General features: G+C 73.0%; 46 protein-coding genes and 1 pseudogene (1 of these 47 running past the window's edge). 21 read left to right on the top strand and 26 right to left on the bottom strand.

Features of this window, described 5'->3' with window-relative positions:
• The 4 genes from ACFY0O_RS29570 to ACFY0O_RS29555 form a co-directional block, all read left to right on the top strand.
• On the top strand, positions 1-195 hold the final stretch of the coding sequence (locus tag ACFY0O_RS29570) for a hypothetical protein (RefSeq protein WP_388952139.1). Its footprint begins 2199 nt before the window's first position; only the last 195 of its 2394 coding nucleotides appear in the window; its start codon lies off the left edge, out of view; its stop codon occupies positions 193-195.
• Positions 195-566: a toxin-antitoxin system YwqK family antitoxin gene (locus ACFY0O_RS29565; protein WP_388952137.1), complete on the top strand. Its 372-nt coding sequence runs from the start codon at positions 195-197 to the stop codon at positions 564-566. The genes ACFY0O_RS29570 and ACFY0O_RS29565 overlap by 1 nt, the downstream gene beginning before the upstream one ends.
• Positions 567-575: 9 nt before the next feature.
• Complete coding sequence (locus ACFY0O_RS29560; RefSeq protein ID WP_388952135.1) at positions 576-1436, top strand: immunity 49 family protein; 861 nt, start codon at positions 576-578, stop codon at positions 1434-1436.
• Positions 1437-1509: 73 nt separating this feature from the next.
• The gene (locus ACFY0O_RS29555; protein ID WP_388952133.1) at positions 1510-2103 is read left to right on the top strand and encodes a hypothetical protein; all 594 of its coding nucleotides are present in this window, start codon (positions 1510-1512) and stop codon (positions 2101-2103) included.
• Here ACFY0O_RS29555 and ACFY0O_RS29550 read toward each other — a convergent pair.
• Positions 2007-3464: an FAD-dependent monooxygenase gene (locus ACFY0O_RS29550; protein WP_388952131.1), complete on the bottom strand. Its 1458-nt coding sequence runs from the start codon at positions 3462-3464 to the stop codon at positions 2007-2009. The two genes, ACFY0O_RS29555 and ACFY0O_RS29550, sit on opposite strands and share 97 nt — an antisense overlap.
• Before the next feature lie 81 nt (positions 3465-3545).
• Here ACFY0O_RS29550 and ACFY0O_RS29545 point away from each other — a divergent pair, with 81 nt between their 5' ends.
• The 4 genes from ACFY0O_RS29545 (at position 3546) to ACFY0O_RS29530 (ending at position 9183) form a co-directional block, all read left to right on the top strand.
• Positions 3546-4193 (top strand): TetR/AcrR family transcriptional regulator C-terminal domain-containing protein, encoded by a 648-nt coding sequence (locus ACFY0O_RS29545; protein WP_388952128.1) that lies wholly within the window; start codon positions 3546-3548, stop codon positions 4191-4193.
• On the top strand, positions 4190-5653 hold the full coding sequence (locus ACFY0O_RS29540) for a pentapeptide repeat-containing protein (protein WP_388952126.1): 1464 nt from the start codon (positions 4190-4192) through the stop codon (positions 5651-5653). The genes ACFY0O_RS29545 and ACFY0O_RS29540 overlap by 4 nt, the downstream gene beginning before the upstream one ends.
• Positions 5654-5800: 147 nt before the next feature.
• Entirely contained in the window at positions 5801-8305 is a 2505-nt protein-coding gene (locus ACFY0O_RS29535) for a hypothetical protein (RefSeq protein ID WP_388952123.1), read from the top strand.
• Between the two features lie 44 nt (positions 8306-8349).
• Positions 8350-9183 carry an immunity 49 family protein gene (locus ACFY0O_RS29530; RefSeq protein ID WP_388952122.1) on the top strand — a complete coding sequence of 278 codons (834 nt, stop codon included), beginning with the start codon at positions 8350-8352 and terminating at the stop codon, positions 9181-9183.
• Positions 9184-9309: 126 nt separating this feature from the next.
• On the opposite strand, the gene ACFY0O_RS29525 is transcribed toward ACFY0O_RS29530, so the two are convergent.
• The 6 genes and pseudogenes from ACFY0O_RS29525 to ACFY0O_RS29500 all read right to left on the bottom strand — a co-directional run bounded on the left by ACFY0O_RS29525 (position 9310) and on the right by ACFY0O_RS29500 (position 16054).
• Entirely contained in the window at positions 9310-10557 is a 1248-nt protein-coding gene (locus ACFY0O_RS29525; RefSeq protein ID WP_388952120.1) for a cytochrome P450, read from the bottom strand.
• A pseudogene (locus ACFY0O_RS29520) lies at positions 10547-11603 on the bottom strand (cytochrome P450). The gene ACFY0O_RS29525 and the pseudogene ACFY0O_RS29520 overlap by 11 nt, the downstream one beginning before the upstream one ends.
• A 365-nt stretch (positions 11604-11968) precedes the next feature.
• Positions 11969-12430, bottom strand: a complete 462-nt coding sequence (locus ACFY0O_RS29515; protein WP_388952117.1) for an ATP-binding protein — start codon at positions 12428-12430, stop codon at positions 11969-11971.
• Between the two features lie 320 nt (positions 12431-12750).
• A complete protein-coding gene (locus tag ACFY0O_RS29510) occupies positions 12751-13698 on the bottom strand; it encodes an acyl-CoA dehydrogenase family protein (protein ID WP_388952115.1) in 948 nt (315 codons plus the stop codon).
• Positions 13699-13704: 6 nt separating this feature from the next.
• Positions 13705-14859 (bottom strand): acyl-CoA dehydrogenase family protein, encoded by a 1155-nt coding sequence (locus ACFY0O_RS29505; protein ID WP_388952113.1) that lies wholly within the window; start codon positions 14857-14859, stop codon positions 13705-13707.
• Between the two features lies 1 nt (position 14860).
• Positions 14861-16054, bottom strand: coding sequence for an amidohydrolase family protein (locus tag ACFY0O_RS29500; protein ID WP_388952111.1), 1194 nt, complete (start codon positions 16052-16054; stop codon positions 14861-14863).
• Positions 16055-16197: 143 nt separating this feature from the next.
• Between ACFY0O_RS29500 and ACFY0O_RS29495 the strand changes: the two genes are divergently transcribed.
• On the top strand, positions 16198-17934 hold the full coding sequence (locus ACFY0O_RS29495) for an AMP-binding protein (protein WP_388952108.1): 1737 nt from the start codon (positions 16198-16200) through the stop codon (positions 17932-17934).
• Positions 17935-17964: 30 nt separating this feature from the next.
• Here ACFY0O_RS29495 and ACFY0O_RS29490 read toward each other — a convergent pair whose 3' ends face one another.
• Entirely contained in the window at positions 17965-19191 is a 1227-nt protein-coding gene (locus tag ACFY0O_RS29490) for a maleylpyruvate isomerase N-terminal domain-containing protein (protein ID WP_388952105.1), read from the bottom strand.
• On the bottom strand, positions 19188-19766 hold the full coding sequence (locus ACFY0O_RS29485; RefSeq protein WP_042816979.1) for a sigma-70 family RNA polymerase sigma factor: 579 nt from the start codon (positions 19764-19766) through the stop codon (positions 19188-19190). The genes ACFY0O_RS29490 and ACFY0O_RS29485 overlap by 4 nt, the downstream gene beginning before the upstream one ends.
• A 268-nt stretch (positions 19767-20034) precedes the next feature.
• Here ACFY0O_RS29485 and ACFY0O_RS29480 point away from each other — a divergent pair, with 268 nt between their 5' ends.
• The gene (locus ACFY0O_RS29480) at positions 20035-20547 is read left to right on the top strand and encodes an EF-hand domain-containing protein (RefSeq protein WP_388952102.1); all 513 of its coding nucleotides are present in this window, start codon (positions 20035-20037) and stop codon (positions 20545-20547) included.
• Between the two features lie 56 nt (positions 20548-20603).
• Here the strand turns inward: ACFY0O_RS29480 and purU are convergent, their stop codons facing one another.
• Positions 20604-21482 carry a formyltetrahydrofolate deformylase gene (gene purU, locus ACFY0O_RS29475; RefSeq protein WP_358898791.1) on the bottom strand — a complete coding sequence of 293 codons (879 nt, stop codon included), beginning with the start codon at positions 21480-21482 and terminating at the stop codon, positions 20604-20606.
• A 28-nt stretch (positions 21483-21510) separates the two neighbouring features.
• Positions 21511-21957 carry a hypothetical protein gene (locus tag ACFY0O_RS29470; RefSeq protein WP_358898822.1) on the bottom strand — a complete coding sequence of 149 codons (447 nt, stop codon included), beginning with the start codon at positions 21955-21957 and terminating at the stop codon, positions 21511-21513.
• Positions 21958-22153: 196 nt separating this feature from the next.
• On the opposite strand from ACFY0O_RS29470, the gene ACFY0O_RS29465 reads away from it, so the two are divergent.
• Complete coding sequence (locus ACFY0O_RS29465; protein WP_388952099.1) at positions 22154-23545, top strand: ABC transporter substrate-binding protein; 1392 nt, start codon at positions 22154-22156, stop codon at positions 23543-23545.
• Between the two features lie 5 nt (positions 23546-23550).
• On the opposite strand, the gene ACFY0O_RS29460 is transcribed toward ACFY0O_RS29465, so the two are convergent.
• Together ACFY0O_RS29460 and ACFY0O_RS29455 are read right to left on the bottom strand one after the other, a co-directional pair.
• The gene (locus ACFY0O_RS29460) at positions 23551-25446 is read right to left on the bottom strand and encodes a hypothetical protein (protein WP_388952097.1); all 1896 of its coding nucleotides are present in this window, start codon (positions 25444-25446) and stop codon (positions 23551-23553) included.
• 91 nt (positions 25447-25537) lie between these two features.
• A complete protein-coding gene (locus tag ACFY0O_RS29455) occupies positions 25538-26920 on the bottom strand; it encodes a transcriptional regulator (protein ID WP_388952095.1) in 1383 nt (460 codons plus the stop codon).
• Positions 26921-27139: 219 nt separating this feature from the next.
• Between ACFY0O_RS29455 and ACFY0O_RS29450 the strand changes: the two genes are divergently transcribed.
• The 7 genes from ACFY0O_RS29450 to ACFY0O_RS29420 all read left to right on the top strand — a co-directional run bounded on the left by ACFY0O_RS29450 (position 27140) and on the right by ACFY0O_RS29420 (position 36793).
• Positions 27140-27820 carry a bifunctional DNA primase/polymerase gene (locus ACFY0O_RS29450; RefSeq protein WP_388952093.1) on the top strand — a complete coding sequence of 227 codons (681 nt, stop codon included), beginning with the start codon at positions 27140-27142 and terminating at the stop codon, positions 27818-27820.
• A gap of 171 nt (positions 27821-27991) precedes the next feature.
• On the top strand, positions 27992-28852 hold the full coding sequence (locus ACFY0O_RS29445) for an ABC transporter ATP-binding protein (RefSeq protein WP_388952090.1): 861 nt from the start codon (positions 27992-27994) through the stop codon (positions 28850-28852).
• Entirely contained in the window at positions 28849-30459 is a 1611-nt protein-coding gene (locus ACFY0O_RS29440; protein WP_388952088.1) for a transporter, read from the top strand. Before ACFY0O_RS29445 ends, ACFY0O_RS29440 begins: the two co-directional genes overlap by 4 nt.
• 82 nt (positions 30460-30541) lie before the next feature.
• Positions 30542-30844 carry a hypothetical protein gene (locus ACFY0O_RS29435; protein ID WP_388952086.1) on the top strand — a complete coding sequence of 101 codons (303 nt, stop codon included), beginning with the start codon at positions 30542-30544 and terminating at the stop codon, positions 30842-30844.
• Positions 30841-35319, top strand: coding sequence for a putative T7SS-secreted protein (locus ACFY0O_RS29430; RefSeq protein ID WP_388952084.1), 4479 nt, complete (start codon positions 30841-30843; stop codon positions 35317-35319). The genes ACFY0O_RS29435 and ACFY0O_RS29430 overlap by 4 nt, the downstream gene beginning before the upstream one ends.
• On the top strand, positions 35316-35675 hold the full coding sequence (locus tag ACFY0O_RS29425; protein ID WP_388952082.1) for a hypothetical protein: 360 nt from the start codon (positions 35316-35318) through the stop codon (positions 35673-35675). The genes ACFY0O_RS29430 and ACFY0O_RS29425 overlap by 4 nt, the downstream gene beginning before the upstream one ends.
• A gap of 68 nt (positions 35676-35743) precedes the next feature.
• The gene (locus tag ACFY0O_RS29420; protein ID WP_388952080.1) at positions 35744-36793 is read left to right on the top strand and encodes a hypothetical protein; all 1050 of its coding nucleotides are present in this window, start codon (positions 35744-35746) and stop codon (positions 36791-36793) included.
• A 10-nt stretch (positions 36794-36803) separates the two neighbouring features.
• Here the strand turns inward: ACFY0O_RS29420 and ACFY0O_RS29415 are convergent, their stop codons facing one another.
• The 4 genes from ACFY0O_RS29415 to ACFY0O_RS29400 all read right to left on the bottom strand — a co-directional run bounded on the left by ACFY0O_RS29415 (position 36804) and on the right by ACFY0O_RS29400 (position 41582).
• Positions 36804-37217: a VOC family protein gene (locus ACFY0O_RS29415; RefSeq protein ID WP_388952077.1), complete on the bottom strand. Its 414-nt coding sequence runs from the start codon at positions 37215-37217 to the stop codon at positions 36804-36806.
• Between the two features lie 117 nt (positions 37218-37334).
• Positions 37335-39398, bottom strand: coding sequence for a calcium-binding protein (locus tag ACFY0O_RS29410; protein ID WP_388952074.1), 2064 nt, complete (start codon positions 39396-39398; stop codon positions 37335-37337).
• 209 nt (positions 39399-39607) lie between these two features.
• Positions 39608-40555, bottom strand: a complete 948-nt coding sequence (locus tag ACFY0O_RS29405; protein WP_388952071.1) for an alpha/beta fold hydrolase — start codon at positions 40553-40555, stop codon at positions 39608-39610.
• A gap of 334 nt (positions 40556-40889) precedes the next feature.
• The gene (locus ACFY0O_RS29400; RefSeq protein ID WP_045948642.1) at positions 40890-41582 is read right to left on the bottom strand and encodes a metal-dependent transcriptional regulator; all 693 of its coding nucleotides are present in this window, start codon (positions 41580-41582) and stop codon (positions 40890-40892) included.
• A gap of 258 nt (positions 41583-41840) precedes the next feature.
• Here ACFY0O_RS29400 and ACFY0O_RS29395 point away from each other — a divergent pair, with 258 nt between their 5' ends.
• Entirely contained in the window at positions 41841-42596 is a 756-nt protein-coding gene (locus tag ACFY0O_RS29395; RefSeq protein ID WP_358898769.1) for an SIS domain-containing protein, read from the top strand.
• A gap of 76 nt (positions 42597-42672) precedes the next feature.
• Here ACFY0O_RS29395 and ACFY0O_RS29390 read toward each other — a convergent pair whose 3' ends face one another.
• Both ACFY0O_RS29390 and pdxH read right to left on the bottom strand, forming a co-directional pair.
• Positions 42673-43983 carry a PAS domain-containing protein gene (locus tag ACFY0O_RS29390; RefSeq protein WP_388952067.1) on the bottom strand — a complete coding sequence of 437 codons (1311 nt, stop codon included), beginning with the start codon at positions 43981-43983 and terminating at the stop codon, positions 42673-42675.
• 418 nt (positions 43984-44401) lie between these two features.
• Positions 44402-45025 (bottom strand): pyridoxamine 5'-phosphate oxidase, encoded by a 624-nt coding sequence (gene pdxH / locus ACFY0O_RS29385; RefSeq protein WP_388952436.1) that lies wholly within the window; start codon positions 45023-45025, stop codon positions 44402-44404.
• Between the two features lie 240 nt (positions 45026-45265).
• Here pdxH and ACFY0O_RS29380 point away from each other — a divergent pair, with 240 nt between their 5' ends.
• Positions 45266-46372: a citrate synthase 2 gene (locus tag ACFY0O_RS29380; RefSeq protein WP_388952065.1), complete on the top strand. Its 1107-nt coding sequence runs from the start codon at positions 45266-45268 to the stop codon at positions 46370-46372.
• Between the two features lie 67 nt (positions 46373-46439).
• On the opposite strand, the gene ACFY0O_RS29375 is transcribed toward ACFY0O_RS29380, so the two are convergent.
• The 7 genes from ACFY0O_RS29375 to ACFY0O_RS29345 all read right to left on the bottom strand — a co-directional run bounded on the left by ACFY0O_RS29375 (position 46440) and on the right by ACFY0O_RS29345 (position 55401).
• Positions 46440-47084, bottom strand: coding sequence for a TetR/AcrR family transcriptional regulator (locus ACFY0O_RS29375; RefSeq protein ID WP_388952063.1), 645 nt, complete (start codon positions 47082-47084; stop codon positions 46440-46442).
• On the bottom strand, positions 47072-47812 hold the full coding sequence (locus ACFY0O_RS29370) for an enoyl-CoA hydratase family protein (RefSeq protein ID WP_388952061.1): 741 nt from the start codon (positions 47810-47812) through the stop codon (positions 47072-47074). Before ACFY0O_RS29370 ends, ACFY0O_RS29375 begins: the two co-directional genes overlap by 13 nt.
• 201 nt (positions 47813-48013) lie before the next feature.
• Positions 48014-49207 carry an acyl-CoA dehydrogenase family protein gene (locus ACFY0O_RS29365; protein WP_388952059.1) on the bottom strand — a complete coding sequence of 398 codons (1194 nt, stop codon included), beginning with the start codon at positions 49205-49207 and terminating at the stop codon, positions 48014-48016.
• On the bottom strand, positions 49204-51111 hold the full coding sequence (locus tag ACFY0O_RS29360) for a biotin carboxylase N-terminal domain-containing protein (protein ID WP_388952056.1): 1908 nt from the start codon (positions 51109-51111) through the stop codon (positions 49204-49206). Before ACFY0O_RS29360 ends, ACFY0O_RS29365 begins: the two co-directional genes overlap by 4 nt.
• A gap of 8 nt (positions 51112-51119) precedes the next feature.
• On the bottom strand, positions 51120-52718 hold the full coding sequence (locus ACFY0O_RS29355) for an acyl-CoA carboxylase subunit beta (RefSeq protein ID WP_388952052.1): 1599 nt from the start codon (positions 52716-52718) through the stop codon (positions 51120-51122).
• The gene (locus tag ACFY0O_RS29350) at positions 52715-54529 is read right to left on the bottom strand and encodes an acyclic terpene utilization AtuA family protein (protein ID WP_388952434.1); all 1815 of its coding nucleotides are present in this window, start codon (positions 54527-54529) and stop codon (positions 52715-52717) included. Before ACFY0O_RS29350 ends, ACFY0O_RS29355 begins: the two co-directional genes overlap by 4 nt.
• A gap of 71 nt (positions 54530-54600) precedes the next feature.
• Entirely contained in the window at positions 54601-55401 is an 801-nt protein-coding gene (locus tag ACFY0O_RS29345) for a TIGR03084 family metal-binding protein (RefSeq protein WP_388952051.1), read from the bottom strand.
• 348 nt (positions 55402-55749) lie between these two features.
• Here ACFY0O_RS29345 and ACFY0O_RS29340 point away from each other — a divergent pair, with 348 nt between their 5' ends.
• Positions 55750-57396: a CocE/NonD family hydrolase gene (locus ACFY0O_RS29340; protein ID WP_388952048.1), complete on the top strand. Its 1647-nt coding sequence runs from the start codon at positions 55750-55752 to the stop codon at positions 57394-57396.
• Positions 57397-57671 lie beyond the last annotated feature (275 nt).

Below are 57671 nucleotides of genomic sequence, written 5' to 3'. Positions count from 1 at the left end.
CTGCCGGACGACGTGAGCGTGTTCAAGGAAATTCGGGCGTCCGTGGAGTTCCCATTCATGAAGGACAGAGAGACGGGGGTTATCGGCAGAGGCGCCCCCTTCTGCTCCAACTGTTACCATATGCTCCCCGGAGTACCCTCACCGCATGGCCGGTTCACGGGGTATCCGCCCTCTGATGAGAATTGGATTCCGTAATGAATTCGGTGCGGCGCGTCGACACTGACGATCCTGACGTTGACATCGACATGGGACATCGGATGCTCTACCGGGACGAGTTGTTCACGGGGGAGGTGGTCGAGTACCAAGGCGACCAGATCGTCTGCCTGGACGTCTACCTCGACGGAATCAAGAACGGCTTGTCTCAGATGTGGTATCCGGACGGCACCCTGAAACTGCAGGGAACCGTCGTCAACGGTGTCGCCTTGGGCGAATTCCTGGAATGGCATCCCAATGGGGTTCTCAAGTCCCGGCAGTTCTTCGACGATCACATCTACTCCCTCAAGGAGGAGGACGTCTGGGACGAACAGGGCAACCTCGTTCGCGAATGGCGCCGCGAAGAGGGCTGAAGGCAGGAAATGACCGTCTTCGTGCCCGGCCACGCCGAGCCGCAGCCGAGCAGTGCGGCCTGGGTCGAGGGGCTCACCGAGGAGCTGGTCAAAGACCTCGACGCCCTCTCCTCGTCGCCCCGGAAGCTCAGGTCGGCGTGGAAGGACGGCACCTTCAACGTCAACGCCCGGTTCGGGGTCGACCCGCAGGCCGCCGAGCTGGGCACCTGGGAGGCCGTGGTCACGGCGGCGCAGCTGGGAGCCGCACTGTTCCGCACGGCGGGGATGACCGAGGGGACCACCGAGGTGCGCATCCACCACGCGATGCGCACCCTGCCGGCGGCGGGGCCGTCCTGGGACGCGAACGCGGAGGCGTGGATCGAGGCGTTCTGGTTCGCGGTCATCACGCGCGACCAGCCGAAGATGACCGAGCTGTGCGAGCTCCCGATCGACGTCCTGCGCGCCTCCGGCGCCGACCACGACGACTACCTCTACCACTGGGTCGCCACGCTCCAGGCGTACTGGCTCAAGCGTCCCGAACTGGTTCCGGAGCTGACGCTGACGTTCCAGCGGTCCCACCCCGACGTCGGCGTCATCGCCGGGCGTGACTACATCCAGCACGTGGCCTACCCGCCGATCAACCTCTTCTACAAGTTCCTCAAGAAGGACGAAGAGGGTTTCCATGCCACGCTGCTGGAAGCCCTGGAGCTCCACAAGCGGTACTGGACCGCCACTCCCGAACGCGCCGACGACATCGACGGCCTCGTGCCGATCGGCGTCCTCGCCGTGGCCTGCCTCGCCTACGACGGCGGCATCCCCGTCCAGGTCACCTCCCCCTACCTGCCGGAGCACCTGCTCAAGCGCTCCTGGGTGGGCGAGTTCGAGGTCTGATGGCCACCGAGGAACCCACGCCGACGACGCCCCCGGTTCCGCAGTGCCCGCGATCGACGACGAGGGACGACGGGTGAGCCTCACGATCCGGGCGGGCCGCCCGGCCGTCCTGCGCCACCACGCCTCCGCCGCCGCGGACATGGCCGACGCGGTCGGTGAGCTGTACCCCTCCGACACCGAGGACGCCGTCCTCGTCTGGAACGGGGTGCCGGTCAGGCTGTCCTACGCCCACGACCTCGCCGCCCTCCTCGACGACCTGGTGCCCCTCCTGGAGGAGGTCCGGCGCCCCGGCTTCGCGCGGGCCGAGGTCTTCTGGGGGTCCGACACGTTCTCGGCGGAATGGACCGTGACCCGCGAGGACGACTCGCTGAGGATCCGCTCCCGCTGGCACAGCACCCTCGGGAGCCACGAGCCGCTGCTCGCCGATCGGGGCGACGCGGTCGTCCCCCTGCGGGCGTTCGTCGACGAGTGGGCCAAGGTCCTCCGCAGGATCGTGACCGACGTCGAGACGGAACGGATCCACCTGGAGGACGACGACCTCCACCACCGCGCCCGGGCCTTGCTGACCCCTCAGGACCGGGCCGCCCCGCCGCCCCCGGCTCCGAGCCCGACGCCCGCCGCGTACGCGCCCGCCCCCTCCGCCGTCGGGCCGGCCCAGCCCACGTAGCCGTCCGGGCGGATCAGGAACGCCCCGTCGCCGTAGGCCCCGTACGAGGGGATCCGTACCGTCCGCACGCCCGGCGGCTCCGCCGGGGCCGGGGCCTCGCCCACCACCAGCAGGGTCCAGTGCGGACCCCGGTACGCATCGAAGAGGCGGATGCCTCCCCGCACCCCGTCCGGGGCGCGGTCGCCCGCCCGCAGGGCTTCGGCGGGCAGGGCGGTACGGGTCTCCACCGCCAGGGAGGAGGCCCGGTAGCCGAGGCCCAGCTGCCGGGTGGCCTCGCCTCGGCGGGTCTCGCCGCGGTGGATCCGGGTGGACAGGCCGAGCATGGCGGCGGCGACGGGCATCCGCTCCTCCTCGTACGTGCCGAGCAGCCCCTCCGGCGCCGCGCCGCTCAGCACGGCGGCCAGCTTCCAGCCCAGGTTGTACGCGTCCTGCACGCTGGTGTTGAGCCCCTGCCCGCCCGCCGGCGAGTGCACGTGCGCGGCGTCCCCGGCGAGGAAGACCCGCCCCTCCCGGAACCGGTCGGCGAGCGCCGCCCGGGGCCGGAAGTCGGAGGCCCAGCGGACCTCCGTCACATCGGCCGGCTCCAGGTGCGACCGTGCGGCGACGACCGCGCGCAGCCCCGCCAGGGAGAGGTCGATCGCCGGGCCGTCCTCCTCTGCCGCCGCCGGCATCTGGGCGCTGACCTGGAAGTCCTCCGTTCCGGCGAGCGGGCACAGGGAGAGGAGGCCCTCGCCGTCGGCGCCCGGGAAGATGTGCCAGTGGTCGCGGTCGAGTCCGCTGATCCGCACGTCGGCCACCAGCACCGGGTTCGGGTCGACCGTTTCGCCCGTCATCCCGATCCCGAGCAGCCGCCGCACCGTGGACCGCCCGCCGTCGGCGGCGACGAGGTACCGGGCCCGGACGGTGGTCCCGTCGGCGAACCCGGCCGTCACCCCTTCCGCGTCCTGCGCGAGCCCGGTCAGCTCCCGCCCGAAGGCGACCCGCCCGCCGAGCTCGACGAGCCGGGCGAAGAGGACCTCCTGGGTGCGCCACTGCGGCACCATCCAGGGCTCGGGGTACGGCGAGCCCTCCTCCACCTCCGCCGGGTCCCACATCGCGTGCTCGCCGAGCCGCTCGCCGTCGCGCCAGATCATCCCGACCGGGTAGGGGCCGCCCGCCGCCCGGACGGCGTCGCCGACGCCGAGGTCGTCGAAGACCTCCATCGTCCGCGGCTGGATCCCCTTGCCCCGCGAGCCGGGGAACAGCCGCCCGTCCCGCTCCACCACGAGGGCCCGTACGCCCCGCCGCGCGAGGTCCACCCCGAGCGCGAGCCCGGCGGCCCCGGCCCCGACGACCAGTACATCCAGTACGCCCTCAGCCATCCCGATCACCCTTCCCAGTTCCTTAACGGCGTTAAGTTGCTCTTCCACGAGCCTGCCCTTAACGGTGTTAAGCTGTCAAGCGTGTCGCCTCGCAACTCACCGAAGCTCGACAAGAGACAAGCCGTCGAGACCTCCCTCCGGCTCCTCAACGAGGTCGGTCTCGACGGCCTCAGCCTCCGCGCGATCGCCAGGGAACTGGACGTCCAGGCGCCCGCCCTCTACTGGCACTTCAAGAACAAGCAGGAGCTCCTCGACGAGATGGCCACGGAGATGTACCGCCGCATGACGGCGGACTTCCCCCTCTCCCCCGGCCTCTCCTGGCAGGACCGCCTCCTGACCGCCAACCGCGGCCTGCGCACCGCCCTGCTCCGCTACCGCGACGGCGCGAAGGTCTTCAGCGGCTCCCGCTTCACCGGCACCGAGCACGCCGCCGGGATGGAGGACGGCCTCCGCGCCCTCACCGCAGCCGGCTTCACCCTCCCCCAGGCCGTCCGCGCCACCACCACGGCCTACTTCTTCACCCTCGGCTTCGTCACCGAGGAACAGGGCGTCGAACCCTTCCCCGGCGAACGCCGCGACGGCTACGACGTCACCGAACGCGCCGCCCGCCTGGCCGAGTTCCCCCTCGCCGCCGAGGCCGGAGCAGCCCTCTTCCAGGACTACGACGAGGGCTTCGAGGAAGGCCTCGCCCTGGTCGTCGCGGGCATCGCGCACCGGTACGGGCGGTGAACGGAACGGGATACGGCTTCCTCACGGCCGCCGCCCCCGACCCGGACGCCCTGACCAGGGCCCTGGCCGAGGCCTTCGGGATACCGGCGGCACTGGTCGACGTCGCCCCGGACGGGACGGTCGACGGCCGGAACTGGGACACCGCCCTGGTCACCTGCGAGTACGAGCTCCTCCGCACCGGCGACCTGCGCGGCATGCTGAACGTCTACGCCACTCCGGCCGTCACCACGCCCCCCACCCCGGAGGCACTCGCAACCGCCCTGGCCCGGACGCTGGACACCCCGGTGCTGACGGAAGTGGAAAGCGACACGGCTCCGCCCTCCCTCCGAAAGGCGTTCCTCCCGCAGGGCTGGACCACGTACACGGCCGTGGAGGACCTGGACCCGCCCCCGGAGGCGGACCAGCCCTCCTTCCGCGTGTACGCCACCCAGGCCGGCCTCGCCGCCTTCCCCCGGGCCGAGGTGAAGGGCCTGCCCGCCGCCGTCCACGCCCTCCGCCCGCACACCCCCCTCACGGACGCCCTCGGCGCGTCGCGCGCACACCGGAACCTCCTCCACCCCTGGGAGGCCCTGATCTCCCGCATGGCCGCCGGCTGGCCCCCCGCACGCTGGTACGGCGCCGACATGTACCGCGAGGACCTCGAAGCCCGCGACGACCTCGAAGCCGCCCTCCCCACCCTCCCCGCCCCCGTGCGCACCGCCCTCGCCACCCTCGACGCCCGCTTCCGCGAGCTGACGGCCGACGACGCCGGCGCGGAACTCGGCGCCGACCCCGCGACCACCCCCTGGTACCGGCACCGCCGCCCGGCCGTCCTCCCCTGGCGCGTGCTCCTGCCCGCGGACCCCGAAGCCGCCGACTGGCTGTGGAAGTGGGTGACGCAGAACGGCCCCGACGGCCTCCCCCGCGGAGTCGACCTCTCCTCCCTCGACCTCAGCGGCGCCGACCTGTCGGGCGCCGACCTCTCCTCCTCCCTCCTCTGCGCCGCCGACCTGAGCCGCACCCGCCTCACCGGCACCGACTTCTACCGCAGCCACCTCCAGGGGGCCGACCTCACCGGCGCCGACGCCACGGGAGCGTGCTTCGTCCGGGCGGACCTCGACGGCGCCGTCCTACGCGGCACGACCCTCGTCGGCGCCGACCTCACCCGAGCCGACCTCTACGGCGCCGACGCCCGCGGCGCCACCCTCCGCGGCGCCCGCCTCCTCGGCGCCACCCTCCTGCACACCGACCTCCGCGGCGCGGACCTCACGGGCGCCCGACTCGGCGAAAACACCTTCGAGGTGACCCTGGACCCCACCACCCGCCTCACAGGCCTGACCGGCACCCTCCGGGGCCCCGTCACCCTCCCCGACACCCCCCACCCCCTGACGGGCCCGGCCCTCGAACACTGGCTCCGCACCCACGGCAGCCCGGCCAAGGTCGTCTCACCACACCGGCACCGGCAGCCGGAGGGACGGTGACAACTCGGCATGCCCCCGAATACGGTCACCGCCCGCCTCTTTCCGGTCGGACTCAGAGCTCCCACCCCCATCGCATTTGTATCCGGAAAACCCTGCAGGTAGACAAGGGTTGCCGCATGTAGATCAACACCGGGGGGCGGGACAGCGATGGCAGATCACGTACCGATCAATCCGTGCTCTATCCCACAGTTCACAGGCGACCTGGAAGCACTGGAGCAGAACCACAAGGCGATCACGGCCGCCGCAGGTACCTTCCGCGACGCCGGCGCGAACGTCGACTCCGAGTTCCAGGGCCTGTCCGCCTTCTACTCCGCTCCGGAAGCGGCACAACTCTTCGCCACCACACACCCCGTGAAGACGGACAGCGACTTCTTCGCCGATCAACTGGAGGCCGCGGCGAAGGCGTTGGGTGAGTTCGCAGTAGAGGCACGTCCGCTCGTGGCCCGCCTGAAGCAGCTCCAGGCAGAGGCGACGACGTTCTCGAACAAAATCACCGGCGACAAGCACTGGAAGGACGACGGGAAGAAGGTCCACGAGAACAACGGCCTGATCGACGAAGTCAACGCGACCGCCGAGGCCTTCTGGGCAGCCGAACGTACGTGCGCGAACAAGATCCGCGCCCTGTACTGCGCGCCCCCGCTCGTCGCCGACGACGGATCGCACGGCGCCAACATGTACGGCTACAAGGCCGAAGACCTCAACAAGGCCCAGGACCTGCCCTGGGGCTCGCACCTGGAGGAAACCCACCGCGCCTGGGAGATCGGCTACTGGGTCAAGTCCTTCGTCTGGGACGGCCTGATCGTCGACGGGATCTGGGGCACCATCCGGGGCCTCGGCACCCTCGTCGGCGTCGACGGGGCAGATGCGGCGGGCGCCGCGTGGACCGGGCTGGCGAAACTGGCCACCGGCCTGGCCATCAGCGCCTTCCCCAGCAACGCGGCGGTGTTCTGGCAACTGGACGACAAGGACCTGCCTCCCTGGCTCCGCGACTCGCGTAACGCCATGAAGGAGACCGGCAAAGCCCTCGTCGCCTGGGACGAGTGGGGCAAGAACCCCGCCCGCGCGGCCGGCGCGGTCACCTTCAACGCCCTGACCACCGTCTTCACCGGCGGCGCCGGCACCGCCGCCAAGACCGGCACCGTCGCCAAGGTCATCTCGGTCGCCACCAAGACCGGCCGACTCATCGACCCCATGACCTACGTCGGCAAAGCCGGCTCGCTCGCCATCAGCAAACTCAAGATCGGGCAGGTCTTCACTCACCTCGGCAAAGCTGCCGGATTCTTCCCCAAAGTCGACGAGGTGGTCTGGAAGGACCTGCCCCACACCGACGCTCCCGACGCGGCGTTCCCGCACCCCTCCGACACGATCCGCCTCCCCGACGACGCCCTGGGCCGGCCCCAGTTCTACGACAAGACCACCCACCAACTCCTCGACCACCAGGGCCTCCCCAAACAGGACCTCACCGCCGTCCCCAAGGGTCCCGACCACCCCCTCGCCGAACTCCCCAAGCACGAGGAAGTCAGGGTCCCTCAGCGCCATGAAGTCACCGTCGGCGGCAGCAACACCCACTCGGTGACGGCCGCGACCGACAACGCGACACACCAGGCCGACCATGCCCCCGGCGGCTCCGCCGACCACACCCCCCACAACAGCCACACCGAACCCGGCAGCGGCTCGGGCGGCCACGGCGGCACCGACACCACCCCCACCACCGGCGGCAGCCACGGCATTCCGCACCAGGGTGGCCACGGCGGTTCACCTGGCCATGGCTCAGGGCCCGGTGGCGGATCCACTCCTCACGGGGGCGCAGCCGCACCTCAGGACCCGGTGGTACGACGCCACGTCGATCTGGCGAACACCGATCCCGAGTGGCGCCGACAGCACTACCGGTCCAATGGCCGCCGCCTCAGCACAGAGGGTAAGGATGAGCTCGGTAACCCGCTGACCCAGCTGAGCGAAACCGGGGATCCCGCACGCCCCTTCACAGCGAAGTCCGTGCAGACCCTGAGCCCAAGCTACTTGGGGCCGAAGGTCCACGGTGACGTGTCTACGGTTCACCCCGACTACCTCGAAAGGCTGCACCAACGAGCGGCCGACCGCCATGTCGCCGTCACATACGACAATGCGGCCGAGAGAGTGAAACTGGCCGCAATAAAGGAGTACGACGAATTCCCGACCATCGAGAACCAGACCGCGGCCACCGAGGCGGTCTACGAATACAAGAGCACGCATCACGCAATGGGCACCGCCGGCGAGCACCTAGGCGAAGACTCTGCCGAATTCCATGCGATCCGCGATATAGACGTAAACGCCATCCGACTCGATGACGGGGTTCGCGGCCCTCACCGCTTCGACCAGATCTGGCAGACGACCGACGGCCGCTACGTCATCATGGAGGCCAAGGCCTCTCCCACCACAGACCTGGGGAGCCGTGCGCTGCCCGGCGGAAAACTTCGAGCCAAGCAAGGAACGCCCGAATATTTTGACGACATAATTATTCAGATGCACGAGCGAGGAGAAAGCGACCTCGCGGAAGCCCTCAGCATCGCCCGCGAAGATGCAAACCTGGACTACATCGAAATCAAGGCCAACCCGACGAACGGCCGCTACAATGGCTACTTCAAGAGATTTTACGATATCGGCACAGGGTGATCGATGTGACTGTTTTTATCTCTCGGCATGAGCTGCCCGCCGACGTGGGAAGCCGCGCCGAGAAGCTCGACAAGAGCGCGGCGCGGAACGTCAACCGGCTGGAGACGTCGCCCGCAGGCTTCCGGCTCGCCTTCGGGACCGCACTGCTCGCCGCGTTCACCCACTGTGGCGAAGACCCCCGTGCGGCGAAGCTGGAGACGTGGGAGGCCTGGGTGACTGCCGCTCAGGTGGGCTCGGCCCTGTTCGCCTCCTCCACCGCGACCACCGGCACGGTGAGGTGTCGCATCACCGACGAGGTCCGGGTGATCCAGGCGACCGGGCCTCAGCACCACAGCAACGCGGCCAACTGGATCGACGCCTTCTGGCTGGCCGTCGTCTGCCGCGAGCCCGAACGGATGACCGCGCTGGCCCAGGTTCCGATCGAGTTGCTGCGGGCTTCGGGCGCCGACTACGACGAGTACGTGTACCCGTGGATCGAGACCCTGCAGACCTGGTGGCTGCGCGGCGGCGAACTGGGACCGTCGCTGGACGCGGCGATCGCCGGTACCGACCCGGAGGGGCTGGAGGGCTCCGACCGAGAGCTCATGCTGAAGGTCCTCTACCCGCCGATGAACCTGTTCCTCAACTACGTCATCGGTGACCACGCCCGCTTCAACGAAGCCCTCGCCCAAGCGCTCCAATGGCACAAGGAGTACTGGACCGGCGTGGAAGGAGGTGCGAACGCCGGCAACAGCAGCAGCATGGTCGCCCTCGCTCCCCTGGCCATGGCCTGCCTCGCGCACGACGCCGGCTTTCCCTTGACCGTCGAGTCCGAGTACCTCCCCAAGCACCTCGTCGCCCGCAGTTGGGTCGGGGAGTTCGACACCCTGAGCGTGTAGGGGGCCCGGTGCGGTGGTGAGGCGCGGGTCAGGGTGGTGAGGAACTGCTCCACGTACTCGAGGACTTCGGCGTGGATCTCCTGACGGTCCGTGAGAGTCCAGCCTCCTGGGGTGCGTGTGAGGTCGTCAGCCCAGCACCACCCGCAGTGTCCGCAGCCCCCGGTGGCGGGGGTTGCGCCACCACAGGGGGCGGGGTGTGGGGGTGGCCGGGCGGAGGGTCGGGTAGCGGGTCAGGAGGGTGGTGAAGGCGATCTCGGCCTGGAGGCGGGCCAGGGGGGCGCCGAGGCAGTGGTGGATGCCGTGGCCGAAGGCCAGGTGGCCCGTCGTGGGGCGGGACGGGTCGAAGCGGTCCGGGGCGGCGAAGACGGCGGGGTCCCGGTTGGCCGACAGCAGGGCGATCTGCACGAAGTCCCCGGCGGGGATCGTCGTGCCGGCCACCGTCACCGGCTCGGTGGCGTAGCGCATCGTCGCGATGGAGAACGGGCTCTCGTGGCGCAGCACTTCCTCGATGAAGGCCCCCGTGCGCGAGGGGTCGGCGCGCAGGGCGGCCAGTTCGCCGGGGTGGGTGAGCAGGGCGTGGACGCCGTTGGAGATGAGGTTGGCGGTGGTCTGGTGGCCCGCCGCCACCAGTAGGAAGCCCATGGAGGTGATCTCCGCCTCGCTGAGCCGGTCCCCGTCGTCGCGGGCGCGGATCAGCGCGGTCAGCAGGTCGTCGCCGGGGTGGGCGCGCTTGTGGGCGATGAGGGCCCGGATGTGTCCCACCAGGGCCTCGGCGGTGGGGACGGAGACCTCGCCGTCGCCCTCCTCGCCGCTCAGGGTGGCGGCCCAGGCCTGCAGGATCTGCCCGGCCCCCTCCCCCTCGGCGGCGCCGAGCAGGTCGAAGACCACGGCGAGGGGCAGGGGTACGGCGAAGTCCCGGACCAGGTCGACGGTGGCGGGGGCGGGTGGCAGGGCGTCCAGGAGGCGGTTCACGTGGCCCTCGATCACCGGCCGCAGCGCGGCCACCCGGCGTGCGGTGAAGGCCTGTTGGACCAGCCTGCGCAGCCGGGTGTGGGCGGGCGGGTCGGAGTTGAGCATGTGCGCGGTCAGCGCCCGGCCCGGGCCCGGCCCCTCGTCGGAGCCGTCGCGGCGGTCGAAGGCCTCGGTCGCGGCGTTCTTGCTCAGCCGGGGGTCGGCCAGGGCCGCCTTGCAGGCGGCGTGCCCGGTGACCACCCAGCCCTCCAGCGGGGCCTCGCCCAGGATCCGCACCCGGTGCGCCCCACCCGCCAGCTCCCGCCAGCGCCGGTAGACGGGGTGGGGGTCGCCGAAGAAGGAGACCGGAACCTCCTCCACCGCCTCCGCCTCCGCCTCCGCCTCCGCCTCCTCAGCGGCCATGCCGGACCCCCGCCGCCCTGACCACCCGTACGTCCTCCACCCCGAGCAGCCCGACCAGCGGCACCTTCGCCCTCCGCTGCGCGGGGTCGACCTCCAGGCCGGCGTCCCGGATCAGGTCCAGCAGCAGTTCGGCGAGCGGCATGACCATGTGCCGCCCCCAGCACCGCTCGGAGGAGTGCCCGAACGGGAGGTAGCCCGGGGCGGTCTCGGGGTCGAGGTGGTCCCACCGGCCGGGCAGGAACGCGTCGGGGTCCTCCCACAGCGCGGGGTCCCGGTGGGAGAGCAGGGGCAGGACGAGGACGTCGTCACCGGCGCCGATGCGCGCGTCCAGGGCCCCGTACTCGGGCGAGGCGTAGCGCAGGATGTTCCAGGACGGGGGCAGCAGCCGGGCGGCCTCGTGGAGGATGTTGCGGTGGGAGGTCTCCCCGGCGAAGGGCGAGCCCAGCCAGAGGGCGTTCGCGACGAGGGTGGAGACGGTGAAGCAGACGGGCGCGGCCGCCCTCCGGTAGATGCCCATCGCGTGGCGCCGGTCGTGGTAGCCGTCCGCTTCCGCGAACAGTCCGGCAATTCCGCTCGATATCGTCCCGGGCCGCCCGGGGCTTTTCCGGCGGGGAACGGCGGCCCCGGCGGCTATGACCGACCAGGTGAGTTTCGGGGTCAGCTCCAGGTTCCGGCTCATGAGAATGCGCAGCCGGCGCGGATCACCTCCGAGAATGAGGTCCCGCAGGAAAAGGTGCCCGGTGAGCGGCCAGGGGCCGGTGAGGTCGGCGTCCTTCGGCAGGGGCCGTTCCAGGGCCTCCCTGACGTCCCGCCCGATGACCCGCATCACCGAGGCGGCCTCGGTGCGGCCGCGACCGGCCGTGCAGCGGTTTGAAGGTGGGCCGCTCCGTCTCGGTGGCCCGGCGGGCGGCGAGGATCCGGTCGGCCAGGGCGTGGCCGGCGACGCCCATCGTGTCGGGCTCCAGGCGGAAGGCGTCCTTGCCGGTGTGCTCGCGCAGCAGGGCGGCCAGCCGGGGCGCGAACACCGTGGTCCGCGTGGCCGCAATGAAGGGTCACGGAACACCGCCGGAGGTGTACTGGCGGCGCCCCGCTTTTCAGAATGCGCCGCCACCGTAGGCAGCAGTCTCCCCGGGAAACAACAAGGCCCCCGTCTTTATGTACGCTCCTACCAATCCGGTCCGCGAATTCCGGCCAGTCGGCGCCGAGTTCCCGCCGTCCCACAGCGGAACGGCGCCCCGGGGCGCACGGGAAGACCTGCGGGTGGCGGCGTGCGGCATGCACGCCCCGAGCGCGGCACGGCAGCCGCCACCCCACGACCCGCACTCGTCAAGGCACAGGACCCTTGGCGTCCCCTCGCGACGAATCGCTCAACACCAGGGTGATCAACAGGTGACGAACCGTCAACACCTCGTTAGAGGTACACGCGCGGTTCCCGCTTCAGCAGGACTTTTTTCAACGCCGCCGGCCGGTCCGGCGGGGGCTCCGTCCCCGCCCGGTCGATCTCGCACCAGATGCGCTTGCCCGCGCCCTCGCGCTGCCAGCCCCACCGGTCCGCGAGCCCGTCCACGAGCTCCAGCCCGCGCCCTCCCGTGTCGTCCCCACCGGCCTGCCGGCGGGCCGGGGCGCGGTCGCTCGCGTCGGCGACCTCCACCCGCACCCCCGGGCCCCCGAGGAGCATCCGCAGGACGGCCGGACAGCCCGTGTGCACGACCGCGTTGGTGACCAGCTCGGAGATCAGCAGGATCAGCGTCTCGGCGAGCGGTTCGTCGTCCCCTATGCCGGACCCCGCCAGCCGGGACCGCGCCCACCGGCGCGCCCGCCCGACCTCGGCGGGGTCGGGTCCTACCTCCAGCTGTACCTGAAGCACCTGCACCGCTCACACCATCCGAACCGGCGGACACTTCGCCTCGCGACAGGACGGGATCACCGAGTGTGATCCCCGTGAAGAGCAGCATGGTTGACGTACAGTCACCACAACAAGCGCTTCGGGCATATTCCAGCGCGAAGAAGTAGGCGTGGTGCATACTGTGCGGCGCTCGCGCCGCTCAACCACTCGCATCGTGGGAGCGTACCGGAGCACACCCCCGCCTCCGGGCCGGATCGGGGCGGGCGAAGGACACAAACCGATATCAACTCTCTGTAATCGGACATGAGTCCCGCATCGTCCCTCCCGTGCCCCTGCATCACAGCCTGCTACCCCGTCGCCAGCCCTTGCGGCGCCGCCTCCGTGCCGAGGCGGGACGCCAGGAGTTCCTCCGCCTCCCGCGCCGAGCACCACTGCTCCGCCCGCACCCACGCCCGTTTCAGGTGCAGGTGCACGTCCGCCTCCCACGTGAAGCCCATCCCGCCGTGGACCTGGAGGCAGTCCCGCGCCCCGCGCACCGCCGCCTCGTCCGCGAGGAGCTTGGCCGTCGCGATCTCGGCCGCGTCACCCGTCACCGCCGCCGCGTACACCGCCGTACGGGCCACCTCGGCGCGGACCAGCATCTCGGCGCACAGGTGCTTGACCGCCTGGAAGCCCCCGATCGGCTGCCCGAACTGCTCGCGCTCCCCGGCGTACCGCACGGCCAGCTCCACCGTCCGCAGCGCGCTGCCCAGCTGGAGCGCCGCCGTCAGCAGCGCCCCCGCCTCCCGGTACTCCGGGTACTCGGCGTACTCCGCGTACTCCGCCGGGAGCGCCCCCGAGGACCGCCACAGCGGGGTCAGCGGGTCCACCGGGCGGACCGGTTCGCCGGCCGGCAGCCCCCGCGCCCCCAGCACCGCGTCCGCCTCCCCCAGGTACGCCACCAGCGGCCCGCCCAGGTCGAAGGCCGTCACGACCGCCGAGCCCGAGGCCGCCCCCGGGACCACCCCGGCCGCCAGGTGCGTCGCCACCAGCGGGCCCGGCAGCAGCGCCCGCCCGGCCTCCTCGAAGACCAGCACCGCCTCCGGCAGGCCCAGTCCCACCCCGCCCTCGGACTCCGGGAGCCGCAGGGAGAAGAACCCCGCCTCGCCCAGCTCCCGCCACAGCCCCCGGTCCACGACCGGCCCGCCGTCCGAGGCCACCGACGCCCGCAGCGCCTCCCGCCCGTACCGCCCCGCGAGCAGTTCGCGGACGCCCGCCCGCAGGTCCCGCTGGTCCTCCGTCAGCCGGAAGTCCACGACCGCTCACCGCCCCTTCGGCAGGCCGAGGATCCGCTCGGCGACGATGTTCCGCTGGATCTGCGAGGTCCCGGCGGCGATCGTGTAGGACAGGGAGGACAGCCGCTCCAGCGTCCACTCCTCCTCCAGGGACAGCGCGCCCGCCCCCAGCACCTCCGCCGCCACGTCGTACAGCTCCTGCCGCGCGTGCGAGTACGCCAGCTTGAACACGCTGCCCCCGATGCCGGGGACCCCGCCCGAGCCCTGCGCCTCGCTGACGTTCCACTGCGTGAGCCGCCACAGCGCGCCGAACTCCCCGTACAGCCGCCCCAGCCTGCGCCGCAGCACGGGGTCGTCCCAGCGGCCGTTCGCCCGCGCGGTCCGCGCCAGGGCGCCCAGGGTGCGCCGACAGGCGACGACCTCCCCCACGAAGGCGGTGCCGCGCTCGAAGGAGAGGGTCACCATCGTGACCCGCCAGCCGTCGTTCTCGGCGCCGACCCGGTTGGCGACCGGCACCCGGACCTCGTCCAGGAACACCTCCGCGAACTCGGCCGACCCCGCGAGGGTGCGCAGCGGCCGGACCGTGATCCCGGGCGCGTCCATCGGCATGGCCAGCCAGGAGATCCCGCGGTGCTTCGGCGCGGCCGGGTCCGTGCGCACCAGCAGCTCGCACCAGTCGGCGACCTCGGCGTGCGAGGTCCAGATCTTGGAGCCGGTGACCACGTACGCGTCCCCGTCCCGGACCGCCTTGGTCCGCAGCGCCGCCAGGTCGGAGCCGGCTCCCGGCTCGCTGAACCCCTGGCACCACACCTCCTCCCCGCGCAGCACCGGCGGAAGCCAGCGGGCCCGCTGCCCAGCGGTGCCCTCGGCGGCGATCGTGGGTCCGGCGTGCAGCAGTCCGACGAAGTTGGCGCCGACGTAGGGGGCGCCGGCGCGCTCGGTCTCCTCCAGGAAGATCAGGTGCTGGGTCGGGGTGGCGCCGCGCCCGCCGGCGTCCACGGGCCAGTGCAGGCCCGCGTACCCGGCGTCGTACAGCCGGCGCTGCCAACCCAGGTCGTACGTGCGCCGGCCGGGCCAGTCGTCGGGCGAGGGCTTGGGGGGCAGCTCGGGCAGCACCTTGGCGAGCCAGGCGCGCAGCCGGGCCCGGAACTCCTGCTCCTCCTCCGTGTGGGAGAGGTCCATGTCAGACCAGGTCCAGGCCGAGCATGCGGATGGCGTTGCCGCGCATCAGCTTGTACACGGTCTCGTCGTCCAGGCCCTTCACGTGGTCGAGGGCGACCTCCTTGGTGTGCGGGAAGGTCGAGTCCACGTGCGGGTAGTCGGTCTCGAAGGTGGCGTTGTCGCGGCCGACGACGTCCAGCGAGGCGATGCCGTGCTTGTCGCGGAAGAAGCAGCAGAAGATCTGCCGGTAGTAGTAGGTGGAGGGCGGCTCGGGGATCAGGCCGCGGACCCCGCCCCAGGCGCGGTGCTCCTGCCAGACGTCGTCCGCGCGCTCCAGGGCGTACGGGATCCAGCCCATCTGGCCCTCGCTGTAGGCGAGTTTCAGCGTCGGGAACTTCACCAGGACCCCGCTGAAGAGGAAGTCCATCATCGAGGCCATCGCGTTGTTGAAGCTGAGCGAGGCCTGGACGGCGGGCGGGGCGTCGGGGGAGGCGGCGGGCATCTGGGACGAGGACCCGATGTGCATGTTCACGACCGTGCCGGTCTCCTGGCAGACGGCGAAGAAGGGGTCCCAGTAACCGGAGTGGATGGAGGGCAGCCCGAGGTGGGTGGGGATCTCGGAGAAGGTCACGGCGCGGACCCCGCGGGCGGCGTTGCGGCGGATCTCGGCGACGGCCAGGTCGATGTCCCACAGCGGGATGATGCACAGCGGGATCAGCCGGCCCCCGCTGTCCCCGCACCACTCCTCGACCATCCAGTCGTTGTAGGCGCGCACGCAGGCGAGGGCGACCTCCTTGTCGTGCGCCTCGGCGAAGGTCTGCCCGCAGAAGCGGGGGAAGGTGGGGAAGCAGAGGGAGGCCTCGACGTGGTTGAGGTCCATGTCGAGGAGCCGCGCCTTGGGGTCCCAGCAGCCGCGGCGCATCTCCTCGCGGGTGATCCCCTCCAGGGTCATGTCGTCGCGGTCGAAGCCGACGGCGGCGATGTTGCGCTTGTACGGGAACTTCAGGTCCTCGTAGATCCACCAGTCGGTCGGGGGCCCGTCGGGATCCATGGTGATCACGTACTTGCCGCCGGTGTACTCCAGCTCGCCGATGCCGGCGGTGAGGGGCTTGGGGCCGCGGTCGCGGTACTTCGCGGGCAGCCACACGTCGAAGAGGTGGGCGGGCTCGATCACGTGGTCGTCGACGCTGATGATCCGAGGCAGTTCCAGTGCCATGCGGGCTCCCCAATCTGATGGATCGTCAGAAACAAGCTAGCCCCGCCACCCCTGGACCGACAAGCTCCGGAGCCCTACGCTCTGCCCTTGATCTGACTGACCGTCAGCTGGCTGCGGCCGGCGCGCCCAGGGAGAGGCCCGCGATGACGACGACGGACAGCGCGAGGACGGCCGACACGCCCACGGATGGCGCGAGGACGGCCGACACGCCCACGGATGGCGCGAGGACGGCCGACACGCCCACGGACGACGCGAGGACGGCCGACACGCCCACGGACGACGCGAGGACGGCCGGCACGACAGGGGCGGCCGACACGACCACGGACGAGGACGCGAGGGCCCTCGCCGTCGGGCTGGGCCGCTCCCGCACCCTCTGGGAGCTGATCTCCCGCCGCGCCGACCTCACCCCCGGCGCCCCGGTCCTCATCGAGGCCGCCGACGACCCCGCCGACGACCGCACCCTCACCTTCGGCGCCCTGCGCGACCGCGCCGAACGCGTCGCCGCCGGCCTCCACGACCGGGGGGTGCGCCCCGGCACCGTCGTCGCCTGGCAGCTGCCGACCCGCATCGAGACGGTCCTGCTGTCGGCCGCCCTCGCCCGCCTCGGCGCCGTCCAGTCCCCCGTGATCCCCTTCTACCGCGACCGCGAGGTGGCCTTCGCGCTGCGCTCCTCACAGGCCGAGTTCTTCGCCGTCCCCGGCACCTGGCGCGGCTTCGACCACACCGCCATGGCCGCCCGGCTCGGCGCGCGGGGGGTCTTCGAGGCATACGCCGACCTGCCCGACGGCGACCCCGCCGTGCTGCCCCCGCCGCCCGCCGACGGCACCTCGGTCCGCTGGATCTACTGGACCTCCGGCACCACCTCCGACCCCAAGGGCGTCCTGCACACCGACCGCTCCCTGATCGCGGGCGGCTCCTGCCTCGCCCACGCCCTGCGCCTGACCCCCTCCGACGTGGGCTCGATGGCCTTCCCGTACGCGCACATCGCCGGGCCCGACTACACGGTGATGCTGCTGCTCTACGGGTTCCCGGCGGTCCTCTTCGAACGGTTCGCGATGCCGGACGCGCTGGACGGATACCGCCGCCACGGGGTCACCATCGCCGGCGGCTCCACCGCCTTCTACTCCATGTTCCTCACCGAGCAGCGCAAGGACCCCGCCACGCCCCTCCTCCCGAGCCTGCGGCTGCTCGCGGGCGGCGGCGCCCCCAAACCGCCGGAGATCTACCACGCGGTGGTGCGCGAGCTGGGCTGCCGGCTCACCCACGGCTACGGCATGACCGAGGTCCCGATGATCACCATGGGCTCCCCGGACGACACCCCCGAGAACCTCGCCACCACCGAGGGCCGCCCCCCGGAGGGCATGTCCATCCGCATCACCACCCCCGACGGCACCCCCCTGCCCGCCGGCACCGACGGCGAGGTCCGGCTGCGCGGCGAGGCGGTCTGCCAGGGCTACCTGAACCAGAAGGACGCCCCCGACGCCTTCGACGCCGACGGCTACCTGATCACCGGCGACCTGGGCCACCTCACCCCCTCCGGCCACCTCGTCCTCACCGGCCGCAGCAAGGACGTGATCATCCGCAAGGGCGAGAACATCTCGGCGAAGGAGATCGAGGACCTCCTCCACCAGCTCCCCGGCATCGGCGACGTGGCCGTCATCGGCCTCCCCGACGAGGAGCGCGGCGAACGCGTCTGCGCCGTCGTCGAGCAGCCGCCCGGCGCGGCCCCGCTGACCCTCCCCCAGGTCACCGCCCACCTCCGCGCCCAGGGGCTGTCCCCGCACAAGCTCCCCGAACAGCTGGAACTCGTCGACGTCCTGCCCCGCAACGACGCCCTGCGCAAGGTCCTCAAGTACCGCCTGCGCGAGCGCTACTCCTGACCCCGCCCGCGCCCCGCCCCCTCCCCATCCCTACAGGCGGCTCAGCGACGCCGCCGCGAACAGCACGTCGCGGATGGCCTCCCGGTCGCCGGTCTGGCCGACCGCGGCCTCCTCCGGGGAGATGTGCCCGGCGGCCAGCTGGCAGAACTCCAGCCCGTCCAGCGCGACCTCCGCCACCGTGTGCTCCCGCGAGGGCCGGGCCGCCGGGGAGTCCAGGGCGATGTCCCAGCCGCCCCCGCCCGCGCCCTCGATCTCCAGGTGCAGGGTCCGCCCCGGCGCCCCCGCCGCGACCAGCCCGCGCGCCGGAGCCGCCAGGCCCGTACGGCGACGGCCGGCCAGGGCCCCGGGCAGCAGCCGCGCCGCGAGGTCGATCATGCCGTGCAGGTGCGGACCGGACGGCGGCTCGTACGGGTAGTCCACCGCCTCCGCGATGTCCCAGGCGTGCACCCAGCACTCGAAGGCCCGCTCCAGGAAGGCGTCCCCCAGCGGCAGCGCGAAGCCCCCGTAGTCCACGGACAGTTCGGCCACGCCCCGGCCCGCGAAGGAGACCGTACGGACCAGGGTGTGCCCCTGCTCCCGCCAGGGCTCGCGGACCTTCCGGGCGGACTGCGGGGACGCCGACCTCCAGTAGTGCTCGGTGCGGCCGGTGGGGCCGCCCGGCGGGGCCTGCGGGCCGAGCGGGTCGTCCAGTCCCAGCGCGGTGGCGACCAGCCCGTCGACCGTCAGCAGGTGCCCGATCACCCCCGCCACGGTGGTGCGGTGGCTGCGCCGGCGCTCCTCCTCGAACCACTTCAGCCGCACCGGGGTGTCCCACTCCGACTCCCCGAAGTCCCGCAGCAGCGCGTCCAGCCGTGCGGTCTCGGTGTCGTACGGGTTCGCCCACGCGGGGACCGGGATCCGGGCCGGGCGCTTGCCCAGGCAGTCCTCCAGCACCCGTGAGCGCAGCAGCGGCTTGAGGTCCAGGCTCTCCTCCGGGTGCAGCAGCCCGACGGCGTCACGCAGCCGCAGCGCCTCCTCGGCGCAGGGCGCGCACTCGGTGAGGTGGTCCTCGACGGCCTGGGTCTCCTCGGCGGAACAGGCGGCCAGCGCCCACGCCCCGAGCAGGGACTTCAGCACGGCGTGCGAGGGCGGCGCGGGCGGCAGGACCACGGGCGCTTCGAGGTCGTCACCGGCCGCGCGCGGACCCGGTATCAGCGCGGGTCCGCCCGCCGGGGGCTCGTACGCGTCGTCGGGGGTGTCATCGGTGGGTCCGGTCATCGGGTGGTTCCGTATCCGCGTGGGCCGTATCCGGGCGGGGCGGTGTCCTCCCTCGGGAGGACGTTGGCGGTCGACAGCAGCTGGAGCCCGAGCCGCAGCCGGCGCCGCGCCTCGTCCTCGCTGATCTGCAGGTCGGCGGCGGCCTGCCGGTAGTCCCGGCGCTTGAAGTACGCGAGTTCCAGGGCGGCCCGCAGGGGTGCGGGCATGGAGGTGACGATGTAGTCGGCGCGGGCGGCGGCGTTGGCGCTGCGCACCTTCTGTTCGAGCTCCTCGCGCGAGCCCCGGCCCAGTTCGGCCTGGCGCAGCCGGGCGACGGCCTGGCCCTGGGTGATCCGGGCGACCCAGGAGCGCATGGAGCCCTGCTTGGGGTCGTAGGCGTCGGGGTTCTCCCAGATGTAGCCGAAGACCTCGCGGGTGATGCGGTCCGCGGCCTTCTCGTCACCGAGCACGCGGTGGGCGAGGCTGTGCACGAGCGAGGCGAAACGGTCGTAGAGCTCCCCGAGCGCGGCGGCCTCACCGCGGGCGAGGCGCTGCTGCATGCGGCGGTCCCAGCGCGGTGGAACGTCCTTCGCCATGGTGCCTCCAGCCGTGTGTCGACCCGTCAAATGTAGTCGCCACCGGCCGGACCGCGCCGGTTTTGGGGGAACGTCCCCCCTGGGTGCGAAGCCCGTGCTAGCCGTACACACGTACGCGCCCCACCGCGCTCCCCGTGCGCGGGTTCGATGCGGCCACCCCGTCGACCGCTCCGCTTAACGCGCAGGCCATCGAGGGCTTACGCTCCTGCCTGTCTTGATCTGCACCTCAAGTGCACCCCAACGCACATGTGAAGGCGGAACGCCGCATATGGACAGCGCAGAATACGAGCGCAAGATCGCCTCTCGATTCGCCACCTTCGACCAGGACGGGTCCGGCTACATCGACCGCGAGGACTTCAGTACGGCCGCCCGCGCGGTACTGGCCGAATTCGGTGTCGCCGCCCGCTCGGACCGGGGCCAGGCCGTCTTCGCCGGGGCGGAGGCCTTCTGGCAGGGCATGGCCGGGATCGCCGACGTGGACGGGGACCAGCGCGTGTCCCGCGAGGAGTTCGTGACCGGGGCGGCGAAGCGGCTGCGGGACAACCCCGAGCGGTTCGCCGAGATCGCCCGCCCGTTCCTGGCGGCGGTGGTCGCGGTGGCGGACGAGGACGGCACGGGCGCCACCCCGGCGACGGCGACCCGGGTGCTGCGCGTCCTGGGCACGGCCCCCGAGCTGGCCGCCCAGGTGGCCGCGGCCCTGGCGGACCGGGACGGCCACATCTCGGAGGACGTCATCCTCCGGGCCTTCGCCTCCTACTGCGGCGTCGACCCGGACGCGTGAGCACCGCCCCGCTCGGGGGCCCGGGGGCGGCGGGCCCCCGGACCCTCCCGCGGGGGCTACGCGAAGACGACCGTGCGGGAGCCGTTCAGCAGCACCCGGTGCTCGCTGTGCCACTTGACGGCCCGCGCCAGCGCCTGGCACTCCACGTCCCGGCCGACCGCGACCAGCTGGTCCGGCGTGACCTCGTGCCCGACCCGCTCGACCTCCTGCTCGATGATCGGCCCCTCGTCGAGGTCGGCCGTCACGTAGTGCGCGGTCGCGCCGATCAGCTTCACACCGCGCGCGTGCGCCTGGTGGTACGGCTTGGCGCCCTTGAAGCTCGGCAGGAAGGAGTGGTGGATGTTGATGATCCGCCCGCTGAGCTCCTTGCACAGGGTGTCCGACAGCACCTGCATGTAGCGGGCCAGCACCACCAGCTCGACCTTCTCCGCCCGCACCAGCTCCAGCAGCTGCGCCTCGGCCGCCGCCTTGGTGTCCTTCGTCACCGGGATGTGCACGAAGGGGATGTCGTAGGAGCCGACCAGCTCGGCGAAGTCGGTGTGGTTGGAGACCACGGCCGCGATCTCCACCGGCAGCGCGCCGATGCTCGCGCGGAAGAGCAGGTCGTTCAGGCAGTGGCCGAACTTCGACACCATCAGCACGATCCGCATGCGCTCGTCGGAGCGGTGGATCTGCCAGTCCATCCGGAAGCTGTCGCCGATGGCGGCGAAGCTGGCGCGCAGCTTCTCCAGCGTGACCTCCGGCTCGGCCTCGAAGTGCACCCGCATGAAGAAGAGGCCGGTCTCCCGGTCTCCGAACTGCTGGCTGTCCACGATGTTGCAGCCGGTCATGAACAGGTAACTGGACACGGCGTGCACGATGCCCTGCTTGTCGGGGCAGGACACGGTCAGGACGTACTGGGGCAGGGGCCGGGCCCCGGGCTGCGGGTCGCTCATGACCCCATAGCCTTTCACACCGCGCACGTCACACCGCGCGCGTGAGCATCCTCAGCACGTCCACGGAGCTCGGCCGCTCGTCCGGGTCCTCCCCGTCCGCGACGGACATCCGCACGTGCGCCTCGCGGGCCGCCCGTACCGCGTCGGGCCAGGCGGCGTCCTCCAGGTAGGCGGTCACGGGCGCGTCCGGGCCGACCTGGTGCAGGATCCGCAGCACGCGCAGCACGGCGAGGTCGACCAGGGCCGCCTCCTGGGCGTCGCGGAAGATCGTGCCGATGTACTTGTCGGCGGACCAGCTGTCGAGCCAGGTGTCCTCGACGAGCCGGTACACGGCGTCGGTGACGTCCCCGTACCCTGCGGCGCCGGCGAGCCAGACCTCCTGGTGGAACACGGGGTCGGAGAGCATGTGCAGCGCCGAGCGCACGTTGCTGCGCCAGCGCCACCACGGCATGTCGTTGAGGGGCATGCCGCCCATGGTGGAGGAGCGGCCGCCGCGGCGGGAAGAGTTCTTCGAACCTTGGGCGAATGTCACGCTTTCGATCGTACGTTCCCCACAAATGCGATCTTGACGCACCTATCCCCACCCCGTCCCCGGCCGTTCACCTGGGCGTCACCCGATGTTGTGTACACCTCAGCACCGAGTTACCCCTGTGGCGGAATGGTCGTGGGACATGACCAAATGCCGACGCGCAACCACCTTGATCCGTCTGCTCCTTGCCGCAGCGACAGGTGCGTGTCTCACCACAGCGTGTGGGGTGCTCCCCGGGAACTCGGGGGGATCCGGGGACACCCTCACGGTCATGACGTTCGCTCCCATGGGAACCAAAGCCACCAACATGCCCGGAATGCCCGGCATGGCCAAGGCGTACGAGCGCTGGATCAACGCCAACGGTGGCATCAAGGGCCGCAAGCTGCGCGTCCTGACCTGCAACGAGAAGAACACCGCGACCGGCGCCGCCGACTGCGCCCGCGAGGCCATCACCAAGAAGGCGGTCGCCGTCGTCGGCTCCTACAGCCAGTACGGGCGCGCCTTCATGGCCCCGCTGGAGGCCGAGGGGATCCCCTTCATCGGGGGCTACGGGGTCACCGCGGAGGAGTTCCAGAGCACCCTGTCCTACCCCGTCAACGGCGGCCAGCCCGCGCTGCTCGCCGGCGCCGGCCACCAGCTCGGCAAGGCCTGCGCCCAGGTCTCCCTGGTCCGGCCCGACACCCTCGCGGGGGACACCATGCCGGTGCTGCTGAACGCGGGGCTGAAGGCCAACAACGCCCCGGAAGCCTCCGACATCCGGGCGGCCGAGGACGCCGCCGACCTGATGCCCCAGGCCCGCGAGGCCCTGGCCGACACCGCCCCGGGCGGCTCGGGCGGCGGCGGCTCCAAGGCGTCGACCACCCCGAGCCCGTCCGGCTCCCCGTCGGCCTCCCCCACCGCCAAGCCCTCGCCCTCGCCCTCGCCCTCGCCCTCGTCCTCGTCCGCGTCCAAGAGCTGTGTCACGGCCGTGCTCGGCGAGCGCACCGAGACCTTCTTCGACGCCTTCCGCCGCGCCGACTCCACGCACCGCAACCCGCAGATCTCCTCCGTCCTCGGCAGCGTCAGCCAGACCCTGGTCGACCGCACCGGCGGCAAGGAGAGCCCCTTCGAGGGCGCGCTCGTCACCAGCTGGTACCCGGTGTCCACCGACCCGCTGTGGGCGCCGATGCGGAAGGTGATCAGCGACGAGGCCTTCGGCGACGACACCGTCGAGGCCGACGACAGCGGGGCCCAGACCACCTGGATCGCGTACACGGTCTTCAACCAGATCGTCCAGAAGTTCAAGGAGGGCGAGGAGGTCACCGCACGCAAGGTGGCCCGGACGCTCAACGAGGCCTCCGGCATCGCCACCGGCAACCTCACCCCGGACCTGAGCTGGCGCTACCAGGACATGCGGGCGGTCGCCGGCTTCCCGCGCCTGGTGAACGGCCGGGTCAGCTTCCAGGTCGTCCAGCAGGGCCGGCTCGTCGCCCAGCCCGGCGAGAAGGACCAGGACATGACCCCGGTCCTGGAGTCCGCCCCGCGCTCGGCCTGACCCAGCTACAGCTGGGTCGTGTCGCGCCGGGTCAGCGCGTACTTGGCGGCGATCGCGTTCCACATGTTCGCCGCCGACTCCTTCGCCTTGGTGGCCTCGGCGCTGGACTTGTTGCCGTCGGCCGCGTCGTCGGTCTGCTTGGCCTTGCCGTCCTTGCAGCCGCCCTTGTCGTGGCCGGCGGCGTCCGCCCAGTCCGCGTAGCTGTTGTCGGCGGCCGCCGAGGCGTTCCAGGCCTTGGTCAGGGCGGCCGAGAGCCGGGCGTGGTTCGGCAGCAGGTCCGTCTTCAGGTCCGAGAGGCGGGTGATCAGCTCCTCGCGCTGACGGGCCGCGTCCCGCAGGTCCTGGGCGGCCTGGCCGAGGTTCTTGCAGTCCTTGATGTCGTCCACGGCCTTGATCACCACGGTCCGGCTGTCGTTGGCGTCCGCGAGCAGCTTGTCCAGCTGGACGGCCTGCGGGCGCGCCGGGTCCACCGGCGCGGAGCCGCCCGGCGCGTCGGCGTCGGCGGCGGCTCCGCCGGAGCCCGGGGAGGTCGCGACGGGGTCGTTGTTCTGCGCCTTGCCGTCGCTCAGCAGCGCCCCCACCCCGAGCCCGGCCACGACCAGCCCGAACACCGCGGCGGCGATCACCGCGGGCGGAACCCGGCGCGCGGGGGCCGACGGGGGCGGGGGCGGGGCCTGGAACTGCTGCGGCGGCTGCGGCTGCGGCTTCGGCCGGCGCCGCTGCGGCGCGGCGGGCGGCGGCGTCCGCCGCGCCACCGGCTCGGCGACGGCCCCTCCCCCACCACCGCCGTCCCGGAACAGCCCCTCGTACCCGTCCCCGCCGGGCTCGGCGGGGACGGGCGGAACGTACGGGGCCGCGGCGTCAGCCGCACCGCCCGCCGGGACGGGAGGGATGTACTGCGTGGCAGCATCCGCCACACCGCCCGCCGGAACCGGCGGAATGTACTGGGTCGCGGCGTCCGCCACACCGCCCGCCGGAACCGGCGGCAGGAACTGCGTGGCGGCATCGCCCGCACCACCCGCCGGGACGGGAGGGATGTACTGGGTAGCGGCGTCGCCCGCACCATCCGTCGGGACCGGCGGAATGTACTGAGTGGCGGCATCAGCCGGGCCGCCCGCCGGAACGGGAGGGATGTACTGGGTGGCGGCATCACCCGCACCACCCGCCGGAACGGGAGGGATGTACTGGGTGGCGGCATCACCCGCACCACCCGCCGGGACGGGAGGGATGTACTGCGTGGCGGCGTCAGCCGGGCCGCCCGCCTGCACGGGCGGAATGTACTGGGTGGCGGCATCCGCCACACCGCCCGCCGCGGCCGGCGGGAGGTACTGCGTCGCAGCCCCGGCACCGCCCGCGTGCGGCAGGTCGAACGGGGGCGGGCCCCCGGCCGGGGTGCCCGGTACCGCCGGGACGGCCTGGGTCTCGGCGCCCGCCAGCATGGCTCCCGGTGCACCCGGGCCCATCGGGGCAGGGGGTGCGGGAGGTGCGGGCGGGGCGTACGGGGCGCGGGGGCCGGCGGCGCCCACCTGGGGCAGGTACTGCGTGGCGGCGTGCGCCACGTGCGCACCCGGGCCCGCCTGCACCGGCGGGACGTACTGCGTCGGGGCGTCCGCCACCGGCGGGTAGCCGTAGCCCGGGGTGCCCGGGGCGTCGGGGCCGGGGGCGTGGCCGGTCTGGGGGTAGCCGTACGCCGGGGCGCCCGGCTCCGGCGGCGGGACGTAGGCGGCCTGGACCGGACCGCCCTGCTGGCCGTGCCCCTGCGGCTGCCCCTGCCCCTGCGGCGGCTGCGGCGTGCCGTACGGGTCCTGCGCGGGCGGGAACCCGTACCCGGGGGCGGCCCACGGCTGCCCGGCCTGTGGCGTCCCGGGCTGGGGGACGCCCCCTTGTCCGTTCTCCGTCACCGGGACTCCTTCTCGCCTTCTCCGACGTCCGCGCTCCGTGGGGGATCCGCGCAGCCGTCGGGTCACGCTACCCGGTCACGGCGTGCCGACGTCAGGCCACCTGAACCTCCAGCCTCGCCCCGAACTCCCGCACCGCCGGTTCCTCCCGGTACGGTTCCAGCCGCGCCCGGAAGTCGTCCAGGTACTCCGCACCCCGCCGCGAGCGCAGCGTCCCCAGCAGTTCGGCGGCCTTCGTCGCCGTCTGGCAGGCCTGCTCGACCTCCCGCTGCTGCACCTGCGCCGCCGCCAGCAGCAGCAGGCCGATCGCCCGCCGGCGGGCCTTCGTCACGGGCAGCCCCCGCAACGCCTCCTCCGCCCGCCGGCCCGCCGCGTCGGCCTGGCCGAGGTCGCGGTGGCAGTGCGCGAGCTCGTCCGCCAGGTAGGCCTGGTCGAAGTGGCGGATCCACACCGGGTCGTCCCCCGACTCCGGCTCGGCCCGCTCCAGCGCCGTCACCGCCCGGCCCGACAGCACCGCCGTGGACCTGGCGTCGCCGAGCAGCGCGTGCCCGCGCGCCTCCGCCGCGTAGAACATGGCCTCCACCCGCGGGGTGACCTGCCCGCGCGTGCCCTCCTGCGCGGCCCGCGCCAGTTGCGCGATCTCTCTCGGGTTGCCCAGCTCGGCCGCGAGGTGGCTCATCGACGCCGCCAGCACGTAGCCCCCGTACGCGCGGTCGCCCGCCGCCTGGGCCAGCCGCAGCGCCTGGATGTAGTAGCGCTGGGCCAGGCCCGGCTGGCCCGTGTCCACCGCCATGTACCCGGCGAGTTCCGTGAGCCGGGCCACCGCCGCGAACAGCGCCCGGCCCACCGGCTCCCGGTAGGAGCCGCCGATCAGCCCGGAGACCACGGAGTTGAGGTAGTGCACGACCACGGGCCGCACGTGCCCGCTGCCGAAGCGGTGGTCGAGGTCGGTCAGCGCCTGCGTGGTGGCCCGGACGGCCTCCACGTCGGACATCCCGACGCGCGAGCCTCCGGTGCGCGCCACCTGGGGGTCGGCCCCGGTGATCAGCCAGTCGCGGCTGGGCTCGACGAGCGCGGAGGCGGCCACGCTCGACCCGGACAGGAAGTCGCGGCGCCCGACGTCGCTGCGCCACAGCTCGCAGACCTGCTCGATGGCGCCGACGACGGTCGGGGAGAACTGCAGGCCGACCCCGGAGGCGAGGTTCTTGCCGTTGGCCATGCCGATCTCGTCGATGGTGACGGTCCGGCCGAGTTTGCGCCCGAGCGCCTCGGCGATGATGCCGGGCGCCCGGCCGCGCGGCTGCTGGCCGCGCAGCCAGCGGGCCACGGAGGTCTTGTCGTAGCGGAGATCGAGGCCGTGCTCGGCCCCGCACATGTTGACGCGCCGGGCGAGCCCGGCATTGGAGCACCCGGCTTCCTGGATGAGCGCCTGCAACCGTTCATTCGGCTGGCGGGCGACGAGAGGCCTGGCTGCCATGAAAACCCCCTGAGACGCGGGTGATCGTTGGAATGATCACTTCCCGCCTGAAGTGCGGAGAATCTTCCTCTCTGCGACGTGTCGTTACCCATCGGCCGCGCCCCGGCCTCCTACGCGCCCCCGCGCGTGCACCCGTGCGCCCCGCGTGCAGGATCGATGCACCGCCGGCCCGCGCGTTTATCCCCGTAACCCCGGGTGACGCCGGGAGTTGTGCTGCACGTGGAAGAGACCATCGGAGTCACGGAGACCGCACCCATCCCCCAGCAGCGCGGCGAGCTGCTGCTCGACCATGCGGTGCGGTACGTGGAAGAGCGGCACTGGGACGTCTTCGCCGGTACCTGGCTGGAGCCCGGCGACGGCCGCGAGGTGTGCTCCTGCGGGGTCGCCGACTGCCCGGCACCCGGCGCGCACCCGGCGGTGAAGGACTGGCGCTCCCTGGCCTCGGGCAGCGCGGTGGGGGTGCGGCGGATCTGGGGCAAGCACCCGGGCGCGTCCATCCTGCTGCCGACGGGCCGCACCTTCGACGCCCTGGACGTGCCGGACTCCGCCGGCTTCCTCGCCCTGGCCCGGCTGGAGCGCATGCAGCGCACCCTCGGCCCGGTCACCCTCACCCCCGACCACCGGATGCTGTTCTTCGTGCTGCCGGGCGCCGGGGCGAAGGTGCCGGACCTGGTGCGCAAGCTGGGCTGGCTGCCGCACGCCCTCGACCTGACCACGCGCGGCGAGGGCGAGTACGTGGCGGCGCCGCCGACCCGCTACGGCGGCAAGGGCCCGGTGCAGTGGGCCCGCAAGCCCACCCCGGCGAACCGCTGGCTGCCCGACACCGAGGAGCTGATCGACGCCCTCGCGTACGCGTGCGGCAGCGAGGCGGCCGCCGCCCGGGGCCGCCGCAAGGCGTAGCCCGGGGCCGCCGCAAGGCGTAGCCCGGGGCCGCCGCAAGGCCCGGGGGACGGCGCCGCCCCCTGACATACGTGGCCGCCACTTCATGACATTCGTAACTGCTGCGCCCTCTCCCCCTCCTCCTATGGTGGAAAAAGTACGACCACGGGGATGAGAACGAGAGGCAGGCGCATGCCGGACCAGGGTTATGCGGCGGGCGGTAGCGGTACGGGTACGGGCGGGACGGGCGGTTCGGGCGGGACGGACGGCGCGCGCCCCGCGGCGGCCGGGGTCGCCGTGCGGGTGGAAGGACTGTGGAAGCGTTTCGGCGAGCAGGTGGCCGTCGGCGGGATCGACCTGGAGCTGCCGGCCGGCCGTTTCATCGGCCTCGTCGGCCCGAACGGCGCCGGCAAGACCACCACGCTGTCGATGGTGACGGGCCTGCTGCGCCCGGACATGGGCCGGGTCACGGTCGCCGGGCACGACGTGTGGGCCGACCCGGTCGAGGTGAAGAAGCGCATCGGGGTACTGCCCGAGGGCCTGCGCATGTTCGAGCGCCTCTCGGGCCGTGAACTCCTCGGCTACATGGGCCGCATGCGCGGACTGCCGGGCGCGGAGACGGACAAGCGGGCCACCCAGCTGCTGGACGTCCTGGACCTGGCGGGCTCGCAGCACAAGCTCGTCGTCGACTACTCCACGGGCATGCGCAAGAAGATCGGTCTGGCGGCCGCGCTGCTGCACAACCCGGAAGTCCTGTTCCTGGACGAGCCGTTCGAGGGCGTCGACCCGGTGTCGGCGCAGACCATCCGCGGAGTGCTGGAACGTTACACCGCGTCCGGTGCCACCGTCGTCTTCTCCTCCCACGTGATGGAGCTCGTCGAATCGCTCTGCGACTGGGTGGCCGTCATGGCGGCCGGCCAGATCCGCGCCGCCGGCCCGCTGGCCGAGGTACGGGGGTCCGCGCCCTCCCTGCAGAACGCCTTCCTCGAACTCGTCGGCGCCCGCGACCACGCCTCCGGCGACTCCCTCGACTGGCTCGGCGGCGCCCGATGAGCGCCGCCACGGCCGAGGCCTCCCTCACCCCCCTGTTCGTCCGCCTCAAGCTCTCGCTGATGCGCAACGGGCTGAAGGGCTCCTCCAAGCGCAAGGCCGTCTGGATCACCAGCCTGGCGATCTCCCTGGCCTTCTCCGTACTCGCCACCCTGGGCCTGGCGCTGCTGCACGGCCACGCCCACGCCGGCACCGCCGTCGTCCTGATGGGCGCGATCCTCGCGCTGGCCTGGACCGTGATGCCGCTGTTCTTCCCCACCGCCGACGAGACCCTCGACCCGAGCCGGCTGGTGATGCTGCCGCTGCGCCCGCGTCCCCTCGTACGGGCCCTGCTGGCCTCCTCCCTGGTCGGCATCGGCCCGCTGTTCACCCTCTGCCTGGCCGTCGGCGCGGTGGCCGCGGTGGCGCACGGCGCGGCGGGGGTGGTGGCGGCCGTACTCGGCGCGCCGCTCCTGCTGCTCGGCTGCGTGGCCCTGGCCCGGGCCGTGGCCACGGCCAACGTCCGGCTGCTGACCAGCCGCAAGGGCCGCGACCTGGCCCTCCTCAGCGGCCTGCTGATCGCGATCGGCGCACAGCTGGTCAACTTCGCCAGCCAGCGCCTGTTCCAGGCCGGCGGGCTCACGGCGCTGGAGCCGGTCGAGGCGGTCGTCCGCTGGCTGCCGCCGGCGACGGCGGTCGGCATGGTCGACTCCGCGAGCCGCGGCGCCTACGCGCAGGCCGCCGCCCAACTGGCCCTCACCCTGGCCGCCCTCGGCCTCCTCCTGCGGTTCTGGGAGCGCAGCCTGACCCGGCTGATGGTCACCCCGGACGGCTCCACCCTCGCGGCGGCCACGCCGGAGAAGGAACGCGGTTCGGGCGGCGCCTGGACCCTCCTCCCCGACGGCCGCACGGGCGCGGCGATGCAGCGCACCCTGCGCTACGTGGTCCGCGACCCGAAGACGAAGTCGGCGTGGGTGTCGGCGCTGGCCGTCGGCGTGATCATCCCCGTCTTCAACGCCGTCCAGGGCTCCGGCTCCGTCTACCTCGCCTGCTTCGGCGCGGGGATGCTCGGCGTCCAGATGTACAACCAGTTCGGGCAGGACACCTCCGCCTTCTGGATGGTCGCCCAGACCATCTCCTCGCCGCGCGAGGCGTTCGTCGAACTCCGCGCCCGGGCCTACGCCCTGGCCCTGGTCACCGTCCCGTACACCGTCCTCGTCACGGTCGTCACGGCCGCGCTGGTCGGCGACTGGACGCGGTTCCCGGCCGCACTGGGCCTGGGGCTGGGCCTGCTGGGCGCGATGCTGTGCACGGGCGCGCTGGCCTCGGCGCACTTCCCGTACTCCATCCCGACGGAGGGCGCCTTCAAGAACGTCGTCCCGGGCCAGGCGGGCCTGGCCTGGTTGGGCATCTTCGGCGGCATGCTCACCTCGGCGGTGCTCAGCGCCCCCGTGATCGCCCTGGCGGTCTACATCAGCTTCTTCGCCGACGACCCCGCCACCCTGTCCTGGCTCGCCCTTCCGGCAGGCATCGCCTGGGGCACCCTGGCCGCCTGGACGGGCCTGCGCCTGGCCGCCCCAACGGTCTCCCGCAAACTCCCCGAAATCCTGACAGCGGTCAGCAAGGGCTGACCACCCCCACCCAACCCCACCAGGGGGTGCCAGGCCAGCGCCCGGCACCCCCTGTCGCGTGCCCGATGGCCGGTTTCACCCGTTGCCCCGTGGACGGCGTTTTTTCCAGGGCGGCTTCAAGGTGCTGGCCAACTCCGTCCTCGGAGGCAGCCCGTACGCGACCGAGCGGGAGGTCATGGACAAGGACTGGGGCCAGATCCTGGCCACCAACCCGTACACGAACCTCCGGGACGCCGACTACAGCGCGGAATCCACCCTCGAGTCCGCGCGGAACACCGACCAGGCGTGGCAGCAGACCTGGGACGACCTCAACCACAACGTCCACGGGAAGCTCGTCGACCTCAACCACGACCAGGACCAGGCCGACGGCGGTGAACACCGGTGACGGACTGGGGAGCACTGGCCGACAAGGGCCTGGACAAGCTGGAACACACCTGGACCGCCGCGAAGAAGAAGGCCGGCGAGGGCATCGACAAGGCCACCGACGAAATCGGCGGCATCCTCCACAAGGTCGGCCAGGACCGCTGGGCCGACGGCATCGAGGACGCCGGCGACAGCCTCGCCTCCCACCTCGGCGCGTCCGTCGCGGAACAGCAGCTGGGTCAGACCGAGCAGGCCGACGAGCTGGTCCACGGCTCTCCGGCCGACATCCGTGCCTGCGCGGCGCACATGAAGGACTTCCAGGCCGCCTTCGACCGGGTCGGCCAGGGCATGAAGGCACTGGACGCCGGCAGTTGGAAGGGCGCCGCGGCCGACGCGTTCCGCAAGGCCTTCGCCATGCACCCGGCGCAGTGGCTGCACGCGGCCGACGCCTGCCAGAAGGCGGGGGACGCGCTGACCCGGTACGCCGACACGGTCGAGTGGGCGCAGAAGCAGGCCCTGCAGGCGATCGTGCTCCACAAGACGGCGCTCAAGGTCCACCAGGACGCCGCCAACGCGTACGCCAAGGCCGTCGACACCTACAACGCCACCGCCCTCGCCGGAAAGAACCCCGGGCCGGTGCCCACCAAGCCCGACAACGCGGGCGCCGCCGAGGCCAAGCGGGCCCCGGAGCTCCTCACGGAGGCCCGCCGCCAGCGCGACGACGCCGCCGCCGACGCGGGAAAGGCCCTGACGGCGGCGCTGGAACACGCGCCGGCCAGGCCGGCGTCCCACGAGCAGGCCATGGCCCTGGCCCTCGACGCGGCCGCCATCGGCAACACGGAAATGACCCACCTCAGCGGAGGGGTCGTCAAGGGCACCGCCGGGGTGGTCAACTTCCTGCGCGGGATCACGCCGTTCGACACCTACAACCTCACCCACCCCGCGGAGTACCAGCAGAACGCCAGCATGACGCTGGCGGGGCTGGTCGCCGCCCCCGCCCACCCGGACCGCGTCGCCGCCGCCGTCGTCGAACCCTTCCGCGAGGACTTCGCCGAAGGAACCGGCCGCCTCCTGCCCGAACTCCTCGGCACGGAGGGCTTCGGCGGAGCGGCGAGGACGGGCGCACGCGCCGGTGCCCGGGTGGCGGAGGAGTCCGCCGGGAAAGCCGCCTCCAAGGAGGCCCGGGCCGCGCAGCAGGCGGAGCCGGAGGCCGCGGCCCGTTCCCAGGGCGAGAAGGTGTGCCGCGAGGACCCGGTCGACGTGGCGACGGGCCGCATGGTCCTCCCCCAGACCGACCTGGTCCTCCCGGGCGCGCTGCCCCTCGTCTTCACCCGGACCTTCGAGTCCTCGTACCGGGCGGGCCGCTGGTTCGGCCCGACGTGGGCGTCCACGATCGACCAGCGGCTGGAACGCGACGACGAAGGCCTGGTCCTCGTCCGCGAGGACGGCAGCCTGCTCGCCTACCCGCACCCCGAGCCCGGCATCCCGGTACTGCCCGCCCTCGGCCAGCGCTGGCCGCTGACCCTCGACGCGGACGGCGGCTACACCGTCACGGACCCCGAGTCCGGCCAGGCCCGCCACTTCGACGGCGACGGCGCCCTCCTCCAGCTCGAGGACCGCTCCGGCGCCTGGATCACGTTCACCTACGACGAGTCCGGCGCGCCCACCGCCCTCACCCACAGCGGCGGCCACGAGCTGCGCCTGAGCCGCTCCGGGGGCCGGATCACGTCCCTGTCCCTCGGCGACGGCACGGAGGTCCTCCGGTACGGCTACACCGACGGCCACCTCACCTCGGTCACCAACTCCTCCGGCCGCCCCCTGCGTTTCGGCTACGACGACCTCGGCCGGATCACCTCCTGGACCGACACCAACGACCGGCACTTCGCGTACGTCTACGACGAGCAGCACCGCTGCGTCGCCCAGTCGGGCGCCAACGGCCGCCTCGACGTCCGGTTCGCGTACGAGCCGGGCCGCACCACCCTCACCGACTCCCTCGGCCACACCACCCGCTTCCTGGTCGACGACCGGGCCCGGATCACGGCGGAGACCGACCCCGCCGGCGCGACGACGCAGTCCACGTACGACGGCCACAACCGCCTCCTGACCCGCACGGACCCCCTCGGGCACACGACCCGTTTCACCTACGACGAGGACGGCCGGCTGACCGGCGTCGTCCGACCGGACGGTCGCGAGACGCGGGCGGAGTACAACGCCCTGGGCCTGCCGGTGAAGGTGACCCGGCCGGACGGGCTCACCTTCCTCACCACGTACGACGCCGCCGGCAACCGCACCTCGACGACCGCCCCGGACGGCACGGTCACCCGCTTCACCTACGACGCCCGCAACCACCCGTCATCGATCACGGACGCCCTCGGCCACACGACCACCGTCCGCTGCGACGCGGCCGGCCTGCCCCTCTCGGTAACCGACCCCCTGGGCGGCACGACCAGCTACGAGCGCGACGCGTTCGGCCGCCCGGTCCGCGTCACCGACCCCCTGGGCCGCACCACCCGTCTCACCTGGAGCGTCGAGGGCCGCCTCCTGCACCGCGTGCACGCCGACGGCACGCAGGAGTCCTGGACCTACGACGGCGAGGGCAACTGCCTGACCCACACGGACGAGATCGGTGGCGTGACGGTCTCCGAATACGGAGACTTCGACCTGCTCACGGCCCGCACGGGCCCCGACGGCACCCGCCACACCTTCACCCACGACACCCAGCTCCGCCTCACCGGTGTCACCAACCCCCAGGGCCTCACCTGGCACTACACCTACGACCCGGCCGGCCGACTCGCCTCGGAAACGGACTTCGACGCCCTGGCGGCGGCCACCTCACCCGAGTCCACCGCCACCTGGCTCCGCGACGCCACCACGGGCCGCCTCCTGTCGGAGACGGTGAACGGCCGCACCCTCACCTACGGCCACGACACCCTGGGCCGCCGCACCACCCGGACGACCCCCTCCGGCTCTCTGTCCCGCTGGACGTACGACGCGGCGGGCCGCCGCACCTCCCTCACCACGGCGGGCCGCACCCTGACCTTCGAGCGCGACGCGGCGGGCCAGGAACTGACCCGCACACTGGGCCGGTCCCTCTCCCTCACCCACGAGTACGACGTGACGGGCCGCCGCACCGCCCAGTCCGTCGTCGGCGAGGACGGCCGGACCCTCCAGCGGCGCGGCTACAGCTACCGCGCCGACGGCTACCTGACCGGCATCGACGACTCCCTCACCGGCCCCCGCACCTTCACCCTGGACGCGGCGGCCCGCGTCACGGCCGTGGACGCAGCGAACTGGTCGGAGCGCTACGCGTACGACGAGGCCGGCAACCAGACGAACGCCACCTGGCCGACCCGGCACCCCGGCGCGGAAGCGCAGGGCCCGCGCACCTACACCGGCACCCGCATCACCCAAGCCGGCTCGATCCGCTACGAACACGACGCCCTGGGCCGCACCACCCTCCGCCAGAAGACCCGCCTCTCCCGCAAGCCGGACACCTGGCGCTACGAGTGGAACGCGGAGGACCGGCTGACGGCCGTCATCACCCCCGACGGCACCCGCTGGCGCTACACGTACGACCCCCTGGGCCGCCGCACGTCCAAACAACGCCTTGCCGCCTCCGGCGAGGTCGCGGAGGAAACCCTCTTCACCTGGGACGGCACGACCCTCTGCGAGGAGACCACCGGCCAGGTCACCCTGACCTGGACCCACCAGGGCCTGCACCCCGTCACCCAGACGGAACGCATCGACCAGCCGGAGATCGACGACCGCTTCTTCTCGATCGTCACCGACCTGATCGGCACCCCCACCCACCTGGTGGCCGAGGACGGCACCACGGCGTGGCACACCCGCACCACCCTGTGGGGCACCACAACCTGGAACCGCACGGCGACGGCCTACACCCCACTCCGCTTCCCGGGCCAGTACTACGACCCGGAATCCGGCCTCCACCACGACTACTTCCGCACCTACGACCCCGAAACGGCCCGCTACCTCTCCCCAGACCCCTTGGGCCTGGCCCCGGCCCCGAACCCGGCGGCCTACGTAGCCAACCCCCAGACTTGGTCTGACCCCCTGGGCCTCAGTCCGTGCTCGCCCACGGAAAAATCCCGTGCGGGTGTAGAACAAGCTCCTGTCGAACGCACTCTGGAAAACTCACTCGACAAGGACACATACCTGCGCGACGTGGCGAACAAATACGGAATCAATCTGCGTGGGTCAGGGCAGGAAATCCAGGTGATATTCGATCCTGCGATCAACAGCCTCGGAGTGACACGGGAGATCGAGAAGGGCCTGACAATCCGCATCGGGCCAGCGGGAATCACCGACGACGCCACTGCGGCCAATACAATAGCTCATGAACTGAGTCACGCCAGGTATCTCCTCAAAAATCATGGAAGCTTCGAAGGGGAAGTTCACGGAGACGCGGGCTCTATGGCCGACGGCACGCCATACGGATCCGGCAACGCGCTGGAAGACTGGATTGCAGGGAACAGATGATCACCGAAGGTACTTGGCACGAGACCGATGGAGAGCTGCACCCGTCCTGGCGTAAGGCCTTTAACGAGGAACCGGTCGGCGCCGACCTGACATCTCCATGCCCCTCATGCGGACGTCAGACACTTCATCGATGGTTTCGCCTCGACTTCGCAAAGCCGAAAACCATTCTGGGCGTCGACTACTCAGGGCACGGACGGGCGTGGGAATGGTGCAGCCATTGCCGCACTTTCGAACATTACATGGACGGGTTTGTCCCTGTGTGGTGGGACGAACCCTACTCCGTCAGCTCCGACGCACTGACCTACCACCCGGAAGCAATTGAGGAAGCCCGCCGGAAGTCCCTGCCGCCCGTCTGATGCCGCCGCGCGCCCTGCCCACGGCGCTCACGGGCCAGGATGTCAGAGGCGGGGGTTAGCGTCGGGGTATGGCGATCAATGCGGAGTTGCGGGGCTCGGTCGGGCTGGTGGGTGGGGGCGGGCTCGTTGATGGGTTCGGGTTCGAGGGGCGGTGTGGTGGGGCGCGGCGGGCCTTGCTGCGGAACGGGGAGGAGGTGGAGGTCTACGACCTTGACGAGCTGCTGGGCGGGGAGTTGGCGCCGGCCGCCGTCTTTTCGGCGCCTTGGCCGGGGTGGGACCGGGGGGTCGACTCCGTGAGTCCCGACGGGGGGTTCGCCGTGTTCTCCGGGCAGCGGGCCGTGCGGGCCGTCGGGGTGGGCGGGGAGGCGCTCTGGGAGTACCGGCACGGCTGCTGGGGGCCGGAGTCGGGGCATTCCCACAGCGGGGACGAGCAGGAGGTGTGCCGTGGGCTGGAGCACGGGTCCTGCCGGGTCTCGGACGACGGGCGGACCGTCTGGGCGCACGTCGTGCACGAGGAGCTGGAGTACTGGGTCGTCCTGGACTCCGCCGACGGGCAGGAGCTGGCCCGGCTGCCGCTGGACGACAGCGCCGCGGCCGGCTCGCACCACGTGTCCCACCCGGACGGGATCCACATGGGCCTGTCCATCGGCATGGGCCAGGACGGCATCCTGCTGTACTGGGCGCGGTGGGACGGCGAGAAGCTGACCGAGTGGGACCTCAACGAGACCGCGGACCGGATCCTGACCGACGTCCACCCGGGCCACCCCGGCTTCCTCACCGTCGAGCACTACGGCGCCGACCTGCGCCTGCACGCCCTGGACGGCGATGTCCTCGCGGTGGCGGAGCCGGAGGAGGACGAGTTCGAGGACCAGCCGTGCTGGGACTACGGCTGCGGCTTCGTCGACGCCGCCACCGTCATCGCCGGGACGGGCGAGGAGAGCGGCGAGGAGGAGACCTCGCACTGGCTGCTCGACGCCCACACCCTGGGGATACGCGGCCGGGTCGGCTACCCGGACGGCACCGTGCCCGGGTACGTCCGCCCGCTCGGCGACGGCACGTGGCTGACCTACGACGCCGGGGCGCAGACCCTCAACCGGTGGGGTGTGGCCGCCGGGTGACGGCCCCGCCCTATTCGGCGTACGGCTGGTCGGCGCCCTGGGCGCTGTAGGCGAGGCTCCAGATGTAGCCGTCCGGGTCGGCGAAGGTTCCGCCGTACCCGCCCCACGGGAGGGCGCCGGCAGGCTTGAGGATCTTGGCCCCGGCCTGCCGGGCCTCCTCCATGACCTCTTCGACCCGGGCCTCGCTGCGCACGACGTAGGTCAGGACCAGCCCGCTGAAGCCGCTGCCCTCCTGGTCGGTGCCCACCTGGGCGGCCAGGCCCTCACGCCCGTAGAAGCCGACGGGCGAGGCGCCGTCCGACTCGAAGAACACCGAGATGCCGAAGTCGTTCCGGATCTTCCAGCCGAGGCCCTCGGTGTAGAAGCGCTTGGAGGCTTCCATGTCCCGGACGCCGAGGAGGATCGAGCTGACGTGCGCCTTCATGTGCTGCTCCTGGTGGTGTGGTCGGTGGTCGGTGCTCGGGGGGATTTCCCCGTGAGAAGAAGGCTAGGAGCCGCCGACCACACCGTGCTTCTCGAATCCTGACCGGTCTCCGTCCCGTCAGGGGCAGCTGATGCGGGTGTCGCCCGGGTCGGTGGTGCAGGTGTCGGTGTTGAAGCCGCCGTCGGCGCGGTCGTTGCCGGAGACGCCGTCGACGGTGTCGAGGCGGTCGTTGCCGTAGGAGCCGGTCAGGGTGTCGCTGCCCGGGCCGCCGACGAGGAGGTCGTCGCCGTAGCCGCCGTCGACGTTGTCGTTGCCGGGGCCGGCGTAGACGGTGTCGTTGCCGTAGCTCGCCCGGACGGTGTCGTTGCCGCTGAGGGCGCAGATGACGTCGTTGCCGAAGCCGCCGTCGAGGGTGTCGGCGCCGCTGGTGCCGATGATCGTGCAGCCGTGGGCGTTGTTGGCGGTGCTGGTGGCCGTCGCCGTGTTGTTGGCGGTCGCCGGGTCGGGCTGGGTGGCGGAGGCGGTGGCCCGGTCCGAGAGGGTGCCGGTGGCGCGGGGTTCGGCGGTGAACCTGACGGTGGTCTGGGCGCCGGGGGCGAGGGTGCCGAGGGTGCAGTTGGCGGTGGTGGCGGTGAGGGTGCAGGTGCCCTGGGCGGGGGTGGCGGACAGGAGGGAGCCCGGGCCGGTGAGGGTGTCGGCCAGGGTGACGCCCGTGGCCGTCGTGGTGGTGCTCGTGTTGGTGACCGTCACGGTGTACGTGGCCTGGTCGCCGATGCTGACGGTGGCGGGGCCGGTCTTGGTGACGGCGAGGTCGACCCCGGGCGGGGGCGGCGGCGTGGTCGCCTGGTAGCGGACGAGGCCCCGGTCGTCGCCGGTGTTGCCGGAGACGACGATCTTCCCGTCGGACTGCGGGGCCACCGCGTTGGCGGTGTCGTAGTAGCCGAAGGAGACGTCGGTGTGGACCTTGCCGCCGGTGCCGAAGCCGGTGTCGAGGGAGCCGTTGGCGTTGTAGCGGGCCACACCGAAGTCGGCCTCGCTGACGCCTGCGGCGACGATCCTGCCGTCGGGCTGGAGGGCCAGGTCGGTGGCCCGGTCCAGGGTGTTGGCGCCGAAGTCGGTGGTGAGCCTGCCGTCGCCGTCGAAGGAGGTGTCCGGGCTGCCGTTCGGGTTGTAGCGGGCCAGCGCGAAGTCGAAGGTGGCGTAGCCCGCCGTCACGATCTTCCCGTCGGGCTGGACCTTGACCCCGCCCGCCACGTCGGGTCCGCCGAAGCCGGTGGTGACCCGGCCGTCGCCGTCGAAGGTGGTGTCGAGGCTGCCGTTCGGGTTGTACCGGGCCAGGGCGAAGTCGGAGTCCTCGGACGGGTAGTTGTAGCCGGAGCGGCCCGCGACGACGATCTTGTTGTCGGACTGGAGCGTCACGTCGTACGCGCTCGCGGAGCCGCCGGGGAAGCCGGTCGTCACCTTGCCGTCGCCGTCGAAGGTGGTGTCCGGGCTGCCGTCGGCGGCGTTGTAGCGGGCCACGGCGATGTCGGTGCCGCTCTCGCCCGCGGCCACGATGGCGCCGCCGGGCTGGATCGCGATCCCGAAGGCCTCCTGGGGGCCCGTGGTGCCGAAATCGGTGAAGGTGAAGCCGTCGCCGTCGAAGGTGCTGTCGAGACTGCCGTCCGGGTTGAAGCGGACGACCGTGAACGACCCGGCGGCGTCGGGTTCCGAGCTGTAGCCGGCCACGACGAGCTTTCCGTCCGGCTGGACCGCCACCGCGTCGGCCACGTCGTCGCCGCCGCGCAGGTCGGTCTGGATCCTGCCGTCGTTGTCTCCGTCACCGTTGAAGGTGGGGTCCAGGCTGCCGTCGGGGTTGTAGCGGGCCAGCGCCATGTCGGAGTAGCCCCCGGCCGCGGGGACGGTGGTGCCGACGGTGACGATCTTGCCGTCGGCCTGGATCACCATGCCGCGGCTCTCGTCGTAGCCGCCGCCCCCGAAGTCGGTGACGACCTTGCCGTCGCCGTCGAAGCTCGGATCGAGGTCGCCGGGTGCGCCGAGGGCGGTGGCGGGCAGGGCCAGGGCGAGCGCCAGACCGGCGGCGACCGCGGCGGCGGTGCGGCGGCGGGCCCTCCCGCCGCCGGAGGGGGACGGGTGCGGGGAGGTGGAGGTGGAGGTGGAGGTCAGGGGGAACGTGGACATGGAGACCCTTCGTCTGCTCGCCGCCGGCGTGCAGCGCCCAGGCGGCTCCCACGGGACAGGCCACAGCCTGTTGGGGGCGCCGCGGCCGGGCGCGTACGGCGGGCCGCGCTGAGCTCACTGGGGGCCGCGATCCACCCCATCGAGTGAGCGGCGCACCGGCGGAGGGCCGACCAGGGTCCCGTCGGGGGCCGGTTCGGGGGCCGGGCGGGTCAGGTGGAGGCCATGCCCGAGACCCCTTCCAGGAACGGTTCCAGCGCCGCGCGCAGGGCGGCCGGCTGGTCGTAGTGGACGTAGTGGCCGGCGTCCGGGATCTCGGCGTACTGGCCGGCCGGGAGGACGCGGACCATCTCCTGCGCCTCCGCGCGGCCCAGTTCGCCGTCCAGGCCGCGGACGACGAGGGTGGGGCAGCGGACCTGGGCGAGTTCCTCCCAGTGGGCGTCGTGCACCCAGGTCTCGCGGGCCGTCAGCATCTGCCGGCGGGAGAAGAGGGGCCGCCAGCCGTCCGGGGCCTGGTGCATCACCTCGGCGAAGAAGGCTCCGCGGCCGGGGTCGGGGCGCTCCACCCGGGGGTCGTCCTCGCCGAACCAGCGGCGGGCGGCGTCCTGCGTGGGGAAGGGGAGCGGCCAGCGGCGGAACCATTCCTCCCATTCCTGCTGGGAGGCCTCGCCGAGGGCGGAGGCCCGCATGTCGCAGATCACCAGGGCCTGGACGAGGTCGGGGCGGCGGGCGGCGAGCTGCCAGCCGGTGAGGGCGCCCATGGAGTGGCCGATGAGGACGACCGGGCCGAGGCCGAGCTGTTCGACGGCCGCCTCGGCGTCGGCCACGAAGGCCTCACGGCCGAGGGAGGGGGGCGGGGATCCGGGGTGGGGCGGCGGGGCGCCGAAGCCGGTCGGACCGCTCAGGCCCCGCAGTCCGCCGGGGCCGGCCGGGCCGGCCGTCACCGGGTGTCCGCTCTGGCCGTGCCCGCGCTGGTCCAGGGCCACCACGCGCCGGTGCTCGCCCAGCCAGCTCGCGGTGCCGGCCCAGTGGAAGGCCCGGCCCATCAGGCCGTGCAGTAACAGGACCGCCGGTTGCCGGGGCTCGGCGGGCGGGTCGCGGAACTCCCAGGCGGCCAGTCGGACGCCGTCGGCTGCAGTGACATCGATGCGCTGAACCACCGAGGATGCACCCCCTTCGCTCCCGGCCAGACTATCGAACCCGTATTCGAAAACGGGCGTCTCGCCGACAACACCGCTCTTTCGAGTGACCTTGCTCAAGGATTGGCCGCCGCTGCCGAGGGAGATCCTTTCAGCAGGGAGGCGGGCCGCTCGGGGAAGACGGTCCGAAGGGGATGACCTTGAGAGCTCGGGGCTCCAGGTCAGCCAGGGGAGGACGGTCCCGGCGCCGCGAGGCGCCGGGACCACTCGTCTTCCGGGAACTTCAGGGAACTTTCGAGAACTTCCAGGAACTTCCGGGAACCGCCGCGAGCCGGCTCGGGGACGCGCCCCCGCGTCAGCGCTTGGCGACGAACACGTGCGAGGCGATGTCCGAGTCCAGCTCGGCGGCCTCGCCGCCGCTGCCGACCAGCACCCCGCCCGGGGACTCCGTCACGCTCACCACGGAGCCGGGCTGCACGCCCGCGCGCCGCAGCGTGTACATCAGCTGGGCGTCGGTCTGGATCGGCTCGCCGATCCGTCGGACGACCACCGTCTTGCCCTCGCTGCCCGGGTCCAGGTCCGACAGGCTGACCATGCCGTCCTCGATGAACGGATCGGCCTCGGCCTTCTCGCCCAGTTCCTCCAGGCCCGGGATCGGGTTCCCGTAGGGGGACTCCGTCGGGTGGCGCAGCAGCTCCAGGACGCGACGCTCCACCGCCTCGCTCATCACGTGCTCCCAGCGGCAGGCCTCGGCGTGCACCTGCTCCCACTCCAGGCCGATGACGTCGACGAGCAGGCACTCCGCGAGGCGGTGCTTGCGCATCACGCGGGTCGCGAGCTTGCGGCCCTCGTCGGTGAGCTCCAGATGCCGGTCGCTGGCGACCGCCACCAGGCCGTCGCGCTCCATGCGCGCCACCGTCTGGCTCACCGTGGGCCCGCTCTGGTCCAGCCGCTCGGCGATCCGGGCGCGCATGGGGACCACGCCTTCCTCTTCCAGCTCGAGGATGGTGCGGAGATACATCTCCGTGGTATCGATCAGTCCGGACATTCGTGCCCCTCGGATTGCGTGCGCTGGCCCTGTCCCCAATTCTGACGCATCGGGCCGACAACCGTCCCGCGCCTGACGTCAAGGCATGTACGGGACATCTGCCCGGACACCGGGCGGGCGCACGGGACCCCTGGTGCGCGGGGCTTCGGCCCCGGGATTGACGCCCGTATTGACACGTCCTTGGTCCAGACCGCACGGTGAGCGGCGGACCACCGACGACGCATCCACCGCACCCCACCCTGGAAGGGCCTTCGGCGAATGAGCGAGAGCAAGCTGGCCGGGCAGTTCTTCGACGCCGCCATCGGCCTGCTGGAGCGGGTGCGCGACGAGGAGGGCGCGCGGATCGCCGAGGCCGGGACCGCGATCGCCGAGGCCGTGGCCTCGGGTAACCGGCTGTTCGCCTTCGGCGCCGGGCACTCCTCGCTGCCCGCGCAGGACGTGGTGTACCGGGCCGGCGGGCTGGCCCTGATGAACTTCCTCGCGGTGCCGGGCACGGCCGGCGTGGACGTCATGCCGGCCACGCTGGGCAGCGCGCTGGAGCGGGTCGACGGACTCGCCGGGGCGGTCCTGGACAGCAGTCCGGCCTCCGACGGGGATGTGCTGGTCGTCATCTCGCTCTCCGGACGCAATGCACTGCCGGTCGAGATGGCGATGAACGCGCGGGCGCTGGGGCTGACGGTGATCGGCGTGACGTCGGTGGCGTACGCGACGGAGACGAAGTCGCGGCACGTGTCGGGCACCTACCTGAAGGACCACTGCGACATCGTCCTCGACAGCAAGATCGCGGTCGGCGACGCGGAGCTGACGGCGGACGGCATCGAGGCGCCGTTCGCTCCCGCGTCGACGGTGGTGACGAGCGCGATCATGCAGGCGGTGATGGCGGCGGCGGCCGGGGAGCTGGCCGCGCGGGGGCTGGAGCCGCCGCTGCTGCGGTCGGGGAACGTGGACGGCGGGCACGAGTGGAACGGGCGCGTGATGCGCGAGTACGGGGACCGGATCTTCTTCCGGCACTAGCCGGAGCCAGGCCCCCGCGGGGCGGCCGGAGCCGGGCCCCCGCCGGGTCGTGGCGGCGCAGCGGGAGCGGCGTGCGTCACTGACCCAGGAGGTCCAGGTCGGACGCCACGCGGGCCGCGACCTCCTCCGCGTACGACGCGTCCGCGCGGTCGAACGCGGGACGCGAGGGGCCGCGGACGAAGGTCAGGATGCCCAGGGTGCGGCCCCGGCTGCGCAGGACCGTGCTCAGGGCGTGGGCGGCCCCCGGCGGCCACTGGCGGGCCCGGGCCCACCCCTCCGCCGCCTCGCTGCCCGGCGCCCCCGGGGCGCTGGCGCGGACCGGGCCGATCCGGTCCAGCGCCTGGAGCGCCGGGTGGGCGGCCTCGTACCGGACCGGGATCGCGCCCGGGCCGGGGAGGACGAGGGCCAGCCCCGACGGGGACACCGCCGAGCGGACCAGCCGCCGCCCGTCCCCCACGACCACGTCGACCAGCGCGTGCTCCGCGAACCCGGCCAGCGCGAAGTCCAGCCGGACGGCCGCCGCCTCCGCCGGATCCGCGCACTCGGCGGCGGCCCGCCCCGCCCGGTGCAGCTGGTTGGACCGGAACCGCACCTGCCCGCCGTCCAGCTCGGTTTGCCGGGCCTCGGTGACGTCCTGGAACAGCCACCCGACGCCCAGCGGCACCGGCTCCTCCGCGAGCGGCGAGGCCAGCCGCAGGAACCCGCACCGCCAGCAGCGCCGCCGCTCCCCCTCCGGGGTCCGCACGGTCACCCACAGCTCCACCGGCCCCGGCGGCGCCCCCTCGGCCAGCACGTGCGTGAGCGCCCCCTCCAGCTCCTCGACCCCCTGGGTCAGCAGCTCGCCGAGCGGGCGTCCGAGCAGCGTCGTGCGGCCGGACCCGAAGGCGCGGGCGGCGTGCGCGTTGACCACCGCCGGGCGCAGGTCCACGTCGACCAGGACGACCCCCCAGGAGGCGTCCTCCATCAGGGCCTCGCTGAGGGCGATGGAGCGCTCCAGGTCGATCTGGGCGTGGACCTCGCTGAAGGCGCAGTAGACCCCGGCCGGTTTCCCGTCGGCGCCCGGCACCGCGGCGGACTGGGTGCGTACGAGGATCCGCCCGCCCTCCTTGGTCAGCAGGGCGAACTCGTGGACCTGGCGGCCCGGCGCGTCCTGCGCCGACATCAGCCGGTCCTGCACGTCGTCCGCGTCGGCGGCACGCACCGCCCAGCCCGCGAACCCGCGCCGCCCCACCGCCTCGGCTGCGCTCCAGCCGAGGATCCGCTCGGCCTCGCGGTTCCAGTGCGTGATCACGCCGTCGGAATCGAACGCGCACAGGGCGGCGTCCATCCCGTCGAGCAGCGCTGCGAGCAGATCGTCGGTGGTCTCACCACGTCCGGAAGCACTCACCTGGCACCCCCTGCAGGTGTTCGCGTGTGCGGCACGTCAGATCATTGAACTGGAACGTGACCCAGGCCACACGCGGTTCTCGCATTCCTCCCGGAATGTCCGATGGACGTCCGATGGGGGGCGCTCCGCGGGGAAGCCGATAAAAAAGGTTGAGGGCCCCCGGGAGGAGGCCTAGGCTCTGCCGTACACGAGAAGGGAGGTGGTTCCCGAAATGTACGGAAACCGGACGCGTGAGGTGGCTGCGGGCTAAGGGCCCGTCGTCAGCAACGCACCCAGTGCGGTGCCCGGCGGAAGCTAGCCGCCCGGTGCCAATCCCAAGCAGTCACCCGACCCGCGGGCTCGCCGGCACGTCCGGCCGGCTCCTCTCACTGCAGGAGAGGAACCCGAGCCCGCGGGTCGCCTGCTTTTCCGCGGCCCCTCAGGGGCACAGGCGCTCGACGCGCCACTTCTTCCCGTCCAGGACGTACCGCAGCCGGTCGTGCAGCCGGTTCTCGTGCCCCTGCCAGAACTCCAGCGCGTCGGGCACCACCCGCAGCCCGCCCCACTCCGGCGGCACCGGCACCTGTTCGCCCTCCGGGTAGCGCTCCTCCAGCTCCGCGTAACGGCGGTCCAGCTCCGCGCGCGAGCCGATCACCCGGGACTGCTCGCTCGCCCACGCCCCCAGCTGGGAGCCGTGCGGCCGGGAGCGGAAGTAGGCGGCCGTCTCGTCCCGGCCGACCCGGGCCGCCCGGCCCGTCACGATCACCTGGCGGGCGATCGGATGCCAGGGGAAGAGGAGCGAGACGTACGGGTTCTCCTCGATCTCGCGCGCCTTGCGGGAGCCGTAATTGGTGAAGAACACGAAGCCCCGCGAGTCGAACTGCTTCAGCAGGACGGTGCGGGAGCTGGGCCGGCCCCCGGCGGTCGCGGTCGATACGACCATCGCGTTCGGCTCGAAGAGGTCCGAGTCGGCGGCCTGCTGGAACCACCGGGCGAACTGCGCCATCGGGTCCTCGGCGAGACCCGCCTCCTCGACGATCTCGGAACGGTACTGCTGGCGCATGGCGGCGGGGTCAATGTCCTGATCGGTCACGACGCCATCCTGCCGCAGCGACCCGGCGACGGGTGTGCCGTATGTCACGCTTCCCGAAGGCCCGGCGGAACGGCCAAAATCTTGGGGCCGGTCCGAGGGTCCCCGCACGGATGACCATCGGCCGTGCCGGGCATCAACGGTGATGACCGCGCCGGACCGCGAATCACGCCGGGAACCGCGCGTGTTCGCACTATCTGAGGGAGCCGCCGCATGTCCGACTTCGTACCCGGACTCGAAGGGGTCGTCGCGTTCGAGACGGAGATCGCCGAGCCCGACAAGGAAGGCGGATCGCTCCGCTACCGCGGGGTCGACATCGAAGACCTCGTGGGCCACGTCTCCTTCGGGAACGTGTGGGGCCTGCTGGTCGACGGTGCGTTCAACCCCGGCCTGCCGGCCGCCGAACCCTTCCCGATCCCGGTCCACTCCGGTGACATCCGCGTCGACGTGCAGTCCGCGCTCGCCATGCTCGCGCCCGTGTGGGGCCTCAAACCGCTCCTCGACATCGACGTGCGGACCGCCCGCGACGACCTCGCGCGCGCCGCCGTCATGGCCCTCTCCTACGTCGCCCAGTCCGCCCGCGGCCAGGGCCTGCCGATGGTGCCCCAGCGGGAGATCGACAAGGCCGAGTCCGTGGTCGAACGGTTCATGATCCGCTGGCGCGGCGAGCCCGACCCCAAGCACGTCAAGGCCGTCGACGCCTACTGGACCTCGGCCGCCGAACACGGCATGAACGCCTCCACCTTCACCGCCCGCGTCATCGCCTCCACCGGCGCCGACGTCGCCGCCGCACTGTCGGGTGCCGTCGGCGCCATGTCCGGGCCCCTGCACGGCGGCGCGCCCTCGCGCGTCCTCGGCATGATCGAGGAGATCGAGCGCACCGGCGACGCCGAGGCGTACGTGAAGAAGGCCCTCGACAAGGGCGAGCGCCTCATGGGCTTCGGCCACCGCGTCTACCGCGCCGAGGACCCCCGGGCCCGCGTCCTGCGGCGCACCGCCAAGGAGCTGGACGCCCCCCGCTACGAGGTGGCCGCCGCCCTGGAGAAGGCCGCCCTGGCGGAGCTGCACGCGCGCCGCCCCGACCGGGTGCTCGCGACCAACGTGGAGTTCTGGGCCGCGATCATGCTGGACTTCGCGGAGGTGCCGGCGCACATGTTCACCTCCATGTTCAGCTGCGCCCGCACGGCCGGCTGGTCCGCGCACATCCTGGAGCAGAAGCGCACGGGCCGCCTGGTCCGCCCGTCGGCCCGCTACATCGGCCCGGGCCGCCGCGACCCGCGGGACATCGAGGGGTACGCGGACATCGCGTCCACCGCCTGACGGTCCCGGCGCGCCGAGGGCGCCGCACCCCTTCGCCGGGGGGCGGCGCCCTCCCCTCCGGCCTCCCTCAGCCCAGCGCGGCGTCGAGGATCTTCGACCACTGGGCGACGACCCGCTCCCGGCGGGCGGTGTCGTCGGTCAGCACGTTCGCCAGGCCCAGGCCCCGGGCCATGTCGAGGAAGCCCTGCACGGTCTCCCGTACGCCCGGCACCGACTCGTCCGCGCCCAGCAGCTCGACCGCGATGCGGTGGGTCTCCCGGCCGACCCTGGCCTCGAGCTCGGTGACCTGGGGCCGCAGCTGTTCCTCGTTGGACGCGGCCACCCACAGCTGGAGCGCGGCCCGGAACAGGGCCCCCGTGTAGAGGTCGACCAGCGCCTCCAGCACCGCCGGCCGGGGCGCGGGGGCGGCCTGGAACAGCTCCCGCAGGGCGGTGGAGCGTTCCTCGGAGACGTACTCGACGGCGGCGGTGAAGAGGGACTCCCGGGTGGGGAAGTGGTGCTGGGCCGCGCCGCGCGACACCCCGGCCCGCTCGGCGACGACGGCGACGGTGGAACCCGCCCAGCCGTGCTCCGCGAGGCAGGAGACGGCCGCCTCCAGGAGGTGCCGCCGGGTGACCCGGCTGCGGGCCTGCTTGGGGAGGCCGCGGAAGGGGGTGGTGCGGGTGCCGGGGGTGCGGGGCTCGCCCGTTTCGGCGTTGGTCAGCGCACCCATGACGGGTCCCGGCGCTCGAAGCGGGCGGTGATGCCCTCGCGGGCCTCGGCGGAGGCGAAGAGCCGCGCGGAGAGTTCCGTCAGGCGGTCGCCGTCCCGGTCCAGGGCCTCCCGCACCCCGGCGGCCACCATCGCCTTGGTTTCCGCGAGCGCTTGCGGGGAGGCCTTGCGCAGCCCGTCGAGGACGGGAGCCAGGGCGGTGTCGGGGTCCGCGTCCGTGTGGAGGGTGAGCAGCCCTATGCGGGTGGCCTCGGCGGCGTCGAAGGGTTCGGCGGTCAGGAAGTAGCGGGAGGCCGCGCGGGGGTCGAGGCGGGGCAGCAGGGTCATCGAGATCACGGCCGGGGCGAGCCCGAGGTGGGTCTCGGTGAAGGCGTACGAGGACTGCGGCCCGGCGGCGGCGATGTCGCAGGCGCCGAGGAGGCCGAGGCCACCGGCGCGGACGTGTCCGGTGACGCGGGCGACGACCGGCTTGGGGAGCGCGGTGAGCTCGCGCAGCAGGGCGAGGAAGTCCGCGGGGTCGCAGGGGGACTTGAGGTCGGCGCCGGCGCAGAAGGTGTTGCCGGTGTGGGTGAGGAGCACCGCGCGGGTGTCGGCGTCCTTGCCGGCGGCGGCGAGCGCGGTGCGCAGCTCGGCGACGAGCTGTGTGGAGAGCGCGTTGCGGTTGGCCGGGGAGTCGAGGGTGAGGGTGGTGATGCCGGTCGCCTGGGCGGCGTGCACGAGTGGGGCCATGTCTCCTCCGGAGGGCTCGGTTGACGGGGCGAGGGTACGCGGCCCCCTCACCCCCGCCCGCTCCCCCGACCCGCCCCCACCCGCCCGACCGGGCCCGCCCGGACCCGCCGTTCACCCGGTCGTGGCTCCGGCGGGGCGGGTGCGGTCGGCTGGACGGTGACGGGGGGTGCGGGGCGGGGGCGGCCGGGGGCGGGGGCGGGGTCAGTAGGACTTGGGGAGGCCCAGGGTCTGGTGGGAGACGAAGTTCAGGATCATCTCGCGGCTGACCGGCGCGATCCGGGCGACCCGGGCGGCCGTGATCAGGGAGGCCAGCCCGTACTCCCGGGTCAGCCCGTTCCCGCCGAGGGTGTGCACCGCCTGGTCCACCGCCCGCACGCACGCCTCCCCCGCCGCGTACTTCGCCATGTTCGCCGCCTCCCCGGCCCCCATGTCGTCCCCCGCGTCATACAGCCGCGCGGCCTTCTGCATCATCAGCCGGGCCAGTTCCAGCTCGATGTGGGCGACCGCCAGCGGGTGCGCCACCGCCTGGTGGGCGCCGATCGGCTCCTGCCACACCTGGCGGGTGCGGGCGTAGTCCACCGCCCGGCCCAGCGCGTAGCGGCCCATCCCGATGGCGAAGGCCGCCGTCATGATGCGTTCGGGGTTGAGCCCGGCGAAGAGCTGGAGCAGGCCGGCGTCCTCTCCCCCTACGCCTCCGGCGTGGGAGGGACCCCCACCGACCAGCGCCTCGGCGGGGAGCCGGACCTCGTCCAGGACCAGTTCGAACTGCTTCTCCGCCGCCTGGAGTTCCATGTCGATCACCGAGCGGGTGAAGCCGGGGGTGTCGCGGGGCACGATGAACAGGCAGGGCTTCAGCCGGCCGGTGCGGGCGTCCTCGGTGCGGCCGACGATCAGGGTGGCGTCGGCGATGTCCACGCCGGAGATGAAGACCTTGCGGCCCGTGAGGACCCAGCCGTCGCCGTCGCGCCGGGCGGTGGTGGTGATGCGGTGGGAGTTGGAGCCCGCGTCGGGTTCGGTGATGCCGAAGGCCATCGTGCGGCTGCCGTCCGCGAGGCCGGGGAGCCAGGCCCGCTTCTGGGCCTTGGTGCCGAAGCGGGCGATGACGGTGCCGCAGATGGCCGGGGAGACCACCATCATCAGCAGGGGACAGCCGGCCGCGCCCAGTTCCTCCAGGACGATGGAGAGTTCGGCGATCCCGCCGCCCCCGCCCCCGTACTCCTCGGGCAGGTTGACGCCGAGGTAGCCGAGCTTGGCGGCGTCGGCCCACAGTTCGTCGGGGTGGCCGCCCTCACGGGCGAGGCGGGCGAGGTAGTCGCGGCCGTAGCGCTGCCCGAGGGCGGCGACGGCGGCGCGCAGGGCCCGGTGTTCTTCGGTTTCGGTGGCGGCGGGGCTCATGACGGCGTTTCCTCCTGGACTACGGCGAGCAGGGCGCCGAACTCGACCTGGCGGCCGGTGGCGGCGTGGAGCGCGGTGAGCGTGCCGGAGGCGGGGGCGAGGATGCGGTGCTCCATCTTCATGGCCTCCAGCCAGAGCAGTGGCTGCCCGGCGGTGACGGCGGAGCCGGGGGCGAGCCCCTCGGCGACGCGGACGACGGTGCCGGGCATGGGGGCGAGCAGGGAGCCCGGTTCGGTGCGGTCCTGGGGATCGGGGAACCGGGGGACCGGGGTGAGGGTGTGGGAGCCGAGGGTGGAGTCCACGTAGACCGTGTTCGATTTTTGTTTCACGTGGAACATGCGGCGTACGCCGTCGACTTCGAGGGTGACGAGGGTCGGGGTGGCGGCCAGGACGCGCACGCCGGGGTGCTCCACGGGCTGGTACTGGACCTCGTGCTCGGTGCCGGCCACGGTGTAGCGGCGGGTCTGCGGCTGGGAGCGGAGGTTGCGCCAGCCGCCGAGGCGGGAGGCGAGCGGGGCGCCGGGGGCCGGGGCCGCTTCGGCGAGGGCGGCGGCCAGGCAGGCGAGGGCGGGGTCGGGGGCGCCGTCGGTGAGGGTGTCGAGGTGGCGGTCGTAGAACCCGGTGTCGAGGCGGGCGGCGGTGAACTCCGGGTGGCGCAGGGAGCGTACGAGCAGCTCCCGGTTGGTGGCCGGACCGTGGATCCGGGCCCGGGCGAGGGCGTCGGCGAGGACGCGGACGGCTTCGGTGCGGGTGGGGGCGTGGGCGATGACCTTGGCGAGCATCGCGTCGTAATGGACGGAGACGCTGTCGCCGGAGGTGAACCCGGTGTCGACACGGACGTGCTCCGGGAAGGAGAGGGTGTGCAGGACGCCGGTCTGCGGGCGCCAGTCGAGGGCCGGGTCCTCCGCGTACAGACGGGCCTCGACGGCGTGGCCGGAGGGCTCGGGCGGGGTCGGCGCGAGGGGCTCCCCTTCGGCGATGCGCAGCTGGAGGGCGACGAGGTCGAGGCCGAAGACGGCTTCGGTGACGGGGTGTTCCACCTGGAGGCGGGTGTTCATCTCCAGGAACCAGGGGCGGCCGTCGGCGCCGACGAGGAACTCGACCGTGCCCGCGCCCCGGTAGGAGACCGCCCGGGCGGCGGCCACGGCGGCCTCGTGGAGGCGGGTGCGGAGATCGTCGGGGAGCGCGGGGGCCGGGGCCTCTTCGATGACCTTCTGGTGGCGGCGCTGGAGGGAGCAGTCGCGGGTGCCCAGGGCCCAGACGGTGCCGTGGGCGTCGGCGAGGACCTGCACCTCGACGTGGCGCCCGCGCTCCACGTACGGCTCGACGAAGACCTCCCCGTCGCCGAACGCGGACAGGGCCTCGGCGGCGGCCGCGTCGAGGGATTCCTTGAGGGAGTCGAGGTCGCGTACGACGCGCATCCCGCGGCCGCCGCCGCCCGCGGCGGCCTTCAGCAGCAGGGGCAGGTCCGCGGCGGTGGCCGCGGCCGGGTCGACGGGCTCCAGCAGCGGCACCCCGGCGGCCCGCATGAGGTCCTTGGCCCGGGTCTTGGAGGCCATGGCCTCGATGGCCCCGGGCGGCGGCCCGATCCAGACCAGGCCGGCGGCCTCGACCCGGCGGGCGAAGTCGGCGTTCTCGGACAGGAAGCCGTACCCGGGGTGCACGGCGTCCGCGCCGGCCGCGCGGGCGGCCTCGATCAGCAGGTCGGCGCGCAGGTAGGTGTCGGCGGGGGCGGCCCCCGGCAGCCGGACGGCGGTGTCGGCGGAGCGCACGTGCAGGGCGTCGGCGTCGGCGTCGGAGTGGACGGCGACCGTGGCCAGGCCCAGGGCGCGGGCCGTGCGGAAGATCCGTACGGCGATCTCGCCCCGGTTGGCGACGAGGAGGGAGGTGATCGGGTTCGTCATGGGCGGGCTCACATCCGGAAGACGCCGAAGCCGCCACGGGCGCCCTCGACGGGGGCGTTGTGGACGGCCGACAGGCACAGGCCGAGGACGGTACGGGTGTCGCGCGGGTCGATGACTCCGTCGTCGTAGAGCCGCCCGGACAGGAACATGGGCAGGGACTCGGACTCGATCTGCGCCTCGACGAAGGCCCGCATCCCGGCGTCGGCCTCCTCGTCGTAGGGCTGTCCCTTGGCGGCGGCGGACTGCCGGGCGACGATCGAGAGCACTCCGGCGAGCTGCTGGGGGCCCATGACGGCGGATTTGGCACTGGGCCAGGCGAAGAGGAACCGGGGCTCGTAGGCGCGGCCGCACATGCCGTAGTGGCCGGCGCCGTAGCTGGCCCCGATGAGGACGGACAGGTGCGGGACGCGGGAGTTGGAGACCGCGTTGATCATCATCGAGCCGTGTTTGACGATGCCGCCCTGCTCGTACTCCTTGCCGACCATGTAGCCGGTGGTGTTGTGGAGGAACAGGAGCGGGATGTCGCGCTGGTTGGCGAGCTGGATGAACTGGGCGGCCTTCTGCGACTCGGCGCTGAACAGCACGCCCTGCGCGTTGGCGAGGATGCCGACCGGGTAGCCGTGCAGGGTGGCCCAGCCGGTCACGAGGCTGGGGCCGTAGAGGGGCTTGAACTCGTCGAAGTCGGAGGCGTCGACGATGCGGGCGATGACCTCGCGGGGGTCGAAGGGGGTCTTCAGGTCCGGCGGGACGATCCCGAGGAGCTCCTCCGCGTCGTACAGCGGCTCCTCGGCGCGCGGCGGTTCGGCGTGGGGCTTGCGGTGGTTGAGACGGGCCACGATCCGGCGGGCCTGGCGGATGGCGTCGTACTCGTCGAGGGCGTAGTGGTCGGCGAGGCCGGAGACACGGGCATGCATGTCGGCGCCGCCGAGGGACTCGTCGTCGCTCTCCTCACCCGTGGCCATCTTCACGAGGGGAGGGCCGCCCAGGAACACCTTGGAACGGTCCTTGATCATGACGGTGTGGTCGGACATCCCGGGGATGTACGCGCCGCCGGCGGTGGAGTTGCCGAAGACGACGGCGACGGTGGGGATGCCGGCGGCGGACAGACGGGTGAGGTCGCGGAAGATCGCCCCGCCGGGGATGAAGATCTCCTTCTGGGAGGGCAGGTCGGCGCCCCCGGACTCCACGAGGCTGATGCACGGGAGCCGGTTCCGCAGGGCGATCTCGTTGGCCCGCAGGGCCTTCCTCAGGGTCCAGGGGTTGCTGGCACCGCCGCGCACGGTGGGGTCGTTGGCCGTGATCAGGCACTCGACGCCCTCGACGGTGCCGATGCCGGTGACCATCGAGGCGCCCACGGGGTGGTCACTGCCCCAGGCGGCGAGCGGGGACAGCTCCAGGAACGGGGTGTCGGGGTCGAGGAGCAGCTCGACGCGGTCGCGGGGCAGCAGCTTGCCGCGGGCACGGTGCCGCGCGGTGTACTTCTCCCCGCCGCCCGCGAGCGCCTTGGCGTGCTCCGCCTCCAGCGCCCCGAGCCGCTCCAGGGCGGCGGAACGGGCCCGCGCGTACTCGGGGGCCAGGGGGTCGACGGTGGTACCGAGACGGGTCATGGGTGGTTCCCCTCCGGGGTGGGTGGCAGGAGGCGGGTCGGGATGTCGACGTGGCGGGCGCGGAGCCATTCGCCGAGGGCCTTGGCCTGCGGGTCGAACCGGTGGCCGGAGGCGACCCCGTCGCCGAGAATCCCGGCGACGGTGAAGTTCAGCGCCCGCAGCCGGGGCAGCTCGTGGCGGGTGACGGCGAGGGGGGCGGTCTCGGGGAGCAGGCGCCGGAGGAACTCGACGGTGAGGGTGTCGCGCAGCCACTCCCAGGCCGCGTCGCCCTCGACCCAGACCCCGATGTTGGCGTCGCCCCCCTTGTCCCCGGACCGCGCCCCGGCCAGCAGCCCGAGGGGGGCACGGGTGGTGGGGTCGTGTCGCGGAGGCCCTGCGGGGCTACCCCCCACCCCGCCGCCGCCCGCGACCGGCACCGCGGGCTCGACCCCGGGCCCCGGCAGGGGGTCCGCGCCCGAGGCGGTCCCGTGTCCGGCCGGGAGCCGGGGGTCGTGCGGGGCGGCGGTTCCGGGGCCGGCCCCGCCTCCGACCCGCAGGCGGGTGCCGTCCGGGAGGACCGCCGTATGCGGGACGGAGGCCGCCGGGACCAGGGCCGAGGTGAACACCCCGTACGGCTGGGCGGGTCCCGGCGGGGCCGTGACGTGGAAGCCCGGGTAGCTCGCCAGGGCCAGTTCGACCGCCGCGCCCGTCAGCTCCCGCCCCACCCGGTCCGGTGACGGGTCGCGCACCACCAGGCGCAGCAGGGCGCTCGCCGTCTCCTGCGTGTCCGCGTCCGCGTGGTCGGTGCGGGCCAGGGTCCACGACACGCCCGCCGCTCCGGCCAGCGCGTCCGCCAACTGCTCGCGCACCAGCTCCGCCTTCGCCTCCACGTCCAGGCCCGTCAGGACGAAGACCACCTCGTTGCGCCAGCCCCCCACCCGGGTGACCCCGACCTTCAGGGTGTCCGGCGGCGGCTCCCCCACCGTCCCGCTGATCCGGACCCGGTCCTCGCCGTCCGGGGTCAGGCGCACCGTGTCCAGCCGGGCCGTGACGTCCGGGCCCAGGTACCGGGCGCCCTGGGTCTCGTACAGCAGCTGCGCGGTGACCGTGCCGGGGGAGACGACCCCGCCCGTGCCGGGGTGCTTGGTGACGACCGCCGAGCCGTCCTCCCACACCTCCGCGAGCGGGAAGCCGGGGCGGCGCACGTCGTGGGCGGTGAAGAAGGCGTAGTTGCCGCCGGTGGCCTGCGTGCCGCACTCCAGGACGTGCCCGGCGACCACCGCGCCCGCCAGCCGGTCGTACTCCTCGGGCCCCCAGCCGAACCACCACGCGGCCGGCCCGCTCACCAGCGCCGCGTCCGTGACCCGGCCGGTGACCACCACGTCCGCGCCCGCCCGCAGGCAGGCCGTGATCCCGGCGCCGCCGAGGTAGGCATTGGCGGTCAACGCCCCCGCCCACGCCCCCGCCAACGCCTCCCCCGACGCCCCCGCCGGCAGCCCCTCCCCCGGACCCTCCGGCACCTCCGGCACCTCCGCGGCGCCGAGCCGCATCAGGTCGTCGCCCTCGACGTGCGCGACGCGTACGGGCACCCCGACCTTGTCCGCCAGCGCGCGCACCGCGTCCGCCAGCCCGGCCGGGTTCAGCCCGCCCGCGTTCGCGACGATCCGCACGCCCCGCTCGTGCGCGAGCCCGAGCCCCTCCTCCAGCTGCCGCAGGAAGGTCTTGGCGTACCCGAGGTCCGGGTTCCTCAGCCGGTCACGGCCGAGGATCAGCATGGTCAGCTCGGCCAGGTAGTCGCCGGTCAGGACGTCCAACGGGCCGCCGGTCAGCATCTCGCGCACCGCACCGAACCGGTCGCCGTAGAAACCCGAGGCGTTGCCGATGCGCAGCGGGCGCCGGGCGGTCACCGCGTCCCCCGGGGCTCACGGCCCGGACCCGCCGGGCCGGCGAAGGCCTGGGCGATGTCCAGCCAGCGGTCGGCGTCGGGGCCGGTGGCGGTGAGGGCCAGGTCGGCGCGGTGGGCGCGCTGGGTGACCAGCAGGCAGAAGTCCAGCGCCGGGCCCGTGACCCGCTGCCCGGCGTCCTCGGGCCCGAACGCCCACACCCCGGCCCCGCCCGGAGGGGTCAGCTCCACCCGGAACTCCCCCTCCGGCACCGCCAGTCCGCGCACGGCGTACGCGTAGTCCCGCGCCCTCACCCCGATCCGCGCGACGTGCCGCAGCCGGGCGGTCGGGGCCCGGCGCACGCCGAGCGCGTCGGCGATGTCCTGGCCGTGCGCCCAGGTCTCCATCAGCCGGGCGCTCGCCATGGAGGCGGCCTTCATCGGGGGGCCGTACCAGGGGAAACGGGCGTCGGGGGAGGCGGCGGCCAGGGCCCGGTCCAGCGCCTCCCGCCCGGCCCGCCACCGGGCCAGCAGCTCGGCGGGGGCCAGCCGGGCGCCCTCCTCGGCCCCCTCGTCCACGAAGGAGTCCGGCGCCTTCAGGGCCACCTCCACCTCCCGCGCGAACCCCTCGGCGTCGGTGAGCGCGAGCAGCGCGGCCCGGTCGGTCCAGTGCAGGTGCGCGATCTGATGGGCGACGCCCCACCCCGCGGCGGGCGTCGGCCGCGCCCACTCGGACTCTGCCAACCCCCCTACGAGGGAGTCGAGTTCACGGCCCTCCTCGCGGAGATCGGTGAAGACGGCGACGACGGACGGCTCGGGCACGACGTGCTCCCCTCTCGGCGTGAGGGGAAGCCTGGCAGCAGCCCGAGAAACAATCAAGCACGCTTGCATGATTTTCGTCCGCACCCGTCCGGTTCCCGCCACGCCCCAACCAGGCCACGAAGCACGGCACTTGAACCCACCAGCCCCATCCCCGAGGCACGCGCGCCCGGCCCCGCCCACCCACACGCCCGAATCCGGCCGTACGCCCGCACGCCCCCGAGCACGCCCCGCGCACCACGCCGATACTGGGTGCTCCCGCTCACACCGCCGGAGCAGGAGCAGCGCACCGCCCCCCACGTCCGAACACGTCCCTGCCACGCGACGACGAGACGACGAGGATGATCCGCCGTGCCCCCAGCCGCCCCCGCTCCCTCTCCCGCCCCCTCTCCCGCCCCCTCCCTCTACCCCGACCTGGACGCCACCGCCCTGACCGCCTTCGCCGCCGCCCTCGAAAGCGGCGAGTGCACCGGCCTGCCCCCCGCGCGCGCCGCCGAGGTCGAGGCCGTACGGGCCGTCGCCGTCTTCAGCCGGGGCAAGGTCACCGGCGCCGACGGAGACCTCCTGGAGGCCGCCCTCTGGCGGCACACCGGACCCGGACCCCGCCCGGCGGTCGTCATGCCCGCGCCCTGGAGCGACCTCGGCTGGCCCGCCTACACCGTCCAGGCCTCCCGGTTCGCGGTGGGCGGCTACGACGTCCTCGCCTACAGCCCGCGCGGGTTGGCCGCCTCCGAAGGCCACGCCGACTTCGCCGGACCGCTCGACGTCGCCGACGGCCGCCACGCCCTGGACCACCTCCTGGAGCGCGCCCCCGGACCCGTCACCCGGATCGGCTTCCTCGGCGTCTCCTACGGCGCCGGCATCGCCCAGCTCGTCGCCGCGCACGACGCCCGGGTGGACGCGGTGGCGGCGCTCAGCGGCTGGGGCGACCTCGGGGAGGTGCTCCGGGAGAACTCCACCCGCCGCACCGCCGCCGCCCACGCCCTGCTCACGGCCGCCCCCCGGGCGAGGCTGAGCCGGCCGACCGAGCGCGCCCTGGCGAACGTCCTCGCGGGCGGGGACCTGCACGAGACCCTGGCGTGGGCGGAGCAGCGCTCACCGTTCACGCACGTCAAGGAGCTGGGGCGGCGGCAGGTGGCGGTCTTCTGCGCCCACGCCTGGCACGAGACCCTCTTCCCGGCCGGGCAGGTGCTGCGGACGTTCCAGGAGCTCGGCGGGCCGAAGCGGATCGACCTGTCCATCGGCGACCACTGCGGCCCCGAACTGACCGGGCTGCCCGGACTGCCGAACCGGATCTGGACGGACGCCCGGCGCTGGTTCGACCACCACCTCGCCGGGGAGCCCAACGGCATCGACGCGGAGGGCGAGGTCCTCTCCGAGGTGATGTGGAGCCGGGCCCTCGAACCCTCCCCCACCTGGCCCGTCCCCACCCGCCACACCCGCCGCCTGCACCTCACCGGCACCGGCGAACTGGCCGACCGCCCCGACCCCGGCTGGGCGGCGGGCGTGCTGTGCGGGGTCGGGACCCCGGTGGCCGTCGCCGAGGCCGTCGCCCGCGCCGGGCACGCCGAACTGGCGGGGCGGCCGAGCCCCTACCCGGCCGCCGCCACCATGGACCGCACGGCGGCCGCCGTCTGGACCGCCGCCCCGGCCCCGGACACCACCCGCCTGCGCGGCACCCCGCGCCTGCGCGTCACCTACCGGGCCGCGAACTCCGGCTCCACCTTCGTCGCGTACCTCCTCGACCTGGCGCCCGACGGCTCGGCCCGCCTGATCAGCCACGCCCCGTTCAGCGACCTCGACGCCCCGCCGGACAGCCTGGTCAGCGCGGACATCGACCTCCAGCCCACCGCGTACGACCTCCCGCCGGGCCACCGCGCCATGCTGGCCCTGACCCCCCACGACCCCCTCTACGCGGACGCCAACCTCCCCCGCGCCACCCTGTCCTTCACTTCCCCGGAGCCGACGCCGTCGTATGTGGAGCTACCGATGGGGTGAGGATTTCCTTTTACGTCGGCACGGGGGGCGGGGTCTCCGCCCCCGCGAGGGGCCGGGGGCGGGCCGGTGGCTGCCCACCCGCCCGGGCGGGGCGATGGCGGGGCGGTGGCGGCACAGTGCGGCGGCCCCTACGCCGGTACCCCCCGACGGCGGGAACCGGAAGGCTCGGCGGGGTGGGGGAGGGTCGGGACCCCGGCGGGCGGTCTCAGAGAGGGGTTGGGGCTTTCCCGCCAGTCCCACTGTCCTTCCGGTTCGGGCCGGCCTGTCAAGGGCGC

Source organism: Streptomyces sp. NPDC001594 (assembly GCF_042893675.1).
Taxonomy (GTDB): Bacteria; Actinomycetota; Actinomycetes; order Streptomycetales; family Streptomycetaceae; genus Streptomyces.
Note: the sequence above shows the minus strand (reverse complement) of the source record. Positions and strands in the feature narration are given on the sequence as shown.

What these genes read in the sequence shown, in the direction of transcription:
- ACFY0O_RS29490 (WP_388952105.1), bottom strand. Translation starts at nt 19,191, where the DNA reads ATGACCGGACCCACCGATGACACCCCCGACGACGCGTACGAGCCCCCG.
- ACFY0O_RS29525 (WP_388952120.1), bottom strand. Translation starts at nt 10,557, where the DNA reads ATGGCCGCTGAGGAGGCGGAGGCGGAGGCGGAGGCGGAGGCGGTGGAG.
- ACFY0O_RS29425 (WP_388952082.1), top strand. Translation starts at nt 35,316, where the DNA reads ATGATCACCGAAGGTACTTGGCACGAGACCGATGGAGAGCTGCACCCG.
- ACFY0O_RS29415 (WP_388952077.1), bottom strand. Translation starts at nt 37,217, where the DNA reads ATGAAGGCGCACGTCAGCTCGATCCTCCTCGGCGTCCGGGACATGGAA.
- ACFY0O_RS29565 (WP_388952137.1), top strand. Translation starts at nt 195, where the DNA reads ATGAATTCGGTGCGGCGCGTCGACACTGACGATCCTGACGTTGACATC.
- ACFY0O_RS29560 (WP_388952135.1), top strand. Translation starts at nt 576, where the DNA reads ATGACCGTCTTCGTGCCCGGCCACGCCGAGCCGCAGCCGAGCAGTGCG.
- ACFY0O_RS29410 (WP_388952074.1), bottom strand. Translation starts at nt 39,398, where the DNA reads ATGTCCACGTTCCCCCTGACCTCCACCTCCACCTCCACCTCCCCGCAC.
- ACFY0O_RS29470 (WP_358898822.1), bottom strand. Translation starts at nt 21,957, where the DNA reads ATGGGCGGCATGCCCCTCAACGACATGCCGTGGTGGCGCTGGCGCAGC.
- ACFY0O_RS29500 (WP_388952111.1), bottom strand. Translation starts at nt 16,054, where the DNA reads ATGGCACTGGAACTGCCTCGGATCATCAGCGTCGACGACCACGTGATC.
- purU (WP_358898791.1), bottom strand. Translation starts at nt 21,482, where the DNA reads ATGAGCGACCCGCAGCCCGGGGCCCGGCCCCTGCCCCAGTACGTCCTG.
- ACFY0O_RS29375 (WP_388952063.1), bottom strand. Translation starts at nt 47,084, where the DNA reads ATGGGTGCGCTGACCAACGCCGAAACGGGCGAGCCCCGCACCCCCGGC.
- ACFY0O_RS29480 (WP_388952102.1), top strand. Translation starts at nt 20,035, where the DNA reads ATGGACAGCGCAGAATACGAGCGCAAGATCGCCTCTCGATTCGCCACC.
- ACFY0O_RS29440 (WP_388952088.1), top strand. Translation starts at nt 28,849, where the DNA reads ATGAGCGCCGCCACGGCCGAGGCCTCCCTCACCCCCCTGTTCGTCCGC.
- pdxH (WP_388952436.1), bottom strand. Translation starts at nt 45,025, where the DNA reads ATGCGCCAGCAGTACCGTTCCGAGATCGTCGAGGAGGCGGGTCTCGCC.
- ACFY0O_RS29495 (WP_388952108.1), top strand. Translation starts at nt 16,198, where the DNA reads ATGACGACGACGGACAGCGCGAGGACGGCCGACACGCCCACGGATGGC.
- ACFY0O_RS29420 (WP_388952080.1), top strand. Translation starts at nt 35,744, where the DNA reads ATGGCGATCAATGCGGAGTTGCGGGGCTCGGTCGGGCTGGTGGGTGGG.
- ACFY0O_RS29550 (WP_388952131.1), bottom strand. Translation starts at nt 3,464, where the DNA reads ATGGCTGAGGGCGTACTGGATGTACTGGTCGTCGGGGCCGGGGCCGCC.
- ACFY0O_RS29465 (WP_388952099.1), top strand. Translation starts at nt 22,154, where the DNA reads ATGACCAAATGCCGACGCGCAACCACCTTGATCCGTCTGCTCCTTGCC.
- ACFY0O_RS29505 (WP_388952113.1), bottom strand. Translation starts at nt 14,859, where the DNA reads ATGGACCTCTCCCACACGGAGGAGGAGCAGGAGTTCCGGGCCCGGCTG.
- ACFY0O_RS29380 (WP_388952065.1), top strand. Translation starts at nt 45,266, where the DNA reads ATGTCCGACTTCGTACCCGGACTCGAAGGGGTCGTCGCGTTCGAGACG.
- ACFY0O_RS29370 (WP_388952061.1), bottom strand. Translation starts at nt 47,812, where the DNA reads ATGGCCCCACTCGTGCACGCCGCCCAGGCGACCGGCATCACCACCCTC.
- ACFY0O_RS29485 (WP_042816979.1), bottom strand. Translation starts at nt 19,766, where the DNA reads ATGGCGAAGGACGTTCCACCGCGCTGGGACCGCCGCATGCAGCAGCGC.
- ACFY0O_RS29535 (WP_388952123.1), top strand. Translation starts at nt 5,801, where the DNA reads ATGGCAGATCACGTACCGATCAATCCGTGCTCTATCCCACAGTTCACA.
- ACFY0O_RS29355 (WP_388952052.1), bottom strand. Translation starts at nt 52,718, where the DNA reads ATGACCCGTCTCGGTACCACCGTCGACCCCCTGGCCCCCGAGTACGCG.
- ACFY0O_RS29395 (WP_358898769.1), top strand. Translation starts at nt 41,841, where the DNA reads ATGAGCGAGAGCAAGCTGGCCGGGCAGTTCTTCGACGCCGCCATCGGC.
- ACFY0O_RS29365 (WP_388952059.1), bottom strand. Translation starts at nt 49,207, where the DNA reads ATGAGCCCCGCCGCCACCGAAACCGAAGAACACCGGGCCCTGCGCGCC.
- ACFY0O_RS29360 (WP_388952056.1), bottom strand. Translation starts at nt 51,111, where the DNA reads ATGACGAACCCGATCACCTCCCTCCTCGTCGCCAACCGGGGCGAGATC.
- ACFY0O_RS29400 (WP_045948642.1), bottom strand. Translation starts at nt 41,582, where the DNA reads ATGTCCGGACTGATCGATACCACGGAGATGTATCTCCGCACCATCCTC.
- ACFY0O_RS29455 (WP_388952095.1), bottom strand. Translation starts at nt 26,920, where the DNA reads ATGGCAGCCAGGCCTCTCGTCGCCCGCCAGCCGAATGAACGGTTGCAG.
- ACFY0O_RS29350 (WP_388952434.1), bottom strand. Translation starts at nt 54,529, where the DNA reads ATGCTGACCGGCGGCCCGTTGGACGTCCTGACCGGCGACTACCTGGCC.
- ACFY0O_RS29445 (WP_388952090.1), top strand. Translation starts at nt 27,992, where the DNA reads ATGCCGGACCAGGGTTATGCGGCGGGCGGTAGCGGTACGGGTACGGGC.